42 protein-coding genes and 1 tRNA gene (1 of these 43 only partly in view) are annotated in these 40,642 nt (G+C 64.1%); 16 read left to right on the forward strand and 27 right to left on the reverse strand.

Annotated features, from left to right (window positions below):
• From F0311_RS15205 to F0311_RS15300, 20 genes are all read right to left on the reverse strand, one after another.
• Window positions 1–186, reverse strand: the beginning of a protein-coding gene (locus F0311_RS15205) for an AI-2E family transporter (protein ID WP_150462786.1). It extends 1,311 nt beyond the left edge of the window; only the first 186 of its 1,497 coding nucleotides appear in the window; it begins with the start codon at window positions 184–186; its stop codon lies off the left edge, out of view.
• A gap of 87 nt (window positions 187–273) precedes the next feature.
• The gene (locus tag F0311_RS15210; RefSeq protein WP_223881405.1) at window positions 274–1,179 is read right to left on the reverse strand and encodes a Bax inhibitor-1/YccA family protein; all 906 of its coding nucleotides are present in this window, start codon (window positions 1,177–1,179) and stop codon (window positions 274–276) included.
• Between the two features lie 72 nt (window positions 1,180–1,251).
• Window positions 1,252–1,896, reverse strand: coding sequence for a CbiQ family ECF transporter T component (locus tag F0311_RS15215; RefSeq protein WP_150462787.1), 645 nt, complete (start codon window positions 1,894–1,896; stop codon window positions 1,252–1,254).
• Window positions 1,893–2,600 (reverse strand): energy-coupling factor ABC transporter ATP-binding protein, encoded by a 708-nt coding sequence (locus tag F0311_RS15220; protein ID WP_223881406.1) that lies wholly within the window; start codon window positions 2,598–2,600, stop codon window positions 1,893–1,895. The genes F0311_RS15215 and F0311_RS15220 overlap by 4 nt, the downstream gene beginning before the upstream one ends.
• A gap of 33 nt (window positions 2,601–2,633) precedes the next feature.
• The gene (locus tag F0311_RS15225) at window positions 2,634–3,269 is read right to left on the reverse strand and encodes a biotin transporter BioY (RefSeq protein WP_223881407.1); all 636 of its coding nucleotides are present in this window, start codon (window positions 3,267–3,269) and stop codon (window positions 2,634–2,636) included.
• 128 nt (window positions 3,270–3,397) lie between these two features.
• Window positions 3,398–3,949, reverse strand: a complete 552-nt coding sequence (locus F0311_RS15230) for a TetR/AcrR family transcriptional regulator (protein WP_150462789.1) — start codon at window positions 3,947–3,949, stop codon at window positions 3,398–3,400.
• A gap of 340 nt (window positions 3,950–4,289) precedes the next feature.
• A tRNA-Leu gene (locus F0311_RS15235) sits at window positions 4,290–4,363 on the reverse strand.
• A 111-nt stretch (window positions 4,364–4,474) separates the two neighbouring features.
• Complete coding sequence (locus tag F0311_RS15240) at window positions 4,475–5,851, reverse strand: NAD(P)/FAD-dependent oxidoreductase (protein ID WP_150462790.1); 1,377 nt, start codon at window positions 5,849–5,851, stop codon at window positions 4,475–4,477.
• Window positions 5,852–5,876: 25 nt separating this feature from the next.
• Window positions 5,877–7,304, reverse strand: a complete 1,428-nt coding sequence (locus F0311_RS15245; protein ID WP_150462791.1) for a S8 family peptidase — start codon at window positions 7,302–7,304, stop codon at window positions 5,877–5,879.
• A gap of 218 nt (window positions 7,305–7,522) precedes the next feature.
• Window positions 7,523–8,521, reverse strand: coding sequence for a Ppx/GppA phosphatase family protein (locus tag F0311_RS15250; protein WP_150462792.1), 999 nt, complete (start codon window positions 8,519–8,521; stop codon window positions 7,523–7,525).
• On the reverse strand, window positions 8,518–9,135 hold the full coding sequence (locus F0311_RS15255; protein WP_150462793.1) for a DUF501 domain-containing protein: 618 nt from the start codon (window positions 9,133–9,135) through the stop codon (window positions 8,518–8,520). Before F0311_RS15255 ends, F0311_RS15250 begins: the two co-directional genes overlap by 4 nt.
• 11 nt (window positions 9,136–9,146) lie before the next feature.
• Window positions 9,147–9,767, reverse strand: coding sequence for an FtsB family cell division protein (locus F0311_RS15260; RefSeq protein ID WP_150462794.1), 621 nt, complete (start codon window positions 9,765–9,767; stop codon window positions 9,147–9,149).
• 291 nt (window positions 9,768–10,058) lie between these two features.
• Window positions 10,059–11,333 carry a phosphopyruvate hydratase gene (eno, locus tag F0311_RS15265; protein WP_150462795.1) on the reverse strand — a complete coding sequence of 425 codons (1,275 nt, stop codon included), beginning with the start codon at window positions 11,331–11,333 and terminating at the stop codon, window positions 10,059–10,061.
• 63 nt (window positions 11,334–11,396) lie between these two features.
• Window positions 11,397–11,816: a MazG nucleotide pyrophosphohydrolase domain-containing protein gene (locus F0311_RS15270; RefSeq protein ID WP_150462796.1), complete on the reverse strand. Its 420-nt coding sequence runs from the start codon at window positions 11,814–11,816 to the stop codon at window positions 11,397–11,399.
• Window positions 11,809–12,951: an adenosine deaminase gene (locus F0311_RS15275; protein ID WP_150462797.1), complete on the reverse strand. Its 1,143-nt coding sequence runs from the start codon at window positions 12,949–12,951 to the stop codon at window positions 11,809–11,811. Before F0311_RS15275 ends, F0311_RS15270 begins: the two co-directional genes overlap by 8 nt.
• A 17-nt stretch (window positions 12,952–12,968) precedes the next feature.
• On the reverse strand, window positions 12,969–13,703 hold the full coding sequence (locus F0311_RS15280) for a DedA family protein (RefSeq protein ID WP_150462798.1): 735 nt from the start codon (window positions 13,701–13,703) through the stop codon (window positions 12,969–12,971).
• 21 nt (window positions 13,704–13,724) lie between these two features.
• Window positions 13,725–15,161: a thymidine phosphorylase gene (locus tag F0311_RS15285; RefSeq protein ID WP_150462799.1), complete on the reverse strand. Its 1,437-nt coding sequence runs from the start codon at window positions 15,159–15,161 to the stop codon at window positions 13,725–13,727.
• Window positions 15,162–15,560: a cytidine deaminase gene (locus F0311_RS15290; protein WP_150462800.1), complete on the reverse strand. Its 399-nt coding sequence runs from the start codon at window positions 15,558–15,560 to the stop codon at window positions 15,162–15,164.
• 10 nt (window positions 15,561–15,570) lie between these two features.
• A complete protein-coding gene (locus tag F0311_RS15295; protein ID WP_150462801.1) occupies window positions 15,571–16,848 on the reverse strand; it encodes an amidohydrolase in 1,278 nt (425 codons plus the stop codon).
• Window positions 16,838–17,992 carry a mannose-1-phosphate guanylyltransferase gene (locus F0311_RS15300; protein WP_150462802.1) on the reverse strand — a complete coding sequence of 385 codons (1,155 nt, stop codon included), beginning with the start codon at window positions 17,990–17,992 and terminating at the stop codon, window positions 16,838–16,840. Before F0311_RS15300 ends, F0311_RS15295 begins: the two co-directional genes overlap by 11 nt.
• Window positions 17,993–18,221: 229 nt before the next feature.
• Here F0311_RS15300 and sdhC point away from each other — a divergent pair, with 229 nt between their 5' ends.
• The 4 genes from sdhC (at window position 18,222) to F0311_RS15320 (ending at window position 21,800) form a co-directional block, all read left to right on the forward strand.
• Window positions 18,222–18,626: a succinate dehydrogenase, cytochrome b556 subunit gene (sdhC, locus tag F0311_RS15305; RefSeq protein WP_223881408.1), complete on the forward strand. Its 405-nt coding sequence runs from the start codon at window positions 18,222–18,224 to the stop codon at window positions 18,624–18,626.
• Window positions 18,627–18,629: 3 nt separating this feature from the next.
• Entirely contained in the window at window positions 18,630–19,139 is a 510-nt protein-coding gene (locus F0311_RS15310) for a succinate dehydrogenase hydrophobic membrane anchor subunit (protein ID WP_150462803.1), read from the forward strand.
• An 85-nt stretch (window positions 19,140–19,224) separates the two neighbouring features.
• Window positions 19,225–21,012, forward strand: a complete 1,788-nt coding sequence (gene sdhA / locus F0311_RS15315) for a succinate dehydrogenase flavoprotein subunit (protein ID WP_150462804.1) — start codon at window positions 19,225–19,227, stop codon at window positions 21,010–21,012.
• Entirely contained in the window at window positions 21,012–21,800 is a 789-nt protein-coding gene (locus F0311_RS15320) for a succinate dehydrogenase iron-sulfur subunit (protein WP_150462805.1), read from the forward strand. Before sdhA ends, F0311_RS15320 begins: the two co-directional genes overlap by 1 nt.
• Window positions 21,801–21,970: 170 nt before the next feature.
• Here F0311_RS15320 and F0311_RS15325 read toward each other — a convergent pair whose 3' ends face one another.
• The 4 genes from F0311_RS15325 to F0311_RS15340 all read right to left on the reverse strand — a co-directional run bounded on the left by F0311_RS15325 (window position 21,971) and on the right by F0311_RS15340 (window position 25,467).
• Window positions 21,971–22,330, reverse strand: a complete 360-nt coding sequence (locus tag F0311_RS15325) for a hypothetical protein (RefSeq protein WP_150462806.1) — start codon at window positions 22,328–22,330, stop codon at window positions 21,971–21,973.
• Between the two features lie 660 nt (window positions 22,331–22,990).
• Window positions 22,991–24,115 (reverse strand): YihY/virulence factor BrkB family protein, encoded by a 1,125-nt coding sequence (locus F0311_RS15330; RefSeq protein WP_150462807.1) that lies wholly within the window; start codon window positions 24,113–24,115, stop codon window positions 22,991–22,993.
• 5 nt (window positions 24,116–24,120) lie between these two features.
• On the reverse strand, window positions 24,121–25,134 hold the full coding sequence (gene trpS / locus F0311_RS15335) for a tryptophan--tRNA ligase (RefSeq protein WP_396897456.1): 1,014 nt from the start codon (window positions 25,132–25,134) through the stop codon (window positions 24,121–24,123).
• Window positions 25,135–25,188: 54 nt separating this feature from the next.
• Window positions 25,189–25,467: an Lrp/AsnC family transcriptional regulator gene (locus F0311_RS15340; RefSeq protein ID WP_150462808.1), complete on the reverse strand. Its 279-nt coding sequence runs from the start codon at window positions 25,465–25,467 to the stop codon at window positions 25,189–25,191.
• Between the two features lie 69 nt (window positions 25,468–25,536).
• Between F0311_RS15340 and F0311_RS15345 the strand changes: the two genes are divergently transcribed.
• Entirely contained in the window at window positions 25,537–26,388 is an 852-nt protein-coding gene (locus F0311_RS15345) for a PaaX family transcriptional regulator (RefSeq protein ID WP_150462809.1), read from the forward strand.
• A 16-nt stretch (window positions 26,389–26,404) separates the two neighbouring features.
• Here F0311_RS15345 and F0311_RS15350 read toward each other — a convergent pair whose 3' ends face one another.
• A complete protein-coding gene (locus F0311_RS15350) occupies window positions 26,405–26,806 on the reverse strand; it encodes a RidA family protein (RefSeq protein ID WP_150462810.1) in 402 nt (133 codons plus the stop codon).
• 193 nt (window positions 26,807–26,999) lie between these two features.
• Here F0311_RS15350 and F0311_RS15355 point away from each other — a divergent pair, with 193 nt between their 5' ends.
• From F0311_RS15355 to F0311_RS15385, 7 genes are read left to right on the forward strand one after another with little or no spacing between them, the layout of a single operon-like run.
• Window positions 27,000–27,836 carry a fumarylacetoacetate hydrolase family protein gene (locus F0311_RS15355; RefSeq protein ID WP_150462811.1) on the forward strand — a complete coding sequence of 279 codons (837 nt, stop codon included), beginning with the start codon at window positions 27,000–27,002 and terminating at the stop codon, window positions 27,834–27,836.
• Window positions 27,837–27,870: 34 nt separating this feature from the next.
• Window positions 27,871–28,332 (forward strand): cupin domain-containing protein, encoded by a 462-nt coding sequence (locus tag F0311_RS15360; RefSeq protein WP_150462812.1) that lies wholly within the window; start codon window positions 27,871–27,873, stop codon window positions 28,330–28,332.
• Window positions 28,329–29,300 (forward strand): acyl-CoA thioesterase, encoded by a 972-nt coding sequence (locus F0311_RS15365; RefSeq protein ID WP_150462813.1) that lies wholly within the window; start codon window positions 28,329–28,331, stop codon window positions 29,298–29,300. Before F0311_RS15360 ends, F0311_RS15365 begins: the two co-directional genes overlap by 4 nt.
• Window positions 29,301–29,327: 27 nt before the next feature.
• On the forward strand, window positions 29,328–30,971 hold the full coding sequence (locus tag F0311_RS15370) for an AMP-binding protein (protein ID WP_150462814.1): 1,644 nt from the start codon (window positions 29,328–29,330) through the stop codon (window positions 30,969–30,971).
• 38 nt (window positions 30,972–31,009) lie between these two features.
• On the forward strand, window positions 31,010–33,421 hold the full coding sequence (locus tag F0311_RS15375) for a bifunctional salicylyl-CoA 5-hydroxylase/oxidoreductase (RefSeq protein WP_150462815.1): 2,412 nt from the start codon (window positions 31,010–31,012) through the stop codon (window positions 33,419–33,421).
• Window positions 33,418–35,085: a thiamine pyrophosphate-binding protein gene (locus F0311_RS15380; RefSeq protein WP_150462816.1), complete on the forward strand. Its 1,668-nt coding sequence runs from the start codon at window positions 33,418–33,420 to the stop codon at window positions 35,083–35,085. Before F0311_RS15375 ends, F0311_RS15380 begins: the two co-directional genes overlap by 4 nt.
• Window positions 35,086–35,129: 44 nt before the next feature.
• Window positions 35,130–35,903, forward strand: coding sequence for a cyclase family protein (locus F0311_RS15385; RefSeq protein WP_150462817.1), 774 nt, complete (start codon window positions 35,130–35,132; stop codon window positions 35,901–35,903).
• A 17-nt stretch (window positions 35,904–35,920) separates the two neighbouring features.
• Here the strand turns inward: F0311_RS15385 and F0311_RS19155 are convergent, their stop codons facing one another.
• Both F0311_RS19155 and F0311_RS19160 read right to left on the reverse strand, forming a co-directional pair.
• The gene (locus F0311_RS19155) at window positions 35,921–36,142 is read right to left on the reverse strand and encodes a cupin domain-containing protein (protein ID WP_191089966.1); all 222 of its coding nucleotides are present in this window, start codon (window positions 36,140–36,142) and stop codon (window positions 35,921–35,923) included.
• The gene (locus tag F0311_RS19160) at window positions 36,061–36,498 is read right to left on the reverse strand and encodes a helix-turn-helix domain-containing protein (RefSeq protein WP_150462819.1); all 438 of its coding nucleotides are present in this window, start codon (window positions 36,496–36,498) and stop codon (window positions 36,061–36,063) included. Before F0311_RS19160 ends, F0311_RS19155 begins: the two co-directional genes overlap by 82 nt.
• Window positions 36,499–36,633: 135 nt before the next feature.
• On the opposite strand from F0311_RS19160, the gene F0311_RS15400 reads away from it, so the two are divergent.
• From F0311_RS15400 to F0311_RS15415, 4 genes are read left to right on the forward strand one after another with little or no spacing between them, the layout of a single operon-like run.
• Window positions 36,634–36,999: a hypothetical protein gene (locus F0311_RS15400; protein WP_150462820.1), complete on the forward strand. Its 366-nt coding sequence runs from the start codon at window positions 36,634–36,636 to the stop codon at window positions 36,997–36,999.
• Window positions 37,000–37,044: 45 nt separating this feature from the next.
• The gene (locus F0311_RS15405; protein WP_150462821.1) at window positions 37,045–38,505 is read left to right on the forward strand and encodes a Na+/H+ antiporter NhaC family protein; all 1,461 of its coding nucleotides are present in this window, start codon (window positions 37,045–37,047) and stop codon (window positions 38,503–38,505) included.
• Window positions 38,502–39,650 (forward strand): pyridoxal phosphate-dependent aminotransferase, encoded by a 1,149-nt coding sequence (locus tag F0311_RS15410; RefSeq protein WP_150462822.1) that lies wholly within the window; start codon window positions 38,502–38,504, stop codon window positions 39,648–39,650. Before F0311_RS15405 ends, F0311_RS15410 begins: the two co-directional genes overlap by 4 nt.
• A gap of 2 nt (window positions 39,651–39,652) precedes the next feature.
• Window positions 39,653–40,423: an HpcH/HpaI aldolase family protein gene (locus F0311_RS15415; protein WP_150462846.1), complete on the forward strand. Its 771-nt coding sequence runs from the start codon at window positions 39,653–39,655 to the stop codon at window positions 40,421–40,423.
• Window positions 40,424–40,642: the final 219 nt, after the last annotated feature.

Consider the following 40,642-nt stretch of genomic DNA (forward strand, 5'->3'; position numbering starts at 1 on the left):
TGACCATTCGGCCGCGATCCGCACTCCCCAGGGGATGTCCTCGCGCATACGCTGTTCGTCGGCCTCTTTGGAGGGAGCCAGGGCGCCCTCGCTGACTGGAGGAACGGACTCCTCGGCAGGCGGCTGGGCGGCAGCGTAGGTGGTAGTGGATTCGCCGGTGCTCTCCGGCGCAGAACCAGTGCTCATAGGCCCTATCTTGTCACGGTTGAGGCAGCAAATACGTCAGAAGCGGTCCGCCGGAGACCGGCGGACCGCTTCTTTGCGCAGAAAGGATCAATCCGCCATAGAGCGGACAATCGCGATAATGCGGAGGATCTCGATGTAGAGCCAGACCAGGGAAACAGTCAGGCCGAAGGCTGCTGCCCAGCCGAACTTCTGCTCCACACCTGCCTTGACGCCCTCGTCGATGTTGGTGAAGTCAAGCACCAGGGAGTAGGTAGCCAGCAGGATGGCGAAGGCGCCGATGGCGATGCCGATCCAGGGGCTAAACTCGGTGCGCAGACCGAACATGGAGCTGGTGCCGCCGAAGAGCATCAGCCCGAAGTTGAACAGTGCGAAGATCAGGTAGGCGCCCAGAGCGATCATGAACATCTTGTTCAGCTTGGGAGTGGCGCGGATCTTGCCGGATTTGAAGGCCACCAGCACGCAGCCGAAGACGATCAGCGTGGCGGCCACAGCCTGGAAGGCGATGCCGGGGAACTGCAGCTCCAGCACCCAGGTGATCGCACCCAGGAAGAAGCCCTGGGTGGCGGAGTAGGCCAGGATCAGACCGGGGTTGGGCTCACGCTTGAAAGCGTTGACCAGCCCGAGCACCAGGCCGGCCAGCACGGCGACGATGGCCAGTCCCATCACCACACCGGGCATCATGGTGGCCAGGGTGACAGCTGCACCGGCACCCAGGAGCACCACGGCGAAGGAAGTCACCGTCTTGCGGATGACGTCGTCGTAGGTCATCGGGGTGCCCTCGAGGCCAGCGTGAGCAGGCATGTTGTACTGCTGCTGGAGCTGGTCGGGACCGGGCACTCCGTGCTGCTGGGCGTAGGTCTGCTGGGTCTCTTCACGCACGGTGCCGGCGTTGGAGTCCATGTAGAACCGGCGGCGCTTATCCGCGTTGAACTGGTCAGGCATAGCCCCGGACCGGAAGACCGGGTTGGACGAGTTGCCGAATTGCATGGCCATATGGGTTCCGCTCTCTTTCTGTGGGTTCGTCAGTGACGGCGAATCCGTAGCTTGCACCTAGTCTAACGGAATTCAGACCTGGTCGATTCCGCGGGCGCTCAGCGCGCGTCCGGTATCCCTGGCCCGCTCCACCGCACCCAACAGCAGCGGTACGGTGCGCGCCCGCAGACTGCGCTCCAGCCCACGGGCGGCGGCCTGCTGCCCGGCCTGGTGGAACTGGTCGGCCAGGAAGGGGATGGAGCGCAGCATGATCAAGGCTGCCAGTGCTGCCCTGCCGGGACGAACACCGAAGATCTTCAGCGGGGTCAGCAGCACCCGAAGCACTCCGACCAGTTCTACCGGCTCGGTGGTGAGAATCAGCAGCTGGGCAGCCAGCAGGGCGGCCAGGATTCGGCTGAGCACCTCAACCGCGGTAAGCGGGTCGTTGAGCAGCATCTGCAGGACGATCAGCACCAGCAGCAGGAGCCAGAGCCGGCGCAGCAGCGCAAGCAGCATCCGCAGCGGCACCTGGACTGCCAGGGCAGTGAGCAGAACCAGAACGACGCCGCCGGCACTCACCACTGGTTCCCGGACCACCAGAATCACTGCAGTGAAGACGGCAAGAGCAGCGACCTTCAGTCCTGCCGGGCTGCGGTGCAGGAGCCCGCTTCCCGGGGCGCGGCGACCCAGCACCTGCTCCCTGGCACGGAGTCGCCGTGGACGGCGTCGTACTCTCATGCTGTGCTGCGACTGCGGTAGGCGGTGATGATCTGCTCCGGCTCTCCGTCTGCCGCGATTCTGCCGTCCTCGACCAGCAGGGTGCGTTCGGCACCAGCGGCCAGCTCCAGGTCGTGGGTGGCGGTGATGGTGCAAATGCCGTGGGCGTCCTCGAGTCTGCTGACCATGCTGGTGAACCGTGCTGCATTGGCCAGATCAAGCAGAGTGGTGGGTTCGTCCAGCAGCAGGATCTGGGGCTTGAACACCAGCACGGTGGCCAGGGCCACCAGCTGCTGCTGACCGGAGGAGAGCTCCTGGGAGCTGCGAGCGGCCAGATCAGCAATGCCCAGTCCGACCAGGCAGTCCTGGGCGATACGACGGCGCTGGTCAGCGTGACCGATGCTGCGGCGCAGGGAGAGCTCCACATCCTCCAGCGGGGTGGGCATCACCAGCTGAGCGGCCGGGTTGGAGAAGACGAATCCGGCGCGCTGGCGGACCTGCCGCCCGTGCTCCACGGTGTCCAGCCCATCAGTGGTGACGTAACCCTCGGTGGGTTCGACCAGGCCGTTGACTAGCTGCAGCAGGGTGGATTTTCCGCCTCCGTTGGGGCCGATCACGCTGATCCGCTGCTCACTGAGATCCAGCTGCGGGACCTCCAGCAGCAGCCGGCCGGCTGCCAGGACGCGGACGTCCCGGAAGCTGATGGTCTGCGGGGACTCTGTCACGGCAGAAGACTCTATACCGGCGGCTGAGCTCACCTACCGCACCAGGATCCAGGGTGCGGCCCGATGGACCAGGGCAGCGGCTGCGGCAGCGGTGAGAGACTTCACCACATCGCCAGGCCAGAAGACGATGTCCATGAAGAAGGCCTCCTGCAGGCTGACCTGCAGATTGAGGCTCATCCCGAGGATTCCGGCAGGATGGGTGACGAGGATGCTGCCTCCGATCGCGGCAACGAACAGCAGCGGCACCCACCAGCGCGGCGCCGCCCGGCGCACTACGACCCGAGCGATGAATCCGGTGACCAGTGCGGTGATCGGGAAAGCCAGAAGATAGCCCGCCGAAGGGCCGGCGAGCACTCCGAAGCCGCCGGCGAATCCGGCGAAGATCGGCAGCCCCAGAAGTCCCAGCACCACATAGAGCCCTGCGGCGGCCAGCCCGCGCCAGGGACCCAGCGCCAAGCCTGTCAGCGCCACGCCCATGGTCTGCAGAGTGATCGGCACCCCGAAGCTGCCCACCGGGATGGGCGGGGCGAAGGCGAGCACGGCGATCAGTGCAGCGAAGACTCCGATCAGCGCGATGTCCTGAGCGGAGTTTCCGCCACGGGTGCGGCGCTGCGGGTGCTTGCTCTCGGCTGCGGAGATCACAGTGTCAGCGCTCTGCGGCTGCATCATGGCTCAAAGTCCTCTCATAGGCCAACTGTGGAATATCCTCAAGCCTAATACTTTTTGAACACTGTTCAAACTACTACTGAGGGCAGGCTGCCCCAGGTTTACCCAGCACTTGTTTCATCTCGGCGGCATTATTTGGGCTTGAATGAAACACCTGGTGGGTAAAGTTGTGAGGTGCTGCTCAGCTCGCAGCCAAGCAGTTTGCGCAGCCCGGCAGCGTAGAGCTCCTCAGCATTCTCCCCCGCTGTGCCGAAGAGCTGGGCGTTCTGCTCCACCGCCAAGGCGCCCAGAGCATAGCGCATGAGCTGTCCGGCAGTCGCCTGGGCTGCGGCGGCGTCGTACCCGGTGCTCGCCAGCGCCGACTGGAGTGCCTGAACTGGGGGCAGCTGTGGATCCAAGGCATAGGCGATCAGCACAAGGTCCGCGCCGTCACGGACGGGCAGCACGGCCTCGCGGAGCCGGTGCATCAGGACCATGGGTGCGGCTTGGGCCTCGCGGAGGGGCTCCAGCATACGGTGCGCCACCCGGTGCAGCAGCTCCTGCTTACTGGGTACGTGGTAGTACAGGGCACCAGGTGCCACGTCGAGCTCTTTGGCCACCCGGCGCATGGAGACATCCTGGAGCCCGTAGTCCCCCACCAACTGATGGGCAGTCTCCACGATCTCCGCCGCCGTCAGTGCCATCCCTCCAGCATACGGGCGCGTTCACACCGGGTTGGCCCTGCTCTACGGGGGCTTTACATGGCCCGGCCCAGACTGGAACCACGATCTGCCGGGATGACTCTGCGGCAGCACGGATGAGGAGGGCCTCCGGTAGTAACTCGATACAGCATGACTACGGGAGCGGACGCGCTCAGTCTCCCGGCGACCGGCTGCGGCGGGCCGGCAGACGACAGTAACGGCACAGATTACCCGACTACAGAGGCCGCTGCCTCGCCTCATAAGGTCGACGACGCTGCACAGGAAGCTGGTGATGCCCCCTGAGCCTCACATACGGCGTACGCCCGCCGCCGGAAGTGAACGGTCCCCCTGGTGGGACTCGAACCCACACTGTATCGATTTTAAGTCGACTGCCTCTGCCGATTGGGCTACAGGGGGTTGACGGCCCTGTGCGGGCATCTGTCTGCGCTCACCTCGGTCGCTGGCCCACGATGGCCGCTTCCCTCAGCTCGCTTGGCAGCTACCCCACTCAGAACCGCCGAAACTTGCCTATTTCTTTGCTTTCTTCTTGCCGCCGCCGGCGGCCTCGAAGAACGCCTTGGTGGGGTTCTCCAGATCGCGCAGCGGAGTGACGTCGCGGCCGAAGACCAGCTCGTTGACCCATCCGCCGACCACCCGAGCCTTGCGCTCGATGGTGGGGATGGCCATTCCGTGGTAGCCGCGGTGTGCGGCCCAGGCCAGACAACCCTTGAGTTTGACGCCCATCGGATTGCCCACGCCTTTGTAGAGGCCCAACCCGGCCACTGCACCCAGCGACTCGTGCTTGTACTCAGCCACCTCTCCGGTGCCGTAGCGCACGGCGAAGAGGTTCTTGGCCAGCACCTTGGCCTGTCGGGAAGCGTGCTGGGCGTTAGGCACGCAGAACCCGCCGGGGCCTGCACCGGTGAGGTCCGGGATGGCGGAGATATCCCCCGCGGTCCAGGCGCCCTCGACGACGTCGCCCTCCTCGTTGAGGATCTGCAGAGTGGCTGAGCCGGTGATCCGGCCGCGTTCGTCCACCGGGAAGGACGAGCTGCGGGCCACTGCGTTGGCAGCCACACCGGCGGTCCACACCAGGGTGTCGGTGCCGAACTTATCCACCTCGGACTTATCCGCCATGGAGATCAGGGTCAGCTCGCCGTCCACTGCTGAGCTGAGCGAGGTGTTCAACAGCACCTCGATGCCTCGGGCGCGCAGATGCTCCACCACACCCACCGCCTGGTCCTCGGAGACCTCCGGCATGATCCGGCCCATAGCCTCCACCAGCACGATGCGCACATCGGACTGGCTCAGCCGGGGGTTCTGACTGACCGAGGCGCGAATGATGTCTTCCATCTCGGCGATGCACTCGATGCCGGCGAATCCGCCGCCGACCACAGTGAAGGTCAGCGCACGGCGTTTGGCCGCCTCATCAGTAAGCGCCGAGGCGGTCTCCAGCCGCTCCAGGATGTGGTTGCGCAGCCCGAGTGCCTCTTCGATGGTCTTCAGACCGATGCCGTTCTCGGCCAGGCCCTCGATGGGGAAGGTGCGGGTGGTGGCCCCGGCTGCCATCACGATGTCCTGGTAGGGGATCTCCACCGATTCGCCCTCGTCGAGTCCCACCACGGCGGTCTTGGCCTCGTGATCCACCGAGGTCACCTTGCCGGTGATCACTTCGGTGTCCTTCAGGTGGCGCCGGTGCGGGACCACCGCGTGGCGGGCCTCGATGTGCCCGCCGACCACCTCGGGGAGGAAAGGCTGGTAGGTCATATAGGGCAGTGGGTCCACCAGGGTGACCACACCACCGGTGGCCTTGACCTTCTTCTGCAGCTGCTGGGCCACAATGAGGCCGACGTAGCCGCCGCCGACGATCAGAACACGGGGTTTCTCTGAGAGCTTGAGTGCCATGGGCTCCATCCTATAGGGGTTCGGGTCAGGACTGACTGCGTCGGGAGATCAGATGAATTGCGGCCAGTGTCATCAGGATGACCACCACCATGCCGCCGGCTGCCAGGGTCACCGGCCCGGCCCAGTCCTGCACGGAGCGGACCTCAGCGGCCCTGGGCAGCTCGCGGGGCTCACCTTCGGGCCCAGCGATCACCTCGGAGTCCTCAGGGATATCGGCACCATTGCCGTTCTCGCCGCCCTCGGCGCGGCGGTGCACCCTGATCCAGTCAGCCAGGGTGTCATAGTCGTCTGCGTTGAACTCCGGAACATCGCCGTTGACGGCTTCGCCCACGTTGAGCACACCGTAGCCGTATTCGGGGTCGATCCCTTCAGCCCCCTCGGAGTCTGCCGAGGTCAGCAGCCGGTGCTTGACCTCCGAGGCGGAGAGCTCGGGGTGTGCGGCCATCACCAGTGCGGCGGCCCCGGCCACGATGGGGGTGGCGCCGGAGGTGCCGGTCCAGGTGGCATACCCCTCCTCCGGCACCGCCCCGACCAGTGGTTCGGAGGCGGCAGCGATATCCACCGCGATGCCTTGTGAGGAGGAGTCCTCACTGATGTTGCGGTTCTCATCCACCCCGGCCACAGTCAGTACCCCGGGGATGGTGGCCGGGGCCCCGACCGACCAGTGCCCTGCCGCGCGGTTGCCTGCGGCAGCGATCACCAGCACATCGTTCTCCTCGGCGTGCATGAAGGCCTCGTCCCAGCTCTCCGGCCAGTCCTGGACCCCGGAGCCGATGGACATATTGATGATGTCTGCCCCGTTGTCCACCGCCCAGACCACGGCCTGGGCAATCTGCTCCTCGGTGCCTGGCCCGTGGGGGTTGGGGTCCTCCAGCACCAGTGAGGCGGAGATGATGGTGGCCTCCGGAGCCACACCGACCACACCCACCGGGCGTTCGTTCCAGGGCACATCGGGGGCTTCGGGCTCCTCCGGCTCCTCGATCTCGAGCTCATCCTCCATGCCGGGGAAGGTGCGCTCCTCGTAGAACTCGTCGAGCAGGTCCTCGTCGATGACCTCTTCCCAGTCCTCCCCGTACATCTCCTCCAGGTCGGCCATGAACTCGTCGAACCATTCATCCCATTCCTCCTGGGACATATCGTCAAAGCTCTCCGGCTCGATCACCTCCGGGGCAGGGAACTCCTCACCCCGGCCCACCGCCAGTGAGGCGACCAGAGTGCCGTGCTCGGTGCTGGTCTGCTCCACCGGCCCCCCGGATCCGTCACCGCCGCCGGAGACATCAGTTCCCCCGGTCATCGCCCCGTTGAACCCCGGGTGGGAGCTGTCCACTCCGGTGTCGAGGACCGCGATGGTCACGCCCTCACCGCGGGTGGTCTCCCAGGCCTCGGTGACCCCGTAGTCCTCCAGCCAGTACTGGTGCTCGCGCACCTCCACAGCATGGGCGGGTGCGGCCATCAGCGGCGAGAGGACCAAAGCCGCCGCGAGACCAACAGCAGGGAGACGGCGACCGATGGAGCCGAGCGAAGACTCGTGCTCACGCGGAGTCTTCCGAGACCCTACTGAGCCGAATGAAATGCGGCGCTTGCGGCGCAATTTCTGAGGCGACTGAGGGTTGCCCCCAATGTGAGCAGGCGATTGAGGGAATGAGCACCGAAGGTGCGAACGCCGTCTGCTCATTTCTCTGCCCCCGTATTCTCCAACTGTGTTTGGGCCACTGACATGGCAAGCCCGTCAAGGATGTCGTGCTCCGAGGCGATTGCGGTGGTCACTCGGTTGTCGGTGATTTTATTGATGTAGTCCAGAATGGTTCCCCAGATCAGTGCGCCGGCGCCGATCACGTCTACCCGACCCGGATGCATGAACGGCATAGTGGTTCGCTGGGTGCGGGTGCTGTGCACCAGTTGGTCCACCGATTGGTGCACGGTGTCCAGCAGGAGCTCGGTGCCGTTGATGGTCTCGGCGTCGTAGTCCTCAAGCTTCAGAGCATGGGCGGTGACCGTGGTGACCGTGCCGGCCACCCCCACCACTGCCTCAGTCTCATGCAGCGGCATCACCTGGGCCACGTCCTCTAAGAAGCTGAGGGTCTCGAAAACAGCCATGGAGCATTCGGTCTCCGCGGGCGGGTCTGAGCGCATATGCCGCTCGGTGAACCGTACACAGCCCATATCGGTGGAGATGGCGTGCTCAGCTCCGGCGGAGGTACCCAACACGAACTCGGTGGAACCGCCGCCAAGATCCACCACCAGCACCTTGCGCTCCTCGTCCCAGTTCAGCACGCTGGCTGCACCGGCAAAGGAGAGTCCGGCCTCCTCGGAGCCGCGGATGACCTCAGGCTCCACGCCCAGCCGGTCCTTGACACCTGCGATGAACGCCTCGCGGTTGCTCACATCTCGGGAGGCCGAGGTGGCCACGAACCGTACCGCCTGCACCTGGTGGCGGCGGATCAGTTCGGCATAGTCCTCCACTGCGGCGAAGGTGCGCTGAAGCGCCTGGGCGGAGAACTCCCCGGTCTTATCCACCCCTTCACCCAGCCGTACTACGGTCATTCGGCGCACCACATCGGTGACCGACCCGCTGCCAGGCAGGTCCACCTCGGCGATGAGCAGGCGGATGGAGTTGGTGCCGCAATCAATGGCGGCCACACGTTGTGGGGCCTGGGCTGGCTCACTCATGGGATTTCTTCTCTCTCCTGGAGGTGGCGCACATGGCGGGAGAGGTCCTCGGTGGGGATCTCGGCGCTGTGGTCCCAGGCCGTCTCACATGTGCAGGTCTGCGGGGTCCACTCAGAACTGATCCGCTCCAGGGTCTCATCCCCCAGGGGGTTGACGCCCGGGCCGGCGGCCAGGGCGTGCGCGGCCAGCACATGGAGGCATTTGACCCGCTCAGGCATCCCCCCGGCACTGATTCCTTCGATCTCCCACACCGGGTCCAGCCCCGCCTTGCCGCGGATCCGCTCCCGCTCCGCCAGATAGTGCTGGTGAGCCTGCCGGTACTGGCCGGCCAGGGCGTCGTCGTCCTTCAGCCGCTGGGTCATCTCAGCCATCACCCCAGCTGCCTCGAGCCGGGAAGCAGCGGCTGTGAGAGTGGGATGAGTGAGGTAGAAGGTGGTGGGGAACGGGATGCCGTTGGACAGTCGCGGTGCTGTGGCGGCCACCAAGGGACTGCCACAACGGCAGCGGGCGGGAATCTCCACCACATCGCGCACCGGACGGCCCAGCTGCAGGCTGAGCGTCTCGAGGTCCTCACTTGTGGGGATCGACGGGTCGGCGGCAGGGGCGCGGTTCACAGCAGGTAAGTCTACTGGTCAGCAGATTCGACCACGGACTCCCAGAGCTGCTCAGTCCAGTCGGTGTCCTCGCTGGCCTCCTCAGCAGAGTCAGTCGCCACCTCTGCTTCGGTGAGGTCACCAATGACGTGGTATCTACGCTCACCGGGCAGCACCAGGTTGATCCTCTCGCGGGCCTGCTGCTGGACGAACTGCGGGTCATCCCAGCGGGCCAGCTCGGAGTACAGCTGGTCCTGCAGCTGTTCCTCGGCGACGATCTGTTCCTGGAGGGCGGCCAGTTCGGCACGCTGCTGCAGATAGGTACGCACGGTGGGCACCAGAAAGGAGATCACCACCAGGGTGACGATGGTCAGTACGATCATCCGTCCGGAGAAGGTGCGCTCCGGGACCAGGGTGCGGGCTGATACGGGGGTTTTGCGGGATGGCCTTTGGGCGTGCTTCTGCGGCTTATCCGCTCGGCGAGCGCGACGTGCGGTGATCTCGTCAGGGGTGCGGATCTGCCCGGAGACCTGCTCACGTTCGGCCAACCGGCGGTGTTCGGCCTTCTCCGCGCGCGCTAGGGCACGGCGCTGCCGGGCGGGGGGCTCTTCAGACTCGGCAGCGGAGACGGAGGTGCGGGCATGTCGCGCCACAGGCTCATCACCGCCTTAGCTAGGTATGCCCCGGCGGTCCGGTGATAAGCGCCGGACCGCCGAGCACACCACTGATGGGAAGCGTTCAGTTACAGAACCTCACCCTAGTGGCGGGGCAGTATAAGCGAGCCCCAGGACACGCCAAATGTCGAAAACTTCCCCTCGGGACGGTCGCTGGGAGGCACGGTCAGCCCAAGGCGGTTCTGTGCGGGATGAGATGCAAGGGACGGGAGGGAATCGGTAAGGTACCGCGACCGACCGGAGCGCGGCAGATCGCCCGCACGGAACCGCTCAGAAACGAGGGAAGGCGTTCTTCCCGGCGTAGCGGGCGGCGTCGCCGAGCTCCTCCTCGATACGCAGCAGCTGGTTGTACTTGGCCACGCGCTCGGAGCGTGCCGGGGCGCCGGTTTTGATCTGGCCGGCGTTGACCGCCACGGAGATGTCGGCGATGGTGACGTCCTCAGTCTCACCCGATCGGTGGCTGATCATGGTGGTGTACCGGCTGCGCTGGGCGAGGCTGATGGCGTCCAGGGTCTCGGTGAGCGAGCCGATCTGATTGACCTTGACCAGCAGGGAGTTGGCGGTGTCGGCCTCGATGCCCTTGGCCAGCCGGTCGGGGTTGGTGACGAACAGGTCGTCACCTACCAGCTGAACCTGGCTGCCGATGGCTTCGGTGAGGGTCTTCCAGCCGGCCCAGTCGTCCTCGTCCAGGGGGTCCTCGATGGAGACCAGCGGGTAGGCCTCCACCAGCTCCTTGTAGTAGTCACTCATCTGCTCAGGGGTGCGGGACTCGCCCTCGAAGGTGTAGGCCCCATCGGAGTAGAACTCGGTGGCGGCCACGTCCAGGGCCAGGGCCACGTCCTGGCCGGGGGTGTAGCCGGCGCGGGTGATGGCTTCGGAGATCAGGTCCAGGGCGGCCCGGTTGGACGGCAGGTCAGGGGCGAAGCCGCCCTCATCGCCGAGCCCAGTGGAGAGCCCCTTCTCCTTCAGCAGGGCCTTCAGCGCGTGGTAGACCTCCACCCCGGCACGCAGCGCCTCGGAGAAGGTGGCAGCACCGATGGGCGCGATCATGAACTCCTGGATGTCCACATTGGAGTCGGCGTGGCTGCCGCCGTTGAGGATGTTCATCATCGGCACCGGCAGCAGGTGGGCGTTGGGGCCTCCGAGGTACTTGTACAGCGGCAGGTCGGAGGCATCAGCTGCGGCCTTGGCCACGGCCAGGGAGACACCTAGGATGGCGTTGGCACCCAGGGAGCCCTTGTTCTCGGTGCCGTCGAGATCCAGCAGCACCTGGTCGATGACGCGCTGCTCGGTGGCGTCCAGGCCCTCCAGGGCGGGGGCGATGATCTCGTTGACGGCCTTGACCGCCTCGCTCACGCCCTTGCCCAGGTAGCGGGACTTGTCGCCGTCGCGGCGCTCCACCGCCTCGAAGGCGCCGGTGGAGGCCCCGGAGGGCACGGCGGCCTGGCCGAGACTGCCGTCGTCGAGCAGGACGTCGACCTCTACGGTCGGGTTTCCGCGGGAGTCGAGGATTTCGCGGCCGAAAACGCTGGCGATCAGGGACATGGGTGATGCTCCTTGCTTGGGAGGGGATGATGGGACATCGGTCACCATTGACTCGCCTCCAGCCTAGTCCAGTTCAGCTTTTTCCTCTGCTTTGATCCGGTTCCAGGCGGCATCGATCTCCTCCACGGTGGCCGGCTTGGGGTTCAGGGTCCCGTCGGGCTCGAATACATGGGGGTTGCGGCGGATGAGCTTGGCGGTGATCGCCTCGGCCACCCCGTCGAGGTCGAACTGGTCACGCTCGGCGGCGATGGCGGCGTGCAGCACCACCTGCAGCAGGATGTCGCCCAGTTCCTTGCGCAGCGGCTCCCCGGTGATGCCGGCACCGATCTCCTCAGCGACCTCCTGGGCCTCCTCAATGAGGTAGGGGGTCAGCGACTCATGGGTGAGCTGGGCCGTCCACGGGCAGTGCTCGCGCAGCTGGGCGATGACGGTGACCAGCCGGTGCATATTCGGCAGGGGCTGCTGGGAGGACTCCTCAGTCATTCCACGCTTCCAGCACGGCGGCGGTGAGCGCCTGGCGGTCTTCGTAGTCCAGGAAACTGGCCTCGATGGCGTTGACCTGGAAGTCGGCCAGCTCAGCCAGGCTGTAGTCGAAGGCCTCCGCCAATGCGGCCAGCTCCCCGCTGAGGGTCACCCCGGAGACCAGTCGGTTATCGGTGTTGACCCCAATGTTGAAACCGAGCTGGTAGAGCATGTCGAAGGGGTGCTGGTCCATACCACTGTCAGCATTTCCGGTCAGTGCGGTCACCGCGCCGGTCTGCAGGTTGGAGGTCGGGGAGGCCTCCAGGTGGATCTGCCGGTCGCGCACCCAGCGGGCCACCGGGCCCAGCTGGACCTCCACCAGATTCTCTCCCCCGTCCCCGGTTTTGGAGCGGGACTCCGGGCCGGTGGTCACGGTGATGTCCTCAGCCACCCGGATGCCGTGGCCCAGCCGCTGGGCCCGGCCATGGACCAGGGCGTCGCGGACTGATTCGATGCCATCGGCCTCACCGGCATGCACAGTGGCCGGCAGCATCTGCTCGGCTAGGCGGGTGAAGCTGGAGACGAATTTGGAGGGCGGGAACCCGGCCTCTGGCCCGGCGATGTCGAAGCCGACTACGCCATGCTCCCGGTGCCGCAGGGCCAGCTCCACGATCTCGGCGGCCTTGTCGTTCTGCCGCATCGCGGAGACCAGCTGGCCGACTGCGATGGCGCCGTCGGCTGCCGCCACGGCCTCAGTGCCCTCTTCCAGGCCGGCCTGGACAGCTTCCACGGCCTCATCCAGGCTCAGCCCGCCCGCCACATGCTGCTCGGGGGCCCAGCGGACCTCGGCGTAGACGATCCCGTCGGCGGCTAGATCCTCCACATACTCCCGGGCCACGCGGCGCAGGTTCGCCTCGCTCTGCATCACCGCAGTGGTGTGCGCGAAGGCCTCCAGGTACTTCACCAAATCCCCGGAGTTGGCGTTGGTGCGGAAGATCTCCTGCAGCTGCTCGGGATCGCTGCTGGGCAGTTCGTGGCCGATCTCAGCGGCCAGTTCAATGAGGGTAATCGGACGCAGTGAGCCGTCCAGGTGATCATGCAGGGAAACTTTGGGCAGTTCGCGCAGCTGGGCTTCAAAACCCTCGTAGGTGCTCATGGCACCTAGCCTACGTGCTATGCCTGCGGCCGGGAGCCTGCATCGTCATCTTTGTCTCGGCGGCGGCGACGCAGGTGGATGGGCGGTTCCACCGGCACCTCGCCGATGTCCTGGTAGCCCTCCGGGTCCAGGTGCACCCCTCGGCTGTCCAACCAGCGGGTGAGCAGGTTGAACAGCCGCTCGCAGCCCAGACCCACCAGGATCGCCACCCCGATGCCGACCGCCATGGCCAGCAGCATGTTCCCGAAGATCGCTTCCCCGGCCATCCCCAGTCCGAGCAGCCAGCTGGCCCAGAGCATGGATGCGGCAGCATCAATGAGCAGGAACCGGCGCAGCGAATAACCGGTGGAGCCGGCCACGAAGTTGATACCCACCCGGGCGCCGGGGACGAAGCGGCCCACGAAGATCACCAGCACCCCGCGGCGGTCCAGTCCGTGGCGGGCCCAGGTCAGGGTGCGCTGCATGGCCGGCCGGCGCATCCAGCCGAAGCGTTCGGTGCCGATGGCTCGGCCGAACCGGTAGGCGATGAAGTCTCCCAGCAGCGCAGCCGTACCGGCGGTGAGGATCACCCAGGGCCACCAGGGAGTGCCGGGCTCGTCCTGCACCGAGCCCAGGGCGATGATCAGCGAATCAGAGGGCAGCGGCGGGAAGAACCCGTTGACGGTGACGAAGCCGAAGAGCCCCAGCAGGGTCCACCAGCCGGAGGCAGCCTCCAGCACCAATTCGTCAAGCGAACTGAAGAACTCAGGCACTGTAGATCACCAACCCGTCCTTCAGGCGCGAAGATCGGCTGAATCCGGCCGGGTGGTGAGCGGGGTTCGGTGACCTGGCGCACCCCGCTGATCCGTATCCGCGCGGGGCCCAGAGGTCAGGGGCCTGTCACCGCCGCTGGGGCCAACACAGTCCTGATGATCGATCCGGGTCTTGATCAGCGGCTCTGGCACCACGGCCTCATCACCAATCGCCCAGGCTCCTACGAGCGCTTCCTCGGCCCGGGCGATGCGCTCGGGCTCATCGGTGCACAGAGTGATCAGCGGAGCCCCTGCGGTCACCGTGTCTCCCGGTTTGGCGTGCAATCTGACTCCCGCGGCGGCCTGGACCGGATCCTCCTTCCGGGCCCGTCCGGCGCCCAGCCGCCAGGCGGCGATGCCCACGGCATAGGCGTCCAGCCGGGTGAGCGTCCCGGAGGCTTCTGCGGTGATGGTGTGAGTGTGCTTGGGCTGCGCCAGCGGGGCCTCGGAGTCCCCGCCCTGGGCGGCGATCATTACCCGCCAGGAGTCCATGGCCTTGCCGTTGCGCAGGTTCTCCGCGGGGTCAACACCGGTGAGGCCCACGCCGGTAAGCATCTCGGCGGCCAGTGCCACGGTGAGATCGACGACGTCGCCCGGCCCGCCTCCGGCCAGCACCTCCAGCGACTCCTCCACCTCCACGGCGTTTCCGGCGGTCAGCCCCAGCGGGGTGGACATCTCGGTGAGCAGGGCAGTGGTGCGCACCCCGGCGTCGGTGCCCAGGGCGACCATGGTGCGAGCCAGCTCGGCGGCGTCGTCGTAGGTCTTCATGAACGCTCCGGTGCCGACTTTGACGTCCAGGACCAGGGCGTCGGTGCCCTCAGCGATCTTCTTGGACATGATCGAGCTGGCGATCAGCGGGATGGACTCCACGGTGCCGGTGACATCACGCAGCGCATAGAGCTTCTTGTCTGCCGGGGCGAGCCCGGCGCCAGCGGCGCAGATCACCGCGCCCACGGCGTCCAGCTGGTCCAGGATCTCCTGGTTGGACAGCTGGGCACGCCAACCGGGGATGGCCTCGAGCTTGTCCAGGGTGCCTCCGGTGTGGCCCAGTCCGCGGCCGGAGAGCTGGGGCACCGGAACCCCGTAGCTGGCCACCAGAGGGGCCAGCGGCAGGGTGATCTTATCCCCCACTCCTCCGGTGGAGTGCTTGTCGGCGGTGAGCCGCCGGGTGCCGTCGGCACGGGTCAGGGGGCTGAAGTCCATCCGTTCGCCGGTACTGATCATCGCTGCGGTCCACTGGGCGATCTCCTCCCGGCTCATCCCGCGCAGCAGGATGGCCATGGCCATCGCACTCATCTGCTCCTCTGCCACCGCACCGCGGGTGTAGGCGTGGATGAGCCAGTCGATCTGCTCCCGGGTGAGGGTGCCTCCGTCGCGCTTGGAGCGGATGAGGTCGACGGCGTCGTGGGAGCTGGTCACTCAGACCACCTCGGCAAGGTCCTGGGGACCGAAGGCCTGGGGAAGGATGCCTGCCATGCCGGTGATGCCCTGCGGGGTGAGGATCTGAAAGCTGGGAGCCGCGAACTCGTGGAGCAGCTGGCGGCAGCGGCCGCAGGGCATGATGGTGTCTCCCTTGGCGTTGACACAGGTGAACGCGGCGATGCTTCCGCCGCCGGTTATGTGGAGCTGGCCGATCAGGGTGTTCTCGGCGCACTGGCCCAGTCCGTAGCTGGCGTTCTCCACATTGCAGCCGGTGACCAGCCGGCCGTCCTCGGTCAGGGCGGCGGCTCCCACCGGATAGGCGGAATAGGGGGCATAGGCCTGCTCGGCCGCTGAGCGGGCGGCCTGGGTCAGGGCCGCGAAATCAACCTCTGGCATAAGCCTCAGTCTACTGAGCCGCAATACAGGCCCGGGCCACAGCGACCATGACCTTCACCCCCACGGCGATGGCCCGCTCATCGGGGATGTAGTCACCGCGGTGCAGGTCGTAGGACTCTCCGCCCGGGGTCTTGGTGCCCAGCCGGAACATGGAGCCGGGGACCTCTTGGGTCATCCAGCCGAAGTCTTCGCCACCCATGGACTGCTCTGCCAGGGTCAGAGAGTTCTCGCCCAGGGCGCGTTTGGCGGCCCGGTCCACGATGCCGGTGCAGCCTTCGTCATTGACCACCGGGGGCACCCCGCGCATATGGTCGAGATTCACATCCACTCCGTAGGCGGCTGCGGCCTGCTGCACGATGGGGGCAAGCACTCCGCCGGCCTCCTTCCAGGCATCGGCGTCCAGGATGCGCATAGTCCCGTGCAGAGTGCCCTCGGAGGGAATCGCATTGGCGGCGTTGCCGGCATGGATATGGCCCCACACCAGGGAGACACCGCTGCGGGCATCGATCCGCCGGGCCAGTACGGTCGGGACGATCGTGGCAATATGCCCCAGGGCACCCACCACATCCTCGGTCAGATGCGGCCGAGAGGTGTGCCCACCGCGGCCGGTGACCTCAACCCGCACCAGGTCGGAGGCTGAGGTGATCGGCCCGATCCGGGTCCCAATGGCCCCTACGGTCAGTTTAGGGTCGCAGTGCAGGGCGAAGATCCGCGGTACGCCCTCCAGCACGCCCTGCTTGACCACTTCCTGGGCGCCGCCGGGGAACTGCTCCTCGGCGGGCTGGAAGATGATCCGCACCCGGGACCCCAGGCCGGCGTCGTCGTTCTGTGCGACCCGCTGGGTGTGCATGTGCTGGAGGGTCCAAGCCAGTCCGAGCATCACGGTGGTGTGGATGTCATGCCCGCAGGAGTGGGCCACCCCCTCGTTGGCGGAGGCGTAATCCAGGCCGGTGGTCTCAATGATCGGCAGGGCATCGATGTCCCCGCGGAACGCTGCTGCGATGGGGGCATCAGCCGGACCCACATCCACATAGCAGCCGGTGGTCTCCGGCAGCAGCACCGGGTCCAGGCCGGCCTCACGCAGCTTGGCAGCGATCTGCCAGGTGGTGCGCTCCTCCTGCCATGAGAGTTCCGGATGGCCGTGGATGTCACGCCGGAAGGCAATCAGAGCCTCCTCCAGCTCGGCGATGATCTCCGCGGCAGTGGCCTCAGGGGCGGTGGCGCGGTCCACCTCGGCGTCTACCCGCGCGGTGACATCGGCGACCTCGGCCTCGGGCTCAGAGGACATCAGAATCTCCCTTCTCCTTCAGCGCCTCCACCGCTTGCTTCACGTTCTGGGCGTGATCGGTGGTGGTCACCAAGAGTGCATCCTCAGTGTCTACCACAACGATGTTCTCCACGCCGATCAGTGCTACGACACGTTGGGTATCTGAGACCACCACCCCGGAGGAGCTCTCGGAGTAGACCCGGGCCTGGGAGCCCAGCACGGTCATCGACTCCTGCTGAGCAGCCGGGTTCAGCCGGGCGATGGCGGCGAAGTCGCCCACATCGTCCCAAGTGAAGTAGCCGGGGATCACAGCCACGTCCCCGGCATCGGCGGCCGGTTCGGCCACCGCGTAGTCGATGGCGGTCTTGGGCAGGGTGGGCCATATCCTGATCAGAGTCTCCTGCTGGGCGGTGGTCCCCCAGCGGGATGCGATCTCGGTGAGTCCGGCGTGCAGCTCGGGCTCGGCAGCGGCCAGGTGGTCCAGGATCAGCGCCACCGGGGCGACGAACATCCCGGCGTTCCAGAGGTAGTTCCCGCTGGCGACGTACTCCTCGGCCACGGCCTCCCCGGGCTTCTCCACGAATTCCACCACATGGTGGGCATGCGGGGCGCCGTCGACGTCGTACTTCTCCCCCTGCCGGATGTAGCCGAACCCGGTGGAGGGGTGGGTGGGCTTGATGCCGATGGTCACAATCTTGCCGGTGGCCGCGGTGGCCACTGCCTCCCGCACCGCGCCTTGGAACACCGAGTCCGGGGCGATGACGTGGTCAGCAGCGAAGGACCCCATGATGGTACCGGCCTGCCCTGTGCGCCCTGCGGCCTGATCCCTGACGTGCAGGATGGCCGCGGCCAGACCGATGGCGGCGGCGGAGTCCTTAGGCTCGGGCTCGAGCACCAGGTCCGCCTCGGCCAGCTCAGGAATCTGCCCGGTGACCGCGGTGCGGTGCGATTCCCCGGTGACAACCATCACATTGTTTCTGGCCAGCGGAAGCAGCCGTTCGTAGGTGGACCGGATCAGGGTGGTGCCCGAACCGGTGAGGTCGTGCAGGAACTTGGGCGCAGCTGCACGGGAGAGCGGCCACAGCCGGGTTCCCACCCCACCAGCGGGGATCACGGCATGGAACCTGGCCAACGCGGCAGTCAGCGAATCAGAGGGTGAGGTCACTGGACCTAGGGTAGCCCCAACCTGGGATATCCGTTCACCGCACAGCGATCTTCTGCGACCGATTGAGCCGAGTGCAGAGTCCGGCCCCCGGTCGAGATTCTGCCGAGGCTGTTGAGGGAGAGAAAACGGCCAAGCCTGTTTTCTACAGCTTGTAGAAAACACCTCCGGCGCCAAAACATTAGGATGGTGCGCAACGGACATGCGACGACGCATCGAAAGGTAAACCCAAGTGACGCAGACAAAAAGCACCCCGGGCGGAAGGGGGACGCTCTATAAGGGCCGCGAAGGCATGTGGTCCTGGGTGGGGCACCGGATCACCGGCGTAGGCATCTTCTTCTTCCTCCTGGTTCACGTCCTGGACACCTCGCTGGTCCGCGTCTCCCCCGAGGCCTACAACGCGGTCATCGGCGCCTATAAGCACCCCATCATGATCCTCGGGGAGATCGGCCTGGTCGGGGCTATCGTGTTCCACGCGTTTAATGGGCTGCGGATCATTCTGGTGGACTTCTGGAAGCAGGGCACCCGCTACCACCGCCAGATGCTGTGGGCTGTGCTCATCCTGTGGCTGGTGACCATGGTGGCCTTCTCGGTGCGCCATCTGATGATCTTCTTCGAAGGCTGGGAGGGTTTCTAAGCGATGACTGCTACCAACTCTGAGGCAACACTGCCGGCCCAGGGCATCGAGGCCCCCCGCTCAGGCCGCATCGACCCCAAGTACCTGCGCTCCAACCCGTCCAAGGGCGCCTTCGAAATGTGGGCCTGGCTGTTCATGCGGATCTCCGGAGCCGCCCTGGTCATCCTGATCTTCGTGCACCTGTGGACCAACCTGATGGTCGGCGATGGCATCCACCAAATCGACTTCGCCTTCGTGGCCGGCAAATGGGCCAATCCGGTCTGGCAGTTCTGGGACTTGACCATGCTCTGGCTGGCCATGCTGCACGGCACCAACGGCATGCGCACCATCATCAACGACTACGCGGAGAAGGACTCCACCCGGCTGGCGCTGAAGTCCATCCTCTACCTGGCCGCGGCGGTCATCATCATCCTGGGCACCCTGGTGATCTTCACCTTCGAGCCCTGCCTGGTAGACGAGTCCGGCGCGCTGCTGGAGTACGCACCCAGCTTCTGCGAGACCGTGGTGAACTAGATGGCGACGACGCCGCAGCGCTCCTAGCTGCGCACCAGCACCCAAGCACTCCAACGCACCTAAGAAAAGAGAGCCGAAGAAGAACATGCAGGTTCATAAGTACGACGTTGTGATCGTCGGCGCCGGCGGCGCCGGGATGCGCGCCGCCATTGAGTCTGGCCAGCGCGCACGCACTGCAGTGCTGACCAAGCTCTATCCCACCCGCTCCCACACCGGCGCCGCCCAGGGCGGCATGTGTGCCGCACTGGCCAATGTCGAGGAAGACAACTGGGAATGGCACACCTTCGACACCGTCAAGGGCGGTGACTACCTGGTGGACCAGGATGCCGCGGAGGTGATGGCCAAGGAGGCCATCGACGCCGTGCTCGACCTGGAGAAGATGGGCCTGCCCTTCAACCGCACCCCTGAGGGCAAGATCGACCAGCGCCGGTTCGGCGGCCACACCCGCGACCACGGCAAGGCCGCCGTGCGCCGGGCCTGCTACGCCGCGGACCGCACCGGCCACATGATTCTGCAGACGCTCTATCAGAACTGTGTGAAGCACAATGTCGAGTTCTACAACGAGTACTACGTGCTGGACCTCATCACGGTAGAGGAGGAGGCCACCGGCGAGGACGGAAGCACCTACAAGCAGAAGCGGGTCGCCGGCGTGGTCTCCTATGACCTGGCCTCCGGCGAGCTGCACATCTTCCAGGCCAAGTCCGTGGTCTTCGCCTCCGGCGGTCTGGGCAAGATCTTCAAGACCACCTCCAACGCGCACACCCTGACCGGTGACGGTATGGCCATCGCCTACCGGGCCGGCATCCCGCTGGAGGATATGGAGTTCGTGCAGTTCCACCCCACCGGCCTGGCCGGGCTCGGTGTGCTGCTCTCCGAGGCGGCCCGCGGTGAGGGCGGCATCCTGCGCAACTCCGAGGGTGAGCGCTTCATGGAGCGCTATGCACCCACCATCAAGGATCTGGCCCCGCGTGACATCGTGGCCCGCTCGATGGCCCAGGAGGTCCGCGAGGGTCGCGGCTGCGGCCCGAACAAGGACTACGTGCTGCTGGACCTGACCCACCTGGAGCCGGAGCACATCGATGCCAAGCTGCCGGACATCACCGAGTTCGCCCGCACCTACCTGGCGGTGGAGCCACACACCGAGCCGGTGCCGGTGTTCCCTACCTGCCACTACGCCATGGGCGGGATCCCCACTAACATCAAGGCCGAAGTGCTCCAGGACAACGACACCGTGGTGCCGGGCCTCTACGCCGCCGGCGAGGTAGCCTGCGTGTCCGTGCACGGCTCCAACCGGCTGGGCACTAACTCGCTGCTGGACATCAATGTCTTCGGCAAGCGCGCCGGAATCTACGCCGCTGAATACGCCAACGGAGCAGAGTTTTTAGAGATCCCAGAGACCCCGGAGACCTTCGTCACCGAACAGCTGACCATGCTGCGCGAGGCCACCGGCTCCGAGCGGGTAGGCGCCATCCGCGCCGAGCTGCAGGACACCATGGACCTGAACATGCAGGTGTTCCGCTCCGAGGAGACCATCAAGGAGGCCCTGGACAAGATCGGCGAGCTGAAGGAGCGGTACAAGCAGATCACCGTGCAGGACAAGGGCCGCCGGTTCAACCTGGACCTGCTGGAGGCCGTGGAGCTGGGCTTCCTGCTGGACATGGCCGAGGTGATGACTGTCTCCGCCCTGCACCGCAAGGAGTCCCGCGGCGGTCACTACCGGGAGGACTACCCTGACCGCGACGACGAGAACTTCATGCTGCACTCGATGCTGTACAAGGATCCCGACGCCGAGACCGAGGGTGTGCGCGGAATCCGCTTCGACACCAAGCCGGTCACCTTCACCCGCTACGAGCCGATGGAGCGTAAGTACTGATGAGCACTGCAACACTTGAGCAAGAGCCAGCCTCCAAGGTGGACCTGGCCGAGTCCGGCGAGGGCGCCGGGGCCATCCAGGAGTTCAACATCACCCTGAAGGTCCGCCGCTACGATCCCGAGCGCTCCGAGGACGCCTGGTGGGACGAGTGGCAGCTGACCATGTTCGGCACCGACCGCGTACTGGACGCCCTGCACAAGGTCAAATGGGACATCGACGGCACCCTGACTTTCCGCCGCTCCTGCGCCCACGGGATCTGCGGATCGGACGCGATGCGGATCAACGGCCGGAACCGGCTGGCCTGCAAGACCCTGCTGAAAGACCTGGACACCTCCAAGCCAATCGTGGTGGAGGCCATCAAGGGCCTGCCGGTGGAGAAGGACCTGATCGTGGACATGGAGCCGTTCTTCCAGTCCTACCGGGAGATCATGCCCTTCCTGATCAACAACTCCCCGGCACCCACCGCTGAGCGGCTGCAGTCCCCGGAGGATCGGGCCCGGTTCGACGACACCACCAAGTGCATCCTGTGTGCCGCCTGCACCAGCTCCTGCCCGGTGTTCTGGACCGATGGCCAGTACTTCGGGCCGGCAGCCATCGTCAACGCCCACCGGTTCATCTTCGACTCCCGCGACGACGCCGGCGATATGCGTCTGGAGGTCCTCAACGACAAAGAGGGCGTGTGGCGCTGCCGCACCACCTTCAACTGCTCCGAGGCCTGCCCCCGCGGCATCGAGGTCACCAAGGCCATCCAAGAAGTCAAGACTGCGATCATTTCCAGGTCACTCTGATTTGATGGGCGGCGCCGTGTGGGCGCCTGGCTTCGCTTTGGTCGGTCGCGGTACCTTACGGTTTGTACCGCTTCCCTCCATCCCGCAACAGCGCCGCTCTCTGTTTAACCCTTGGAGGAGCGGTGGGCGTGGTCGGAGGCGGCGACCGCACCCCAGGCTGAGGAACTCCGTTAGCGCGAGCCTGCACTCTTTAAGTGCAGGTTGTTGTGTTTTGGCAATTTCATGGGCCGATACCACCACATCAATGGGGGGAGTATCGCTAAGCCAAGCGTCGCGAACAGAGCTATGCCCGGAATCCACCCCTGCCACCAGAAGACTCCGAAAGCGCTGCATAGCACCACCGCACCAGCACCTCCGACTGCACAAATCACCATGCGAGACTGCAGCTTATGAGCAGATGCGCACAGATCCGCCACAGTTGCCGCTAGCAGGTAGATGCAGATGAGCGGCAAGACCAAAGTCGCCACACTGATAAATGGATGGCGCAGCAGCAGCAGGACCTCGGCCCAAGGATTGTCATAGATGACCAAGGTCCACCCTAGGTATCCTGCCACACCTAAGAGAGCTGAGGTAAGAGCTACCACGCCGATTCGCCCCGGATCTAGGCGCCGGGAGTCGAATCGGAGCGGATGCCCCACTACCCGTTCATGACGTTCCATGCGAACTGATCCCATTCCAGGTTTGCAAGCGCTCGGTGTACTGGAGTGTTGTACCTAGCCGGTATGCCTCGTGCAGTAACTACAAGCTCCTCAGAGTGCCGGAAAGAGAAATCGATCGTTGCACCTGCACCGTAAATATGATTAGCGGTGCTAGTGAATCGGAAGTAAAAGATTTAGCTTGGCCGCAGGACTATACAGCTTTTGTAACGCGAACCGAAATCACATCCTTACATTTATTATGATGCGCGTTATGTAAACACCATATGCATGAAGGGCAAATTGTGCAAGGACACGACGAGACTCATGGAAAGTCCCCGCGTAGTCAGGGGCCGTGCCTCATAGAAAAGTCCCCGGCAAATATCGGGAGCAGGGGGTCAGCAACGATGAGGTATGCCAGATAAGGATGTCTCGTTGGCCACCAGGGTCGAGATCACCAAAAACTACGGCACCACCGGCTCGGGAGCGAATGACAGAGTGCGGAGACGCCAACTGCGCTGCCGGAGCGCGCACCCCAATAGACCCTCAACCCCGCTAGCTCGAGGAGTGGGCGTGGTCGGAGGCGGCGACGGCACCCCAGGCTGAGGCCATCAGGTAGACCAGGCTGAAGAGGTAGAAGTAGAAGAACAGGCCCAGCACGGTGGCGAAGGGGGCCAGCACCGGGTTCTCAGTGTCGGCGAAGTTGTTCAGCAGCGTGGTGGAGCCCAGGCGCAGCAGTGAGGCCCCGATTCCGGCGATCAGTGCCGACTGCCACAGTGCGGAGACCGGCATCACCAGCCGGGAGGCCACCCGCATCAGCAGCACCGCCACCAACATGTCAAGAATCAACGAGAAGCCGAGTGTAGCCCCTCGTGCCAGCCGCCGCGCAATACCTTCATCATCCCAACCCAGGAAGTCCCAGATCTCCTCGATGAACAAGGTACTGGCCACGCCCAGCACGGCGGTGGTGAGGATAATCAGGCCCAGGCACAGCATCAGCAGCAGGTCACGAGACTTGACCAGGACAATATTCTCCGCCATCAGCGGCCGTTCCCAGATACTGCGGATCCCGGAACGCAGCCCGTGCATCCAGGACAGCGAGGTGATCACGGTCAAGGCCAGGGAGACCGCCAGACCAATGCCGAACCCACTTGTGGCAAAGAGCTCGCTGGGTGAGGCCAGGTCGTTCTCCCCGTAGCCGATCAACCCCGGGATCATAGTGTCCACGGCTTCGACAATCAGCGCCTGGTAGCGCTCGTTGCCGCCGATGATCAGCCCGGCGATGGAGAAGGAGGCGAACAGCATGGCCGCCACCGAGAAGAACATCATATAGGCGGCACCGGCGGCCATCACCGTGCCGTAGCGGAAGAAGAACAGGTTGAATGCCCGCAGGAATCGGGTGCGATTCAGCCGGGCCAACCACCAGCCCAACAGCGGCCCCAGCAGCTTGACCCCGCTGCGTCCCTGACGCCGGGCCCGCCCGTAGGCCATGCGTGCCTGCAGCTCGTCCTGCTTCAGACGCTCGATGTTCAGCGGGTTGACCTTGGCCTTGACCTCGCGCCTGCTGTCCAGCTTCTCCACCCGGGCCTTGGCGGCCTCCAGGATCCCGTTGCTCTCATGCTGCTGGTTCCCCGGACCACCGTTCTGGGTCCGGGGTCGCAGGCGGGAGGGGTAGGCCATCGGACTCAGCCGCCAGCAGCAGGCAGGAAGCCCACCTTCTGGTACACCTCGGCAAGAGTCGACGACGCCGTCTCACGCGCCTTGGCAGCCCCTTTGGCCAGCAACGTGTCCAGCTCACCGGGATCGTTGAGCAGCTCAGCGGTGCGGTCACGGACCGGCCCCAGGGTGGCCACTGCCAGTTCGGCGAGATCCACTTTGAGGTGACCGTACATCTTGTCCGCGTATTCGGCCTCCAGCTCGGGGATGCTTTTGCCGCCCAGCACCGAGTAGATACTCAGCAGGCTGGAGATCCCCGGCTTGACGGCCGGATCGTAGCGGATCTCAGCGCCGTCGTCGGTCACTGCGGATTTGATCTTCTTGGCGATCTTCTTATCCGTGTCGGTCAGCAGCAGCACCCCGTTGGGAGAGGAGGCCGATTTGCTCATCTTGGCCGTGGGGTCCTGCAGGTCGTAGATCCGAGCTCCCTGCTCCGGGATCAGCGGTTTAGGGATCCGGAAGGTCTCGCCGAACCGGTGGTTGAACCGCTGGGCGAGGTCGCGGGTCAGCTCAATGTGCTGCTTCTGATCCTCGCCCACCGGCACCCCGTAGGGCTGGTAGAGCAGGATGTCGGCGGCCTGCAGGATCGGATAGGTGAACAGTCCGACCCCGGCGTGTTCGGAACCCTCTTTGGCGGACTTGTCCTTGAACTGGGTCATCCGGGCGGCCTCACCCATGCCAGTCTGGGTCATCAGCACCCAGGCCAGCTGGGCATGCTCGGGCACATGGGACTGCACAAATGGTGTGCTGCGGTCCGGGTCGATCCCACCGGCGATGTACTGCGCTGCGGTGCGGCGGGTGGCCTCGCGCAGTGCTGCCGGGTCCTGCGGCATGGTGATGGCGTGCAGGTCCACGATCATGAAGTAGGCATCGTGCTGCTCCTGCATCCGCACCCAGTTCAGCAGCGCGCCCACATAGTTGCCCAGGTGCAGGGAGTCGCCGGTGGGCTGCATGCCCGAAAGTACGCGTTCAGCCACAACCAGTCCTTTGCTTCAGTTCAGTGCGAGTGACGCGTTCATTCTACGTCCCTTGTCAGTTCAGTCCCCGCCCAGGGCGAAGCCTGCCTCCAGGTCCCGCTGGGAGAAGGTCCGGAAGGCGACCATTGTCTCGGTGCTGTGGATGGTCCCGGCCTTTGAGATCTTCCCCGGCACAAGCTCACTGAGGTCCTCGAAATCCGGAACCTTGACCATCACCACCAGGTCCCAGGCGCCGGTGACCGAGTACACAGCCTCGACCTCCTCAATGGCGGCAATCTCCTGGGCGGTCTCCGGGATCCTATGCGGATCAGTCTTAATCATGGTGATAGCAGTAATCATGGTGAGCTCCTAGTAAGTCGTTCGTGGCGAGGGAGCACTGCGCGAACTCCCCACTGATAATGTAACGAGATGTCTGAGCCAGCTCCTGGGGAAAGGTCCTCCCCGCACTCTATGCCAGTCTCCCCGATCCCCCCGCACCGCGATCTGCTGCTGACCGTCTTCGGTCTCTACGGCCGGGCGGCTGACGGCTGGATCCCAGTAGCCCATCTGGTGCAGATGCTCTCTGACGTCGGCGCTGACCCCTCGGGGGTACGGGCCTCCATCTCCAGACTCACCAAGAAGGGGACACTGGTCAACCGACGGAAGGGACGCCGCTCCGAGTACCGGCTGAGCCCCGGACTCTACGGCGCATTCTCCGCTGGCGACCGGCGCATCTTCCAGCCCCGCCAGACCTCGCTGAGCGACGCCTGGCTGCTGGCCACGTTCAGCCTCTCGGAGTCTCAGCGGGCACTGCGGCACAAGATCCGCAGCGGCCTGACCCGGCTCGGCTTCGGCACGGTGAGCCCCGGCCTCTGGATCGCTCCTGCCCATCTGGAGGAGGAGACCCTGGAGTACTTTGAGCGGCACAGGCTGGCTGAGCACACCATCTTCTTCCGGGCTGAGCTGACCGCAGACCAGCAACCACAAGCCACCTGGTGGAATCTGAAGCTGCTGCAGGAGCGCTACGAGCGATTCGTGACGCGCTATGCTCCGCTACTGGAGCAAGTCAAGCCGCGGAAGGTCTCCGGCAGTGAAGCTTTCGCCCTGTACATACCGATGCTCACTGAGTGGCGCGGCCTGCCGTATCTGGACCCCGGCCTCCCGGAAGAGATCCTGCCACCCCAGTGGCACGGTCAGAGGGCCCGATCAGTGTTCGCTGAGCTGCACGAGCTGCTTTCCGCCAGGGCCGCCGAGCACGCTCATCAGGTGCTAGGCCACTGAACCTCCACCTGAGTCCTCAGCGGGACTGGATCACCGCCACGCCCTGAATCTCGACCACGGCCGCCTTCTGCCACAGTTGGGAGACTCCGATGCCGGCCATCGCGGGATATCGCTTGCCCACCATCTCTCGCCAAATCTGTCCGATCTCATGGCCACGGGCCATGTAGTCGTCCACGTCGGTCAGATAGATCGTCAGGGTGACCAGGTCATCCGGCTGCCCGCCGGCCTCACGGAGGGTCTCCAGTACATTGCTCAGCGCTTGGCGGAACTGGTCCACCACGGTGCCCTCAACAATCTTCCCCTCCTTGTTCAGCGCGGTCTGACCGCCCAGGTAAACGGTGTCGCCGGCTTTGACCCCGTGGGAGAAGCCTTTTGCCGGTGCCAGGCTGTCCGGGACGATGATCTCGTTGATGAACATGTCGTGCTCCAATTCGCTGAGGGGTCTAAAGATTTCATGCCGCCTGTGGCACAGAACATATCTGTATGTGTTAGGTTCTATCTTACATATTCATGACGGACGTTACGTAAGTAATATGCATGAAACATTTGCTGACTAGTCTCGTGACTGTCAACCTGCTCGGGGCTGGTCCACGAGGCATATGAGGAGTGAGATGAAGCTCGCCACCATCCGCCTGAAGCCGGATCCGGAGACTGACCGCGCCGTCGCGGACAGCGGCTTCGGCTGGTCGCTGCTGCCGACAAATATCTCCTCGGTCTCGGACCTGCTCAGGACACCGGGCTGGGCGGAGATCGTAGCCCAACAGAGGACTGCCGTGGCCGAGGATGAGATCGCCAGCTTTGAGAACCCTCTCCCCGAGCCGGCCAAAGTGATCTGCTGCGGACTGAACTACCGCCACCACATCCTGGAGATGGGCCGGGATCTGCCTGAGTTCCCCACGCTCTTCGCCAAGTACGCCGACACTCTGATCGGCCCCAGCGATGAGATCCGCACCCACGTGCACGCCAGGCTAGACTGGGAGGCCGAGCTCGCCGTGGTCATCGGCTCCGACCTGCACCGCGCTTCGCGCCAGCAGGCGCAGCAGGGCATCGCCGGCTACACGATTAGCAACGACATCTCCATGCGCGACTGGCAGCGCCGGACCCTGCAGTGGTTCCAGGGCAAAGCCCACGACGCCACCACCCCGGTGGGACCGGTCGTGGTCACCGCCGACGCCCTGGACCCCGAGCAGGGGCTGCGCATCACCTGCGCGGTCAACCGCGAGACCGTCCAGGACTCCTCCACCGACCAGCTGGTCTTCGACTGCGCCGATCTGGTCGCCTACATCTCCGGCTTCACCCGCCTGCGCCCGGGCGACCTGGTGCTCACCGGAACCCCGGGCGGGGTCGGCATGGGTATGGAGCCGCCCCGGTTCCTGAACGACGGCGACATCGTCACCACCTCTGTGGAAGGCATCGGAACTCTCACCAACACCGTCGTGTTCGCCTAAGCACTTCTCTACTCACTACGTAAAGGAACCAGACATGACAGACAGAGCATCCGAAGAACTCGTCCGCGAAGCTGCGGCCGGGTCCGTGCCCGTGGTGACCCGAGCCGGGGGGGAGGACACTAACACCAGCCAGTCCGGCGGTGCTGTCCGCATTTCTGGCGTCTCCGTCCAACACACCCCTGCCACCAAGATCTGGTTCGGCCAGGTCTCCAACGTCCCAGGCTATCGCTCCCTGCCCCACCACCACGGTGAGGCTGAGACCGGCGGCTACGTGCTCAAGGGCCACGGCCGCATCTACTTCGGCGAGGACTACAGCGAATACCTGGATATGAAGGAGGGCGACTGGGTGTTCGTGCCGCCGTATATGCCGCATGTGGAGGCCAATATGTCCGTCACTGAGGATCTGGTCTGGCTGACCACCCGTACTCCGGAGAACATCGTGATCAACCTTGAGGATGTTCCGGACGAGACGTTGGAGGGCTTCCGCCGAGCATGAGCACCGAGGACCAGATCCCTGCCAACTCTCCAGACAGCGACCGTATGCTCGCCGCGCTGGAGCTGACCCCTGCCGCAGCCGTGGATAACGACGCCGCGGTCTCAGCCTACACCGCCCGCACGCAGTATGTGCCCTGGCCCAAGGCCTACGGCGGGGATCTGGTCGCCCAGGGAGTGCGCGCCATGCAGGCTTCCTTCGCCCCCAGTTCCGGCAAGGCGCTGCACTCTGCGCACAGCTACTTCATGCGCCCCGGCGACGTCGGCGCAGAGATCCGCTACGAGGTGGAGCATCTGCGCGACGGCCGCGGCTACTCCACACGTCAGGTGCGGGCTTACCAGGGCGGGAAGATCATCTACACAGGCCTGGGCTCCTTCTCAGTGTCGGCCGAGGGGCCGGAGTATGCGCCTGCCCTGGAGGACGCCGTCGGCGGAGAGCTGCCCGCCCCGGAGGATGTGCCCAGCACCGCTGAGGCGCTGCAGTCCGCTGGGGTGCTGGGCACCTCGGGGGCGCAGCCGGACGGGATCCCGGAGTCCCTGCGCAAAGCAGCCGACTACTGGGCCTACGGGCGCAGCTTCGACATCCGCCATGTGCCCGGACCGGTCTACCTGCAGACCGATGAGACCCACACCCCTCGGCAGGCGATCTGGCTGAAGACCTTTGCGCTGCTGCCCAGTGGCGACCCGCAGCTGCACCAGGCGGCACTGGCCTATGTCTGTGACTACACCATCCTGGAGCCCTCACTGCGCGCGGTGGGCATGCACTGGACGGCTGAGGGCTTCGTCTCTGCCTCACTGGACCACTCCATGTGGTTCCACCGGCCCGCGCGGGTGGACGAATGGCTACTCTACCTCAGCGAATCACGGAACGTCTCCAACCAGCGCGGCCTCTCCAACGGCGCCTTCTACACCCGTGACGGCACTCTGGTGGCCTCCCTGGCCCAAGAGGGCATGATCCGGATGCCGAGCTGACCCCTGCAGATGATCTAAGGACACACCATGAATCTCTCACCCAGCGCCCACCAGGACACATTCTGCCGAGACAGCCTCCCGCCAGAGGAGCTGTGGCCCACTTTGGAGTTCCCCGTGCCGGAGGTCCAGTACCCGGAGCGGCTCAACGCCGGCAAGGTACTGATCGACGACGCCGTGGCCCAGTTCGGTTACGACAAGGCCGATACTCCCCGTCCGGCACTCCGCACCCCCGACGGCACGGTGATCACCTATCCGGAGCTGCAGCGGCGTGCTGATCAGGTCGCTCATATGCTGACCCAGGAACTCGGCGTCGTCCCTGGCAATCGGGTCATGCTGCGCGCTCCGAACAACCCGTGGCTGGTGGCCTGCTGGCTGGGCGTACTGAAGGCCGGCGCAGTGGTGGTGACCATTATGCCGATCCTGCGGCACAACGAGGTGGCGAACCTGGTGGAACTGACCAAGCCCACCGTGGCGCTGATCGACGACCGCTTCCTAGAGGGCATCGACGTCGAGGCCCTCGGCGTGCCGGTGGTGCCGGTAGCCGGTTCCGGAACAGCCGCCGAGCAGGATGAGCTCACCCAGCGTGCGAGCAAGTACGCCGAGCCGTTCGAGGCAGTGGACACCGCAGCCGACGACGTCGCCCTGCTGGGCCCCACCTCCGGTTCCACCGGCATCCCGAAGATCACCATGCACTTCCACCGGGACATCCTGGCCAATGCGGACACCTTCTCCCACTACCGGCTGCAGCCGACCAAAGAGGACATCTTCGCCGGGTCTCCCCCGCTGGCCTTCACCTTCGGGCTGGGCGGACTGGTGGTCTTCCCGCTGCGCGTGGGCGCTTCCTCGCTGCTGACGGAGCGGGCGACTCCGCTGCAGCTGGCCGAACTGGCCGCCGAGCATCAGGTCACAGTGCTGTTCACCGCACCGACCGCCTACCGGGCCATCGTCAAGGAGGGCAGGGGCGAGCTGCTGCACGGCCTGCGGGTGGGCGTCTCGGCCGGTGAACACCTGCCGGCGACCACCTGGCAGGAGGTGTATGAGGCCACCGGGGTGAAGCTGCTCAACGGCATCGGCGCCACCGAGCTGCTACATGTCTTCGTCTCCACCGATCTGGGCGCCGACTCCCCGGGCAAGACCGGCAAGCCGGTACCGGGCTATCGGGCCAGGATCATCGACGAGGACGGTAACGATGTTCCCCAGGGGGAGACCGGCCGGCTCGCGGTAATCGGACCCACCGGGTGCCGCTACCTCAACGACGTGCGCCAGAAGAAGTACGTCTTCGACGGGTGGAACATCACCGGGGACACCTTCTATCAGGACACGGACGGGGACTTCGTCTACAAGGCCCGCTCCGACTCGATGATCATCTCCTCCGGGTACAACATCGGTGCCCCGGAGGTGGAGGAGGCCATCAACACCCACCCGGCAGTCTGGGAGTCGGGGGTGGTCGGCAAGCCTGACTCCGAGCGAGGGAACATCGTCTGCGCCTTCGTAGTGCTGCGCGAAGGGGAGACTCCCAGTGATGAGCTGAAGAAGGTCATCCAGGACCACGTCAAGGCCACGATCGCCCCGTACAAGTACCCGCGCGAAGTGCATTTCATCGAGGCTCTGCCCAAGAATCCCTCGGGCAAGACCCAGCACTTCCTGCTGCGCGACCTGGCAGCCGCCTGAGCATCTGAAGAATTTCTACTGAGGAGACAAACGGAACTATGAAGATCGCAGTCATCGGCGGAGGGCCGGGCGGCCTGTACTTCGCCGCACTGATGAAGCAGCTGAGCCCCCACCATGAGGTCAGGCTGTGGGAGCAGAACGCTGCCACGGATACTTTCGGCTTCGGCGTCGTCTTCTCCGACGAGACGCTCGGGGGGATCGCCACCGCGGACGAGGTGGTGGCCGCTGGGATGGAGCAGCGCTTCGCCCGGTGGACGGATATGGACGTCTACTACCGGGGCGAGCGGCACACTGTGGGAGGCCAGGGGTTCGCGGCGATGGGTCGCGGTGAGCTGCTGAAGCTCCTGCAGGAGCGTTGCGAGAGCCTGGGCGTGGACATCAGCTTCTCCACTCAGGCCCCGGACGTGGATCAGCTGGCCGCCGAGTACGACCTGGTGCTGGCCGCGGACGGGCTGAACTCACGGGTCCGCAAGCGCTATGAGGAGGTCTTCAAGCCCTCTCTGGACCTGCGGCAGAACAAGTACATGTGGTTGGGCACCGACAAGGTCTTCGAGGCCTTCACCTTCCACATCAAGGAGACCGAGTGGGGGGTCATGCAGATCCACGGCTACCCCTACTCCGCTGAGCGCTCCACGTTCATCGTGGAGATGCACGAGGATGTCTGGCGCCGCTCCGGCTTCGACGCCACGGAGCAGGAGGTCTTCCCACCAGGAGTGAATGACGAATACGCCATCGGCAGGATCCGGGAGATCTTCGCCGAGGAGTTGGGCGGGCATCAGGTGCTGGCGAACAACTCCAAGTGGCTGAACTTCACCACGGTGCGCAACGAGACCTGGCGCAAGGACAACATCGTGCTGCTGGGCGACGCCGCCCACACCGCGCACTTCTCCATCGGCTCGGGCACCAAACTGGCCATGGAGGACTCCCTGGCCCTGGCCGCCTGCCTCCATGAGCACGCGGACGTGGAGACTGCGTTGGAGGCCTATGAGGAGGAGCGCCGCCCGGTGGTGGCCTCCACCCAGCGCGCCGCCCAGGCCTCCCTGGAGTGGTTTGAGAACATCGGCCAGTATGTGGGGCAAGACCCTGAGCAGTTCACGTTCAACCTGCTGACCCGCTCCCGCCGCATCACTCAGGAGAACATGCGGGAGCGCGACGCCGACTACGCCGAGTTCATCGACAGGTACTACGCGGAGAAGACCGGCAGCGGCCAGGTGGTCCCAGCCATGTTCCAGCCCGGCAGCATCGGGGGCCTGGAGCTGAAGAACCGGGTTATCGTCTCGGCGATGGACATGTACTCGGCCGAAGACGGGGTGGCGGGGAACTTCCACCTGGTCCACCTGGGCTCCAAGGCGCTCGGCGGTGCGGGACTGGTGATGACCGAGATGGTGTGCGTCTCCCCCGAGGGGCGGATCACCCCCGGCTGCTCCGGGCTGTGGAATCAGGAGCATGTGGAGAGCTGGCGAGAGGTCACCGAGTTCGTGCACAGCTTCACCGATGCCAAGATCGGCGTGCAGCTGGGCCACTCAGGGCGCAAGGGCTCCACCAAGCTGATGTGGGAGGGTATCGACGATCTGCTGGAGGAGGGCGGCTGGCCGATCATGGGGCCCTCGGCCCTCCCCTACGGGCCTCAGTCCCAGGTGCCGCGGGAGATGACCCGCGAGGACATACTGCAGGTCAAGGAGGAGTTCGTTGCTGCCGCGGAGCGGGCAGCGGAGGCCGACTTCGACCTGCTGGAGCTGCACTGTGCCCACGGCTACCTGCTCTCCAGCTTCCTCTCCCCCCTGGCCAACCAGCGCACTGACGAGTTCGGCGGCTCCCTGGAGAACCGGCTGCGCTACCCGCTGGAGGTCTTCGACGCCGTGCGCGCGGCCTGGCCGGAGGACAGGCCGATGATGGTGCGCATCTCCGCCACCGACTGGCACGAGAGCGGCAACACCGGGAACGAGGCGGTGCAGATCGCCCGTGCGTTCGTCGAGCGCGGGGCAGCGGCTATTGATGTCTCCACCGGGCAGGTCACCAAGGCGGAGCAGCCGGCCTACGGGCGCAGCTACCAGACCCCTTTCGCCGACAGGATCCGCAATGAGGTGGCAGCCCCGGCAGGGACGAAAGTCATCGCAGTGGGCGCCATCGCCTCCTACGACGACGTCAACTCCATCCTGCTGGCCGGGCGGGCTGACTTCTGCGCCCTGGGCCGTCCGCATCTGTACAATCCCAATTGGTCGCTCAACGCCGCTGCGGAGCAGGAGGTCAATGAGATCCCAGGGGCCACCTGGCCCAAGCAGTTCCGCGCCGGGCGCCGCAAGCCGCCCAGCTCCCGCACGGACGCGGTGCGTCCGCGGCTCTCCCTGGTCCGGCAGGACCAGGAGGGGCTGCCCACCCATCTGCGGTGGCGCCCGCAGCTCAACAGCGGCGTCGCCAATACCATAGAGAAGGAGCCGGTCGCCCCATGACTCATTCAGCAGAGCTTTCTGAGACTGTCGCCGACGCCGTAGGCCGCACTTTGGCTGAGCTGGGTGTCCAGCACGCTTTCGGCGTGGTGGGCAGCGGGAACTTCGCCATGACGAACGCACTACGAAAGCACGGGGTCAGATGGACTGCGGCTCGGCACGAGGGTGGTGCCGCCACCATGGCAGATGCCTACGGCCGGGTCAGCGGAACGGTGCCGGTGGTCTCCACCCACCAGGGCTGCGGGCTGACCAACGCCATGACCGGTCTCGGCGAAGCCGCCAAGTCCCGGACTCCGATGATCGTTCTGACTGCGGACACCGGAACTTCTGCTGTTCTCTCCAACTTCCGAATCGATCAAGACGCCCTTGCCAGATCAGTGGGGGCGGTGGCCGAGCGGGTGCACACCCCAACTTCAGCGGTGCAGGACACGGTGCGGGCTTTCCGCACCGCGGTGCTGGACCGGCGAACGGTGGTGCTCTCCGTGCCCACCGACGTTCAGGCTTCCCCGGTTCCGGCAGCGGTTGACGCTCCGCTGGTCCCGGTACCGCAGAAAGTGCGGCCGGCAGCGGAGGCAGTGGCAGCAGTGACTGATGCGTTTGAGAGGGCTGAGCGTCCAGTGATCATTGCTGGACGTGGCGGCCGTGAAGCCGGCGCAGAGGTTCTAGCTCTGGCCGAAACAGCTGGTGCACTCACCGCAACCTCAGCGGCCGGGCACGGCTTGTTCCGTTCTGATCCGTTCAGCCTGGGGATCTCCGGCGGCTTCTCCTCGAACTTCACTGCCGAAACCATCCGGAGCTCGGACCTGATTGTGGCTTTCGGATGCGCGCTGAACATGTGGACCATGCGCCACGGCTCGCTCATCGGGGCCGAGACCACAGTCATCCAGGTCGATCTTGAGCAGAGTTCCCTAGGTGCCCACCGTCCGGTGGATCTGGGAGTGTTGGGAGACTCTGCTGAGACAGCCGCGGCGGTGCGCGCGGAGTTACTGAGGCGTGGCCCAACTCAAGCGAAGCAGCGCACACCACAGATGCGCGAACAGATCGCCGCTCAGTCTCGGAAGAACAGTGAGGTTTTCGAGGATCTGAGCCGGAACGGGACTGTGGACCCCAGGCTGCTGAGCATCGAGTTGGACAAGGCACTGCCGCAAGAACGCAGCGTCGCCATCGATTCCGGAAACTTCATGGGCTATCCGGCGGCGTATTTGCAGGTACCTGATGAGGCTGGGTTCTGCATGACCCAGGCTTTCCAGTCCATCGGGCTGGGCCTCTACACCGCAATCGGAGTGGCCACAGCCGCCCCACACAGACTAACCGTGCTGGGCACCGGCGATGGCGGTTTCTTGATGAGCATCGCCGAGCTGGAAACCGCCATCCGAGAGCAGCTGGCCATAGTGGTGATCGTTTACAACGATTCCGCTTATGGCGCTGAGGTCCACCACTTCGACGCTTCCCCGGAGGAGTTGGAGGTCGTCGAATTTCCACCCACTGATATTGCTTCCATCGCTCGGGGCTTCGGTGCCGAGGCCATGACAGTCCGCGGTCACGATGACTTAACAGCGGTCTCTGCACGAGTCGCCCAGGGCGTGGACTCCGTGCTTGTCATCGATGCCAAGATCGCCTCCGACGGCGGCTCCTGGTGGTTGGCCGAAGCGTTCAGAGGACACTGACTCAACACCCTACAAAAAACCGTACCTCAACAACAGGAGAGAATATGTCTACCATCAGCACCTTGTCCGAGAACTTGGCCGGCGGAAAAGTCAGCATCATTGATCTGACGAACACCCTCTCTGCCACTACACCTACACTCCGATTGCCTGACCCGTTTACGAACCTGATCGACTTCAGTTTGGAAGAGGTCAGTGCCTACAACGAGCCTGGACCGTTCTGGAAGCACCACAACATCCACACAGGTGAGCACATCGGCACCCACATTGATGCCCCAGTGCACTGGGCCTCCGGGCGCGAGGGCAAGGATGTCTCCCAGATCGAGCCGGAGCGCCTGATCGGACCTGCAGCGGTGCTCGATGTCACTGCTGAGGTGGAGAAGAACCCGGACTTCCTGCTGGAGATCGAGCACGTAAAGGTGTGGGAGGCCGAGCACGGCGCCCTGCCGAAGAACGGCTGGCTGCTGCTGCGCACCGGTTGGGATAAGTACTCCGATGACCAGGAGGCTTTCCTCAACGCCGATGAGACCGGGTCCCATACTCCGGGGATCTCCCCCGAGTGCGCCAAGTGGCTCGCTGAGGAGACTGAGATCTCCGGCTTCGGAGTGGAGACTGTAGGCATCGACCAGGGCAACGCCGCCCAGCTGGATCCGCCGTTCCCGGCACACTACTTCCTGCTGGGCAACGATAAGTACGGTATTACTTCCCTGCAGAATCTGGACAAACTTCCACCCACAGGCGCGTTGCTTGTCGTCGCCCCGCTGCCGATCGTCGGCGGAACCGGCAGCCCTAGCCGTGTCTACGCTCTGCTAGATGCCTAAAACCGTGCCCGCAAATCTCAGTTGTTAGGAGGTGTCACAGCGACGATGTACTCCGCGGTTTCCTCATGAACATTCACGTACCTGTGAGGCAGCCGAGAATCAAAGCGGCAGCTGTCGCCGGGGCGGAGCTCGTGGGAGACACCATTGACTTCCACCGTCAGAGTCCCCTTAGCCACCACAATGCACTCCTCAGAGGCATGAGTCCATGGTGCTTTGTGCGAGGCTCCGCCCGGCAGCATCTTGCCCAACAGAACTTCAAGCTCACCGCCGGAGGTAAATTTTTCGCATATGCCAAATCACCGCCAGGTGAAGTGATAGTGGTCTCCTGACCGCTCCTGATCACCTCAACCTGAAACGACTCCTCTTCGACCACAAACAAGCTGAAGATCGGGACCTGAAGCACACGCGCAATCTCTCGCAATGTGGCTAGGCTGGGGTCTACCCGACCCCGTTCTACTTGACTCAGAAACGGAGCAGAGACGCCGGCCTCCCAGGCCACTTCCCCGATCGTCATTACCAGGCACTTGCAGATCTCCCTGATGCGCAACTGACTCATTACATCCTTCCCTCGGTCCACCGAATAATCGCCTTGCATTCCAAATTTTTCAGCACAGTAAATTATTCGCAGAAATGATTGTTATGCCAATTTTTATCGCTAAGCTCACAGGACTACCACTAAGCCGAGCGACACAACTCGGGCGCCTCAGCCTATCCCCATCAGAAAGGACCCATGTTCACCCCTCCCTCCGTCACGCCACCCCACCGGGTCATGATTTTCGGTGCCTGCCGAGAGGCCTGGTACGCAGCGACCGATACCCAACGAGCAGACGAAGCACTGCCTGCGCTCAAGCAACTTGTGGACGCGTGGAAAGAACGAGGGATGCGAGTCCTGGAGTCTTTCGACGACGACTTCTTTCTCGTAGGTCAGCCCGGCTCTATGCAGTTCGCTTTTTTCATCATCGCTGAAGTGCCCTCACTCGAGGCCTTGGTGGACATGATGAATGTCGCACGCACAAGCAGCAACGGCCTACGCGCCGACCGCTGGTTCCGTTTTGAGTCACGTCTAGGACGCCGACTCTTCATTCTCGACGAGTAAACCCACACCCATTCAGATAACAATAACAAGCACCTTGGAGAAGCAATGACCGGAGAAAAACCCCTTGAGTTCAGAATAGGTATCTTAGGTGCCTTTATCGCACCCTTAGTATTCTTGATTGGAGCGACAGCCCACTTCGTCTACTTCAGAGCGTTCGACATGACGGCTCTGACGATGTCAGCCATTGTGGGGTTGCTGCTGGCGTCCATGCTAGCGAAGAACTATCACCTGTTCTGGGACCGGGCCGTTGCTGGGCTGGCCTCTCCCATTGCCATGACAGTAGTCATGATTCTCTTCGTCGTCGGCCCTTTCGCTTCGTTGTTGGAAACAACAGGGATATCTCAGGGTTTCGTCTGGCTCGCCAGTGAGATGGGCGTTTCCAGCGGACTCTTCATCGCCGTGGTCTTCGCCGCCACATGTGCCATGTCCGTGTCGACAGGCACCTCCTTAGGAACTATGTTCACAGCGTTCCCCATCTTCTATCCCGCCGGGGCGGCTCTTGACGCTAATGCCGTGCTACTGGCTGGAGCGATCTTCTCCGGTGCTATGTTCGGTGACAACCTCGCCCCCATCTCAGACACGACAGTGGTGTCTTCCTCCACTCAGAAGTACCGCTCCCGCGAAGGCACAGCCGAGGTTGCCGGCGTCGTCGCCTCACGTTTGAAGTACTCCCTGACAACTGCAGGAATCTGTTTCGTCCTTTTCCTCGTCTTCGGCTACGTGTTCCCCGGAGCGGGCCTGCAGAGTGACATTGATGCTTCAGGCGCTTCACCTCAAGGGCTGATCATGATTGTGCCGGTCATTGCTTTGATTACGGTGGCTTTTTGGAAGCGAAACCTCTTCCTGGCCATCACTGTAGGGCTTGTTGTCGGCATCGTGACCGGTATGGCCTCAGGACTTTTGAACCTGAACAGCATCGTCTCGGTGGAAGACGGGGCACCTGTCGGATTCATCTTCGATGGTGTGAACGGCATGCTCCCGCTGATCGGACTGACCCTTGGTGTCTTCGGCATGATGGGTGTTCTGCGCGGAGCGGGCATCTTCGACCTCATTATTGAGAAGCTCAGCAACGCCCGCTGGTCCAGGGGTCCGCGCGGTGCAGAGATCGCCATCGGTGCAGGGCAGACAGCCACCACCACCCTGTTCGCCGGAGTGGTCGGCCCCTCCATCGTTACTTTTGGTCCGGTCGCCGACGAGCTCGGGGCCCGGGCCGGCCTGCACCCCTACCGGCGGGCCAATGTCATGGAGTGCTTCGGTATGGGACTGGCCTGTATGGTGCCGGCTTTCAGCGCTTTCCTCTTCATCATTAGCCAACTCACAGAAGGCCACGAAGGCATGCCTGCATTGGCTCCGATGGAAGTAGCCGTTGCAGCTTTCTACCCCATCGTACTCTTCCTGGTCATGACGATCTCCGTCATCACCGGCTGGGGCCGTGTCTTCGAAGGTGAGGACGGTACCCCGACTAAGACCCACACGCTATCTCAACCAGAAAGCATCACCGCATGAGCACCACATCAACACACGACGCAGCCACCGCGCGCCTGATGGCAGAATCAGCAGCCGAAACCGATATCGACCTGAGCATCGGTGAGCCTGACCAGAAAGCCCCTGCCCGGATCGTGGAGGCCACTATGGCTGCACTCCAGTCCGGTGCCACTGGCTATACGGCTAAACCAGGTCTGTTAGAACTCCGAGAGGCTCTCACAGATGATGTAGAAACCTCCACAGGAGTACGTCCGTCAACAGCAGATGTCACCATCACGATTGGTGGCAGCGAAGCAGTAGCGATTGCGATCATGGCTGTATGCTCCGCCCAAGACGGGATCCTCATCCCTGATCCGGCGTGGCCCAACTACCGGCTGGTCGCCGAAGACCTGGGCTACCCCATCCACTACTATGCCCAAGGGCCCTCCGGAGACGATTTCATCGACCTCGACGGAGTGGAAAGAGGGTTGCAGGCCGGGGCGAAGCTGGTTGTTGTGAACTCACCCTCTAACCCCACCGCTGCAGTGGCAGATCGATCTGTACTGCAGTCCCTGGCTGAACTATTGGAAAAATACGATGCCCATGCCCTCTCCGATGAGGCATACGAGTCAATCGTCTTCAACGGCAATCGAGCGCCCTCGCTATACAGTGCATCTCCACACCGCACATTCGTTGTCCGCACTTTTTCCAAGACGTACTCCATGACTGGGTTCCGGGTCGGGTGCCTCATCACCCCCGAGCCGTTTCATCATAGGATTGGTTCGTTGCATGGAACCGTCACCGGTTGTGCTATGGCGGCTGCTCAACACGCCGCAATAGTCGCACTACGCGAACTTCCAGACCGAGGAAAGGAACTCTCCACCATCTACGGACAGCGGTTTTCTCAAGCCGCAGAGATCCTGGGACCATGGATGCCGCCAAGCAATCCGGAAGAGCTAGGCGGCTTCTATCTCTGGATAGATGGGCGCGAATCAGGATTGAGCTCCGCTGAGCTCTCTGAAAGACTCGCTCAGCGGGGGATCATCGTCTCCATCGGCCTGGTGTACACCCAGACCGATGGGTTCATCAGACTCTCACTGGGGGCTCCCGACCAAGACCTCCACACTGCGCTCCGAGTCCTTCGGGAGACTCTCGACTCAACCAAGAAAACAAGGATCTCAACATGAGCATGAATTTTCGTCAGCGCCTCCTCAATGGGGAGTCTCTCGTGGGCACTTTTTGTGCAATTCCTCATCCAGCAGCCACTGAGATGGTTGCCTCTGCTGGGTTCGACTTCCTTTGTCTGGACAGTGAGCACGCAGCGATTGACCGAGAGACTGCGGAGAATATGCTCCGCGCAGCTTCCGTCTGGTCCATTCCTGCCCTCGTACGAGTCGCTGGAAATACCCCTGAGCTTATCGGAGCCGCTCTTGATGGAGGGGCCGCCGGTGTGCTGGTACCACGAGTCAATACTGCAGAAGAGGCCCGGGCGGCTGTTGATGCCTCCCGGTACCCCCCGCACGGGAGTCGTGGTGCTGGCCCGGGGCGCGCCTCCTCCTACGGAGGGGGATTGAGCGGGTACCTCGGCAGCGCCAATGATGACATAGTCGTCGCAGTCCAAATCGAATCAGTGGAAGCGGTGCAGCACGTCGCAGAAATCGCGGCCGTAGAAGGCTTAGACATGCTCTTCATCGGCCCTGGCGATCTCTCCGTTTCTCTGGGCGCCACTGGTGGTACGGAACACGACACGAAGAGCTTGCAGGATGCCATCAGCTCAGTGGTCGAAATCGCCAAACAGCTGTCTCAGAATATTGGCCTTTTCCGCCTGTCCACAGACGATGTTGCACACTGGGCGGACTTAGGTGTCTCACTGTTCATCGTCAGTTCCGAGAGCATGATGATGATGGCTTTTATGTCAGATACCGCCTCAAAAGCGCAATCTAATCTCAAAAAGTATTAAATTAATAGAATAAAATTTATCTAATATATATTGAAATAGCATAAATATTAATGTTATTTTCTAGGCCTAGAGGCGCTCTTAGTGAGCCGCCGGCAGAGGATGCCAAGGTGGCTGCAGCAGTGCTGGAGGCGCTGGGCGCGGAGAGGTGAGGAGGTTGATGATGAGGATTGTGGTGTTGGTTAAGGAGGTGCCGGATTCCTACGGGGAGCGCAGGCTGAA

Origin of the sequence: Nesterenkonia ebinurensis, assembly GCF_008711175.1 — a bacterium.
Classification (GTDB): Bacteria; Actinomycetota; Actinomycetes; order Actinomycetales; family Micrococcaceae; genus Nesterenkonia; species Nesterenkonia ebinurensis.

Excerpts from the sequence above, each read along its gene's own strand:
- F0311_RS15405 (WP_150462821.1), top strand. The coding sequence starts at position 37,045 with ATGACCGGAGAAAAACCCCTTGAGTTCAGAATAGGTATCTTAGGTGCC.
- F0311_RS15350 (WP_150462810.1), bottom strand. The coding sequence starts at position 26,806 with ATGTTCATCAACGAGATCATCGTCCCGGACAGCCTGGCACCGGCAAAA.
- F0311_RS15295 (WP_150462801.1), bottom strand. The coding sequence starts at position 16,848 with ATGTCCTCTGAGCCCGAGGCCGAGGTCGCCGATGTCACCGCGCGGGTA.
- F0311_RS15415 (WP_150462846.1), top strand. The coding sequence starts at position 39,653 with ATGAATTTTCGTCAGCGCCTCCTCAATGGGGAGTCTCTCGTGGGCACT.
- F0311_RS15410 (WP_150462822.1), top strand. The coding sequence starts at position 38,502 with ATGAGCACCACATCAACACACGACGCAGCCACCGCGCGCCTGATGGCA.
- F0311_RS15245 (WP_150462791.1), bottom strand. The coding sequence starts at position 7,304 with ATGGCCGCACCCGCCCATGCTGTGGAGGTGCGCGAGCACCAGTACTGG.
- F0311_RS15240 (WP_150462790.1), bottom strand. The coding sequence starts at position 5,851 with ATGGCACTCAAGCTCTCAGAGAAACCCCGTGTTCTGATCGTCGGCGGC.
- F0311_RS15320 (WP_150462805.1), top strand. The coding sequence starts at position 21,012 with ATGAGCACTGCAACACTTGAGCAAGAGCCAGCCTCCAAGGTGGACCTG.
- F0311_RS15385 (WP_150462817.1), top strand. The coding sequence starts at position 35,130 with ATGTCTACCATCAGCACCTTGTCCGAGAACTTGGCCGGCGGAAAAGTC.
- F0311_RS15225 (WP_223881407.1), bottom strand. The coding sequence starts at position 3,269 with ATGATGCAGCCGCAGAGCGCTGACACTGTGATCTCCGCAGCCGAGAGC.
- F0311_RS19155 (WP_191089966.1), bottom strand. The coding sequence starts at position 36,142 with ATGCTGCCGGGCGGAGCCTCGCACAAAGCACCATGGACTCATGCCTCT.
- eno (WP_150462795.1), bottom strand. The coding sequence starts at position 11,333 with ATGTCCCTGATCGCCAGCGTTTTCGGCCGCGAAATCCTCGACTCCCGC.
- F0311_RS15215 (WP_150462787.1), bottom strand. The coding sequence starts at position 1,896 with ATGAGAGTACGACGCCGTCCACGGCGACTCCGTGCCAGGGAGCAGGTG.
- F0311_RS15400 (WP_150462820.1), top strand. The coding sequence starts at position 36,634 with ATGTTCACCCCTCCCTCCGTCACGCCACCCCACCGGGTCATGATTTTC.
- F0311_RS15375 (WP_150462815.1), top strand. The coding sequence starts at position 31,010 with ATGAAGATCGCAGTCATCGGCGGAGGGCCGGGCGGCCTGTACTTCGCC.
- F0311_RS15270 (WP_150462796.1), bottom strand. The coding sequence starts at position 11,816 with ATGACTGAGGAGTCCTCCCAGCAGCCCCTGCCGAATATGCACCGGCTG.
- sdhA (WP_150462804.1), top strand. The coding sequence starts at position 19,225 with ATGCAGGTTCATAAGTACGACGTTGTGATCGTCGGCGCCGGCGGCGCC.
- F0311_RS19160 (WP_150462819.1), bottom strand. The coding sequence starts at position 36,498 with ATGCAAGGCGATTATTCGGTGGACCGAGGGAAGGATGTAATGAGTCAG.
- F0311_RS15230 (WP_150462789.1), bottom strand. The coding sequence starts at position 3,949 with ATGGCACTGACGGCGGCGGAGATCGTGGAGACTGCCCATCAGTTGGTG.
- F0311_RS15290 (WP_150462800.1), bottom strand. The coding sequence starts at position 15,560 with ATGCCAGAGGTTGATTTCGCGGCCCTGACCCAGGCCGCCCGCTCAGCG.
- F0311_RS15380 (WP_150462816.1), top strand. The coding sequence starts at position 33,418 with ATGACTCATTCAGCAGAGCTTTCTGAGACTGTCGCCGACGCCGTAGGC.
- F0311_RS15330 (WP_150462807.1), bottom strand. The coding sequence starts at position 24,115 with ATGGCCTACCCCTCCCGCCTGCGACCCCGGACCCAGAACGGTGGTCCG.
- F0311_RS15340 (WP_150462808.1), bottom strand. The coding sequence starts at position 25,467 with ATGATTACTGCTATCACCATGATTAAGACTGATCCGCATAGGATCCCG.
- F0311_RS15250 (WP_150462792.1), bottom strand. The coding sequence starts at position 8,521 with ATGAGTGAGCCAGCCCAGGCCCCACAACGTGTGGCCGCCATTGATTGC.
- F0311_RS15355 (WP_150462811.1), top strand. The coding sequence starts at position 27,000 with ATGAAGCTCGCCACCATCCGCCTGAAGCCGGATCCGGAGACTGACCGC.
- F0311_RS15365 (WP_150462813.1), top strand. The coding sequence starts at position 28,329 with ATGAGCACCGAGGACCAGATCCCTGCCAACTCTCCAGACAGCGACCGT.
- F0311_RS15310 (WP_150462803.1), top strand. The coding sequence starts at position 18,630 with ATGACTGCTACCAACTCTGAGGCAACACTGCCGGCCCAGGGCATCGAG.
- F0311_RS15210 (WP_223881405.1), bottom strand. The coding sequence starts at position 1,179 with ATGGCCATGCAATTCGGCAACTCGTCCAACCCGGTCTTCCGGTCCGGG.
- F0311_RS15360 (WP_150462812.1), top strand. The coding sequence starts at position 27,871 with ATGACAGACAGAGCATCCGAAGAACTCGTCCGCGAAGCTGCGGCCGGG.
- F0311_RS15345 (WP_150462809.1), top strand. The coding sequence starts at position 25,537 with ATGTCTGAGCCAGCTCCTGGGGAAAGGTCCTCCCCGCACTCTATGCCA.
- F0311_RS15370 (WP_150462814.1), top strand. The coding sequence starts at position 29,328 with ATGAATCTCTCACCCAGCGCCCACCAGGACACATTCTGCCGAGACAGC.
- F0311_RS15275 (WP_150462797.1), bottom strand. The coding sequence starts at position 12,951 with ATGAGCACCTACGAGGGTTTTGAAGCCCAGCTGCGCGAACTGCCCAAA.